This is a genomic window from Undibacterium sp. WLHG33 (assembly GCF_049544815.1).
Classification (GTDB): domain Bacteria; phylum Pseudomonadota; class Gammaproteobacteria; order Burkholderiales; family Burkholderiaceae_D; genus Undibacterium.
On sequence record NZ_CP186697.1, the window covers coordinates 1,207,528 to 1,265,198 of the forward strand.

Sequence of the window (57,671 nt, forward strand, 5' to 3'; positions counted from 1 at the left end):
CTGTAAATAAGCCTCGGCCATGAGCTTCCCGAGCAAGGCTGAATTGACGCTACCTTGCGATGCCCAGGCTCCGTCAGCATCATAATTTTTTCCCAGATGCTGATGTATCCAGTAATCCATCAGCACGTTGCCCGGACCGGTATCAAAACCGGTCGTACTGCCATCCGCAGCGAGAATACTGATATTGCTGATGCCACCGATATTAGCAACGACTCTGCATTCATTGTCGGCCGCAAATACGGCACGATGAAATGCCGGTACCAACGGCGCGCCTTGTCCGCCAGCAGCAATATCACGGCTGCGGAAATCGGCAATCACATCAATGCCGGTTAATTCCGCCAGCAACGAAGGATTATTCGTCTGACGGGTGTAGCCCAGTTCTGGCCGGTGCCGTATCGTTTGTCCGTGCACACCGATAGCCCGCACCTCCTTGAGTGTATGCTGACCGGACAAACTGTGAACACAATCCGCATAAGTCTGAGCCAGCGTATTCGCGAGCACGGCCTCATGATGTAGTTCGTCGTCACCGGAGCTCTGCAGCAGCATCGCCTGCCGTCTTACTTCTGGCGGGAACGGAAGGTAGGCACTGGCTAACAGTTCAACAGGTGTTTCCGGTGTTTCCGGCAAGCGCACGAGCACCCCATCCACACCATCAAGACTGGTACCAGACATCAGGCCGATATACAAAGAATTGTTACGCATAGTCACGCGACCAAAATGAAAAAGGCCGAACGCAGTGTTCGGCCTGAATTAAGCTGCTTGCTTTAACGGGATGCCAGTTTCATCGTTTCCGCTAAACGTTCAGGGCGCAGCAGATTAAAACGGTGATGCATTTCAGCCGCAATCGCCTTGAATCGCGGCATATCGTTTCCGGCCAATGGCGGCGCCTCAGGCAAACTGACTGTCATAGGATCACGAGCCTCATTATTCACACGGAATTCGTAATGCAAATGGGCTCCGGTGGACCAGCCTGTCGATCCGACATAGCCAATAACTTCACCCTGACTGACACGGCTGCCTTTATGCAGGCCAGCCGCAAACCGGCTCATGTGCGCATAGGCCGTGCTGTAATTCGAGTGATGTTTCACCACAACCAGATTGCCGTAGCCACCGCTCGGACCTACAGATTCAACCACACCATCTGCAGTCGCACGAATAGGTGTGCCTGTCACTGCCGCGAAATCCACGCCTTTATGCGCTTTCCACTGTCCTGAAATCGGATGCACGCGCATCGCGAAGCCGGAAGAAATACGGGTGAACTCCAGCGGCGACTTTAGGAAAGATTTTTTGAGAGACTTACCATCAAATGTGTAATAGCCGCCCTGACCGCCAGCTTCATCAAACCACACCGATTGGTAAGTTTTTCCGGCATTAGTGAATTCACCGGCGAGCACACGGCCGGTTTTCACGAGCTGACCGTTTTGCCAGAAACTTTCATAGACCACATTGAACTGATCGCCGCGTTGCAGCTTGCGAAAATCAATATTCGTTTCAAACATACTGACAATCTGGGACGCCACATTATCAGCAATATTCGCTTCATCTGTCGCGGCGAACAGCGAGGAAACGATATTGCCGGAAGTCATTTCAACGCGACGCTCCAGCACTGCAGGGGCGTCGGTAGCGACGAAGTGTCCGGAAGCATCACGCTTGATTTCGATGTTCCTGGCTGGCTTGTCGGTACCATCCACCACCGTAGTCTGCAACCACTCGAGCTGACCGTCTTCATTGGTTTTGACGCGGACGGATTTGTCGGTGCGCAACTGCAACAAGCTGCGCGCCACATTATCCGTTTTGATAAAAGTGTTCGCGTCAGCGTCATCCACGCCCAGGCGCAACAACAAGCCGCTGAGAGTATCACCACGACGGACGATTTCTTCGCGAACATATTGCTGATCAGCATTGGTCAGCGCAGCGACCTGTTCGTCCAGACTGGGTAAAGGCAATTCTTTGGTAATTTTTTTGACCGGTAAATCTGCGGCATCCGGTGCCAGCGGCGCAACGGCAGTCGCTCCCACAGCACAGACAGCGAAGAATAAAGCGGTAACGGAAACAATACGTGAAACGCGGGTGGAACCTAACAACAGTCTGGAGCTGCCGGTAGCCACACGAAGTAATTTATCTGATGGTCGCATGCAATAAGTTAAAATTGACTGTTTTTATCGAAAATTCGGGGGTCGTTGCGGCGATAACTTTCTGAGCGAAAAACGCTCGAAGAACGTGACCGGCGACAAACCAAGGCTGGATTATAAAGCAAGAAAACTTGATTCCAGCAAAATTAAACTAACGCCCAGAATCTGGCAAAACGCTGATTATTGATTCAGAATGAGAACCCTGACCAGCGATGTTACAAAAAATCTCGTTTAAATACCTATGACTTCTGCACACAATTCCAACTCCAGTTCCAGCCTGATTACGCCAGCCAAAGCCTTACCCTTGTCCGATGCAGTGCAACATGCCCTTGCAGTGACCAAACGCGGTGTTGACGAATTGCTTATCGAAAGCGAATTTGCACAAAAACTCGCCCGCAGTGAACAGACTGGCAAACCTCTGCGCATCAAACTGGGCCTGGACCCGACTGCACCAGATTTGCATCTTGGTCATACGGTTGTTCTGAATAAATTACGTCAGCTGCAAGATCTGGGCCATCAGGTCATCTTCCTGATCGGCGACTTCACATCGATGATCGGCGACCCTTCCGGACGCAATATCACCCGTCCGCCACTGACTCGCGAGCAGATCGAGGAAAACGCCAAGACCTACTTCCGGCAAGCGAGTCTCGTACTGGACGCGGCGAAAACTGAAATCCGCTACAACTCCGAATGGTGCGACCCGCTGGGTGCGCGTGGCATGATTCAGTTGTCATCGAAATATACGGTCGCCCGCATGATGGAGCGCGATGATTTCACAAAACGCTTCAAAGCCGGCACCCCGATTTCTATCCATGAGTTTCTGTACCCGCTGATGCAAGGCTATGACTCCGTCGCATTACATGCCGATCTGGAACTCGGTGGCACGGATCAGAAATTCAATTTACTGGTCGGACGCGAACTGCAAAAAGACTACGGTCAGGAGCCGCAATGCATACTGACCATGCCGCTGCTGGAAGGTCTGGACGGCGTTGAAAAGATGTCGAAATCGAAAAACAACTATATCGCCATCACTGAGCCGGCAAATAACATGTTCGCCAAGATTATGAGTATTTCCGACGAAATGATGTGGAAGTACTACGATCTGCTTTCATTCTGCTCTATTGAGCAAATTGCGGCCTACAAAAAAGCCGTCGCCGATGGTCAGAATCCGCGCGATATCAAGGTTGCGCTGGCACAGGAAATCGTCGCCCGCTTCCACAATAAACAAGCTGGTGAAGATGCGCTGACCGATTTCGTGAACCGTTCCAAAGGCGGTATACCGGACGACATACCGGAAGTCAGTCTGAGCGGTGCACCGGTCGGTATTGCACAGCTATTGAAACAGGCGAATCTGTGTACCTCGACTTCTGAAGCGATGCGCATGATAGAGCAAGGCGGTGTACGTATTGACGGAGCCGTTCTCAGTGACAAAGGTCTGAAAGTGGACGCAGGTACTTTCGTACTGCAAGTTGGCAAACGGAAATTTGCCCGCGTGACCTTATCAGCATGATCGCACTATTGCAACGCGTCAGCCATGCCAGTGTCGTCGTCGATGGTGAAACCACCGGCGCGATCAGCGCAGGCTTAATGGTATTGGTCTGTGCAGAACGTGGCGATACTGAAAGCGAGGCAGATGCCTTACTCAGTAAGCTGCTGAGCTATCGCGTGTTCAGTGATGACGCAGGAAAAATGAACCTCAGCATCACAGATACGCAAGGTGGCTTATTGCTTGTACCGCAATTCACGCTGGCGGCCAATACCAATTCCGGTACCCGCCCTTCGTTCACGCCAGCAGCGCCGCCGGAAATCGCGCGTCATTTATTCGACTATTTTGTGCTCCAGGCAAAACATAAACACAGTCGCGTCGAAACCGGTCGTTTTGGTGCCGATATGAAAGTCTCATTGACGAATGATGGCCCGGTGACATTCTGGCTGGAAACAAAAAAACAAGCTGATGACTGAAATCCTCCTTATCCGCCACGGTGAAACAGCCTGGAACGCCATTAAACGCTTACAGGGTCACCTTGATATTCCATTGAATGCTCAAGGAACGCAGCAGGCAAAAGCGCTGGCGTGGTCGCTGCAGAACGAAAAGCTTGATGCCATCATTGCCAGTGATTTGCAACGTGCGGTGCAGACTGCCGGTGAAATCGCACGTCTGCAAGGCATCAGCACCCGCATCGATGCCGGCTTACGCGAACGTTGTTATGGTGGCTTTGAAGGACTGCTCTACAGCGAGATTCCGCATGTTTTTCCGGAAGCCTATGCGGCCTGGAAGTCACATGATCCTGATGCGGAATTTCCACCGGGTGAAAATCAAGGTGAGACGACACGTCAATTTCACCAACGCATCATCGACCATATTGACTACTACGCCAAACAATTCGAAGGGAAAAAAATCGCCCTCGTCGCCCACGGTGGTGTACTCGAATGCGCGTATCGTGCCGCTAAAGGATTGTCGCTGAATGCGCCACGCGAAGTCACCATTTTCAATGCCAGCATCAACCGCTTTGAGTTCAGAGACAATACCTTGCACCTGATCCAATGGGGAGATGTTGCTCATCTCGATACCGATGCCATGGATGATATTAACCAAAGCGATAAAGCATCTTGAACTTATCGATACCACAGGTCGCATTGACGTAAGCACCGGATCAATGCGGCGCCAGGCACGCGGCATAGGGTGCGATTTTCAGCGCAACAAAATACGACTACGAGTCAGCATTAACTGACTTTCAAAATTTAGAAAAACAAGTCTAAAGCTATCAAGGTCACGGTCTGATTGAAATAAATATTCCTTCAGATTGCAGCGGTTTTGCTAATTATTTAGGCAGGTTTCAGGTAGAATAACGCTTCTTCAAATTCCCTCCCACCTCATCGTGCAAATTGGTTCCTACATCTTGCGTAACAATATTTTTGTGGCTCCCATGGCAGGGGTCACCGACAGACCTTTCCGTCAGTTATGCAAAGAACTTGGTGCAGGTTATGCCGTTTCGGAAATGGCGGCATCGAATCCGAAATTATGGGAAACCGAAAAATCGACCCGACGCACTAACCATGTCGGAGAGATGGAACCCAAGGCGGTACAGATAGCCGGTGCTGATCCGCAAATGCTTGCGGATTGCGCAAAATACAATGTGGATAAAGGCGCTCAGATTATCGACATCAATATGGGTTGTCCGGTCAAGAAAGTATGTAATGCCTGGTGTGGCTCAGCTCTGCTGCAACACGAAGCTCTTGTCGGCGAAATTCTCGATGCCGTGGTCGGGGCGGTTGATGTACCTGTCACACTGAAATTCCGCACGGGCTGGGACAGAGCAAATAAAAATGCGCTGACCATCGCCCGCATGGCGGAATCTGCTGGCATACAAATGCTGACCTTGCATGGTCGCACAAGGGCTGACGGCTACAAAGGGGATGCCGAATACGACACCATTGCTGCCGTTAAAGCGGCGGTGACTATTCCAGTGGTTGCCAATGGCGACATCACAACACCGGAGAAAGCTAAATACGTATTAGAGGTCACAGGTGCGGATGCGATCATGATAGGGCGTGCAGCACAAGGGCGGCCCTGGATCTTTCGTGAAATCGAACATTACCTTGCAACTGGCGAACACTTACCACCGCCGTTGATCAGCGAAGTACGGTACCTGATGGATAACCACCTGAAGGCACATTATGAGTTTTACGGTGAGTATCTTGGCGTCAGGACTGCGCGCAAGCACATAGGCTGGTATGTTCAGGACCTCGTCAACGGTGAAGAATTCCGGCAACAAATGAATTTACTCACTTCATGCGAAGAACAACTTGATGCAGTCAGTCAATTTTTTGATCGCATGGCGGGGGAACGGTTACAATACCGCCCCTTTGAAGAAAAACTAGCGGCGTAAAACAAACGATATTTGTAACGCGACCGCATAACATCAGCGCCTAGAGCATTTAAATATAAGCGCCGACCGGCATAACCGAACAGTGACAAAAACAGCATGAGCAAAGATAGCATTCAGGACGCCGTCCATAAAAATCTGGAAAAATATTTCCGCGATCTGGGCGAACAACCCGCCTCCAATATTTATGACATGGTTGTATTGGCAGTAGAAAAACCTATGCTGGAAATGGTGATGACACGCGCCTCCAGCAACCAGTCACAGGCAGCAGACATGCTCGGCATTAACCGCAATACCTTGCGCAAGAAATTGCAGCAGCACGGTTTGCTGTAATTATTTGCCGCCAGCGCCTGACACCGATTTCCTTACTCATTTATCATCATCATGATCAAACAAGCTCTTATCTCCGTCTCCGACAAGACTGGTGTGCTCGAATTTGCACGTGAATTGTCTGCACTCGGTGTCAAGTTGCTCTCCACTGGCGGTACCGCTAAATTATTGGCAGATAATGGCCTCGCTGTAACCGAAGTGGCGGACTATACAGGCTTTCCGGAAATGCTCGACGGACGTGTGAAAACACTGCACCCTAAGGTACACGGCGGCATTCTGGCACGCCGCGATTTTCCTGAACATGTAGCAGCGCTTGAGCAGCACGGCATTCCGACGATAGACATGGTCGTCGTGAATCTGTATCCGTTCCAGCAAACGGTTGTCAAAGCAGAATGTTCGCTCGAAGATGCGATTGAGAACATCGATATCGGCGGTCCGACCATGTTGCGCTCATCGGCAAAAAATCATAAAGACGTGACCGTGATTGTTGACCCCAGCGATTACGCCGTGGTTCTCGCTGAAATGAAGGCGAATAACAATGTCGTCAGCTATGACACCAAGTTCACGCTGGCAAAAAAAGTCTTTGCGCATACCGCACAATATGACGGTGCTATCACTAACTATCTGACCAGCCTCGGTGAAGATAAAGCACACACAACCCGCAGTGCATATCCGCAAACACTGAATCTGCATTTCGACAAAGTGCAGGAAATGCGTTACGGCGAAAACCCACATCAGTCCGCGGCTTTCTATCGTGATTTGAAAACAGTGGATGGCGCACTCGCCAACTACAAACAATTGCAAGGCAAAGAACTATCTTACAACAATATCGCTGACTCAGATGCTGCATGGGAATGCGTTAAGTCGTTCCAAGAATCCGCTTGCGTCATCGTTAAGCATGCGAATCCTTGCGGCGTAGCGGTAGCCCCGACACCATTTGAGGCATACAGCAAAGCATTGCAAACGGATCCGACATCCGCCTTCGGTGGCATCATTGCATTCAACCGTGAACTCGATGGCAAAGCAGCAGAAATCGTCGCTAAACAATTCGTTGAAGTGTTGATCGCACCATCTTTCACCGCAGAAGCTAAAGCCATTTTTGCAGCAAAACAAAACGTACGTTTGTTGGAAATTTCCTTGGGCAACGAAGTCAATCAATACGACGTCAAGCGTGTCGGTGGTGGCTTGCTGGTACAAGCGCCTGATGCGAAAAACGTTTTGCAGGAAGAATTACGCGTTGTTTCAAAACTGCAGCCAACGCCACAGCAAATGGCCGACATGATGTTTGCGTGGCGTGTCGCGAAATACGTGAAATCGAATGCGATCGTCTTCTGTGGCAACGGCATGACACTGGGTGTCGGTGCAGGTCAGATGAGCCGTATTGATTCTGCGCGTATCGCCTCGATCAAAGCACAAAACGCAGGGCTGTCTCTGGCTGGTTCCGCGGTTGCATCCGACGCATTTTTCCCGTTCCGTGACGGTCTGGATGTAGTGGTTGATGCCGGAGCGACTTGCGTGATTCATCCAGGTGGCTCCATGCGCGATCAGGAAGTTATTGATGCGGCAGATGAACGCGGGGTGGTGATGGTCTATACTGGCACACGTCACTTCCGTCATTAATCATTCGCCTTGCTCTTTTGCGGGGCAAGGCATACATGAAGATTTTAGGTATCGACCCCGGATTACGGACTACTGGATTCGGGGTTATTCATAAGCAGGGACAGAAGCTCACTTACGTGGCGTCTGGCACCATCAAAACGGTCGAAGGCTCATTACCTGAGCGGCTGAAAACCATCCTTTCCGGCGTTTCTGAAATTGTCCGCACTTATCAACCGGATTGTGCGGCGATAGAGAAAGTCTTCGTCAACGTCAATCCCCAATCCACCTTATTGCTAGGACAGGCACGTGGTGCCGCCATCTGCGCTTTGGTCGCCGCCGATCTGACGGTCGCTGAATACACCGCGCTGCAAGTCAAGCAAGGCATTGTCGGCCAGGGACGCGCCAGTAAAGAGCAAGTGCAGGATATGGTGCAACGTTTGTTAATGTTATCCGGCACACCCAGCCCGGATGCAGCGGATGCGCTAGGCGTAGCGATTTGCCATGCCCACAGCGGTGAAGCACTGGCAACACTAAGTGCAATCGCTCCAGAACTGGCAAAAAAAGGTTTGCGCGTGAAAGCGGGCAGGTTGATAGGCTGAACAGGTATCAGAAATACACCGCCGAACACGACTTAACATTGATGCGCCTTTGCAAAGCCTCTCCCCCCGAAACCCATATAAAATCTGCGGCATCTGTTTCTGTGCCTGTTGCGCCTTCATGCAGACAAACAGGAAAGCAACAGCAATCCTGAGCAGCAGAATTTCGCTGACATCCTCTCGTCAAGCCGGAGAGAATCGTTTACTATCACTGCTTATTCATACAGTATGAAAGCAGTCTCATGATAGGTCGCATCGCAGGCACTCTGCTAGAGAAAAATCCCCCACAGTTACTGATCGATTGTCAGGGTGTCGGCTACGAAGTCGATGTTCCTATGAGCACGTTTTATAACCTGCCTCCTTTAGGTGAAAAAGTGGTTTTGCTGACCCATCTGGCTATACGCGAAGATGCGCATGTACTGTTTGGTTTTGGCTCGGCAGAAGAACGTGCAACCTTTCGCCAACTGGTAAAAATCAGCGGCGTCGGCGCACGTACAGCACTGTCTATCCTCTCAGGTATGTCTGTGGCAGATCTGTCGCAAGCGATTACGATGCAGGAAGTCGGCCGCTTGACCCGCATTCCGGGCATAGGCAAAAAAACGGCAGAAAGACTACTGCTGGAACTCAAAGGAAAACTCGGCGCCGATTTATTTACGTCCAGTACGGCGGCTGCGGCAGGTGATCATAGTGCCGACATTCTGAATGCCTTGTTAGCGCTGGGTTATTCCGATAAAGAAGCCATGCTGGCGATGAAATCCGTGCCAAAAGAGTCAGGTGTATCGGAGGGTATCAAGCTGGCCCTGAAATCCCTGTCTAAAGGCTGAAAAATTACATCATGAGCATACAGACAGATAATCTCTCTATCAATTTCAGTGAGCAACGCATCATTGCTGCGACGCCGGTGTCCGCCAGTGAAGAGGCGATTGAACGCGCATTAAGGCCGAAACAACTCGATGAATATGTAGGCCAGGAAAAAATCCGCGACCAGCTGGAAATTTTTATTACTGCTGCGCGCCAGCGCGGTGAAGCACTGGATCACACCCTGCTGTTCGGGCCTCCCGGCTTGGGTAAAACTACACTGGCACACATTATCGCCAGAGAGATGGGAGTGAATCTGCGTCAGACTTCGGGGCCGGTTCTGGAGCGTGCAGGCGATCTGGCAGCGCTACTGACGAACCTGGAGGCAAACGATGTGCTGTTTATCGATGAAATTCACCGTTTATCTCCCGTCGTTGAAGAGATTTTATATCCTGCACTGGAAGACTATCAGATCGACATCATGATAGGCGAAGGCCCGGCTGCCCGCTCAGTGAAACTCGATCTACAACCATTCACGCTGGTCGGAGCAACCACAAGGGCTGGCATGCTGACCAATCCTTTGCGTGATCGCTTCGGTATTGTCGCCCGCCTCGAATTTTATACCCCAGAACAACTGGCGCGCATCGTCACGCGTTCGGCATCCCTTCTGAATGCACCGATACACGAAGCTGGAGCGAGAGAAATCGCTAATCGTGCACGTGGCACGCCACGTATTGCAAATCGATTACTGCGGCGAGTGCGCGACTATGCCGAGGTAAAAGGCAATGGCGAGATCACCAAAGATATTGCCGATGCCGCACTGAAAATGCTGGATGTGGATACGGTAGGTTTCGATCTGATGGACAGAAAACTCCTGGAAGCCATCCTGTTTAAATTCGGCGGTGGCCCGGTCGGGCTCGACAATGTAGCAGCAGCCATCGGTGAAGAGCGCGACACCATTGAAGATGTACTGGAACCCTATCTGATACAGCAAGGTTATCTGCAACGCACTCCGCGCGGAAGAATCGCTACCTCACTGGCTTATGAACATTTTAATCTGATGCCTCCAGATGGAGAATAAGACGCAGGCTATACCTGATCAGCCTGCTCCCGTTAAGTAAAACCATTTGTAAGAAGCCCCGCGCTAGAAATAACGCACGTCGTCGAATGAAACAATGCCTGACTCAGGCAGGTATTCGGTCGCTGCGGATAAACCACGCCTCCATTATCCGGCGTCACGCGCTTGCATGATTCAGTGCGTTTGATACAGAAAATAAAAAAGCACCCGAAGGTGCTTTTTTATTTTCCACAACAGCAAGTTCACACTTGCCGAAGATTAGAATGCGTGACGGATACCCAGGTTAACCATACGCTCTGTACGACCCAAACCATCTGCCAGACCGCCAGCATTTACTTTTGCATCATTAGCAACGCGAGAGAATGATGTGTAAATATTAGTACGCTTAGACAAAGAGTGTGTATAACCCAGAGCCAGTTGTGTACTGTTGCGATCTGAGCTGACAACATCGCTGGTAACACGTGTAACGCCAGCAATAACAGAACCAGCTGCACTTACTGGAATTGTTGCACCCAGGTTCCACAGTTTGTAGGCAACAGAATCATCATCCGATTTTACTTTACCGTAAGCAAGTGCTGCTTTAACAACAGAGAAATCATAAGTCGCACCAGCAAAAATGTGTTTTACAGCGTTCGTTGGTTTAGTAGATGCTGCCACATCTTCAGTGTGGTAAGCAACTGTTGCCAGCAACGGGCCTGCTGCATAAGAACCGGAAACACCGATACCACGGCCCTTACCGATGTCACCAGCTTGTTCGCCGAATGTGTATGCCAGAGAACCAGTGAAACCACTCAGATTATTCGTGGTGTAGTTCGCTGTGTTGTTAGAACGTGGATTTGTTGCGAAGAACAGATTACCCAGACCAGTTGCACTTGTGCTGTCTGTTGCGCTGCCACCGATGATACCTGTACCGAATGGATCGATAGAATCTACCGCATCAAACATTGGTTTGTTTTGACGACCCAGCTGGATCGCACCGAAATCACCAGACAAGCCAACCCATGCTGCACGGCCGAATGCCAGACCACCTTGAGCAGATGCGCCTGTATCAGCTTGAATACCCATTTCCAGTTTGAAGTTTGCTTTCAAACCGTTGCCCAGATCTTCACTACCTTTGAAGCCCAGACGGGAACCGGATTGAACACCGCTGTCCAAGGATGTAATGGAACCTTTGCCTTTAGAAAAAGCACCATTGCTTTCATTTTGAAGAGCCATATCCAGTACACCGTAGACGGTAACGGAAGATTGTGCCTGAGCAGAACCTGCAACTGCAGCCAGTACTGCCAATGCGATAAGTGATTTTTTCATTTTTATTTCTCCAAAGGATTTAAAACAATTACGTTGAGTTTCGATCATTCATTTCAACTTGCGAACAAGTGACACTAAAAATGAAACGTCAAAATTATGTGAACTGCTAATATCAACAGTCGTATTTGACCAAATATGAAGGAGAACAGCCAAGTTAAATCGACGTTCGATGGTAAATAAGCGAAATTGATGTCTCAATTCCACAACAGACCATGACAGACCAGCAACGCCGTTCCGGATAAAAAAATCAGCGCAGTCCGATTAAACGGAAACAGGCAACGGCATGAATACAGTTTCAGGAGTGATTTTGTTTGTGTCATAAAAAAAGCCAGCTGTTCGCTGGCTTTTTAATCGTACTAGCTGAGTTACAGCAAATCAGAATGCGTGCATGACACCAAATGCTGCACGAGTTGCGCTGCTTTGAACGCCGTCAGTACCGATAATGCCCAGAGCCAGCGTTGTATCTTTCAAAGCTGAAGAACCAGCTTTAGCATAAGTCAGCGATGCGTAAGCAGTAGTGCGTTTGCTGAATGCATACTTAGCCATACCGATGTACTGATCAGCCTTACCATCGAAATCACCCGAACGTTTAGTATTGTAGTAAGCGCCAGTCAGGGTCAACTGATCTGAAACAGCGTAGTCAGCACCCAAACCGATAACGGTGATTTTACGATTATTGTTTGGACTTAATACGCTTAACGGAGCACCCAGGTTACCTTCAATCGTATTGTGGCCATAAGTAAAGCGCAACATAGTCGATGGCACAACTTTGTATTTGATACCGCCAGCCCAACCATTCAGAGAAACATTTCCAGTAGGATCTTTCAGTTTTGCGAAAGACAATGCGGCACCATTCGTGCCATCTGTGAAGATACCTGCCAGACCAGCATAAGAACTGGAAGAAATTTCGCCTGCTTTTTCACCAAAGCCGTACATCGCTGCACCGGCAAAACCGGAAATGAAAGGAGAAACGTATTTCACAGAGTTATTCTGACGCAGACCAGGACCGCCCTGATTCGTACCGAAACCACCGAAGAATGCACCGGAGTACAGACCAACCAGCATAACGTTAGGGTTTGTACCTGCATGTGCGAGGCTCATAGGATCGGCCAGACCAACGGAATCCACACCCAGAATGTTGTTACGACCCAGAGTCACAGCACCGAAAGAGCCTGACAGACCAACCCAGGAAAGGCGGTCAAACAAGGAAGAGTTGTTACCGGCCTGGCTGAAATTCTGTGTCAGGTTGCTGCCGCCAAAACCGGCACCTGCTGCGCCTGTATCATTCGCCAGGGTGCCTTCCAGATTAAAGTTAGCTTTCAGACCGCCGCCCAGATCTTCGCTGCCTTTAATACCCCAGCGAGATATTGCCAGCTGACCAGCTTCCATCACGGCTTTATTCGTGCCACCCGCTTGATTGTTGGTGTACATCATAGCGGCGTCGATGATGCCGTAAACGGTCACGTTGGATTGTGCAGATGCCGCAGATGCGAACGCGCCCAGTACAGCAAAAGCGATGAGTGATTTTTTCATTGAAATTGTCTCCAGATTTAATGGTTAATTTGACGTGATGTCTGCAGCTCTTAATTAGGCTGCTTTTTTGGGTATTGCTGGTTCTTCCGAACTGATTGATAAACAATCTAGGTTCCATTGAACCAAACTAAGCGAATTTGGGCAAAGAGAATTTGCGAACGATCGTGTTTAAGCAAATTAAATGTGGCGCGGCGACAACAGTTGTAATTCTGATGAGAATTGTCAGGTTTTGATGCATACGCAATCTGCATTTGCCTTGCGCCAGCTTAAAACCAGTCCCCCGGTCTGATGTTTTACAATAGAGACCTACTTCTTAAAGCATCGTAACCATGTCTCTGCCAAATATAGATCGTATCGTCCTGAGCTTTGATCGCGCGCTGCGCACCGTTTCTGCCCAGGCAAGAAGCTCTCGTCCTTATCCCGCTGCTGCCATCACCAATGAAGACAAGTTGAGCGAGCAGGAAAGAAAGCACAGTGCCGGTCTGATGCGGGTCAATCACGTCGGCGAAATCTGTGCTCAGGCGCTGTATGACGCTCAAAGTGCGTTTTCACATAAAGAAGAAGTGACCCGTCAGCTTCAGCATTCCTGCATAGAAGAAGAAGATCATCTTGCCTGGACTGCCACTCGCTTGAAAGAACTGAACTCGCATACCAGTCTCATGAACCCGCTCTGGTATGCCGGTGCTTACACATGCGGAATCATCGCGGCAAAATGCGGCGATGCAGCAAGCCTTGGATTTGTCGTCGAAACCGAGCGGCAGGTTGAAGCCCATCTGGCGGGGCATCTGAATTCCTTGCCTGCACATGACGCAAGGTCACGTGCGATCGTCGAGCAAATGCGCGTTGACGAAGTCGCGCACGGTGCCGCTGCACAGGAACTGGGTGCCAGTGAAACACCACAGCCCGTCAGAATAGCGATGAAACTGATGGCCAAAGTCATGACATCAACGGCTTACTATCTCTGACCAAGCGCTACCAATCTGCGGCGCGACAGCCCCCCCCACGAAGGTAGCTTCGGGCGCTGTCAGAGCAAGGTATTTTTGCTACCCTGATGACAATACGACGGGCTTACAGAAAATGTAAAAACAGCGTGGCGATCACCGTCGGCAGCGCTGCGGCGGCGATCAGACCCAGCGGGCTGATCGCTTTTTCATTAAACGTATCTTTTAATATCGCAAACCCGGCAGGATTCGGCGCATTGGCAATCACCGTCAAACCACCACCCGTGACAGCACCGGACACCAGCGCATATTTCGCCGCATCAGGCAAACCAACGACCAGCGACCCCAGATAAGTCAGCGCGGCATTATCGGTCACCGCCGTTAATGCAACCGCACCGAAAAACAGGACGGCATTATCCATACCGGCCAGCAAAGGTTGCAGCCACCATTCCTGCTTACCGCCCAGAACCACCAGGCCCGCCAGAAAAAATGCGACCAGCAAGCCTTCTCTCAACATCAGCCTGTCCTGATACTGTTTGTACGCCTCAGTAAATCCAAGGAAAAATAAAAACAGCCCCAGAAATACGACAGGATAATGTGCAAACCAGACCGTGGCCGCGAGAAAAGTAAAATGAATTGCCACGACATAAAAAGGCACAGGCGCATCCGCTGTCGTCGGCTCCGGCGCTTTCAGTGACGTCAGTTCTTTACGGAAGAACAGGCTCAGCAACAAGGCATTTAATACGACGGCACCTGCGGCCTTCCAACCAAACATCTGCATCATGAACGCACTGTTCCAGCCCCATTTCTCCGCAACCATCAGCACCGGCGGTGCCGCAAACGAAGTGAGTACGCCGCCGATAGAAATGTTGACGAATAAAACGCCCAGCGTCATGTATTTCATGCGCTCGGGAATTGCCTGCGAATAAAAACGATCCCGCAACATCAGCGCTGCCAGTGTCATGGCCGCAGGCTCAGTGATAAATGAACCAAACAATGGCACCAATGACAGACACAGAAAATACGAAGCCAGCTGCGTATTGAACGGCAGCAGACGCGCAATGCGGGAGACGAAAGCCTGCACTGCCCACAATACCGGACGGGTGCCAGCCACCACAAGAATCACAAAGACAAATAAAGGCTCAGTAAAATTCTGCGCTTCAAGATAATGAATCGCCTCTTTCTGATTCATCAGTAAAGCCATCACGGCAACCAGCACAAAAGCCCAGAAGCCGAAGACGACCTCGACTTCCCCCAGCAAATGCCAGAGACCAGCATGATGCTGACTTTTGTGTGCCAGCGAAATAAAAAATTTGGTGGAAAAAGTATGCAGCACAGCGATGCCGAAGATCGCCGCCGCTACATACTGAATCAACATATCCGTTGTCATTCTGTGTCCTTTTCCCTTCAATAGATCAACTCACCAGCATCGCGGACATCGTGAATGCTGTTACCGGCGTATATCCAACAATACTGAAACAGCACTGAGCGGCATCGCCGGTACAGTGTGGCAGATCTGATTAAAAAATCAGATTTTTTCCAGTTTGGCGATACTCAGGTCCAGCAGCTTCATTCCGAACTTACCGAAATTGATATGCGCACGCGCATTCGTGCCGCTGCCTTCGATATTTACGATCACCCCTTCACCAAACTTAGGATGCGCGACGCCCTGACCGATGCGCCATGCGTTCGCATCCGCGACCTGATTGAAATTCTGTGCAATGCGATTCGCGCCTGCAGCAGGAGCATCATCCCATGCCGATTTTTTATTGCCAAACCATTGCGGCTGAATTTTTGGCGACAGCCATTTCAAGGATTCTTCCGGCAACTCTTCCAGAAAGCGCGAGCGCATGTTGTAGCGTGTCTGCCCATGCAGCATGCGGGTTTGCGAAAAACTCAGATACAAGCGTTGCCGCGCACGGGTAATCGCCACATACATCAGACGCCGTTCTTCTTCGACGCCGCTTTCTTCCTGCGCGCTGTTCTCGTGCGGGAACAAGCCTTCTTCCAGACCAGTGATAAATACCGCATCAAATTCCAGCCCTTTGGCGGAATGCACCGTCATCAGTTGCATCGCATCCTGCCCGGCTTGCGCCTGGTTGTCACCCGCTTCCAGCGAGGCATGTGACAGAAAAGCTGATAACGGCGACATGACAGTCGGCAAAGCCGCATCAGCATCGATGATGACATTGCCATCACCATTCTCCAGCAAAACGGTATTGGCAGATGCGGGGCCGGTCAGCGCCGGGGCATCTTTGCCAAAGCCTTCTTCCGAGACAAACAGACTCGCCGCATTCACCAGCTGATCCAAGTTTTCTATGCGGTCTGCGCCTTCTTTTTCTGTCTGATAATGCGTCTTCAAAGTACTGAGTTCGATAACGATCTGCACCATTTCAGGCAAAGGCAGATACTGCGTTTCAAAGCGCGCACCTTCGATCAGTTTGATGAACGCTGCCAGCGATGAGCCCGCTTTGCCGCCGACATACGGCACCGCCGCATAGAGCGAGCAACCGTGCTGTTTAGCGGCATCCTGCAGCTGTTCCAGAGAACGTGCACCGATGCCACGGGTAGGGAAATTCACCACCCGCAAAAAGGCGGAATCATTATGCAGATTATCCATCAACTGCAGATACGCAATCGCATGTTTGATTTCAGCGCGTTCAAAAAAACGCTGACCGCCATACACACGATACGGAATATTCGCGCTGAACAAGGCATGTTCGATCACGCGCGACTGCGCATTCGAGCGATACAGAATAGCGATTTCGCTGCGCGGCAAACCTTCGCGGATCAGATTTTTTGCTTCTTCTATGATCCAGTTTGCCTCCTGTATATCGCTGCTGGCTTCCATCACGCGTACAGGTTCGCCATGCCCGGCATCGGTGCGCAGATTTTTGCCGAGACGCTTGCTGTTATTCGCAATCAGAATATTGGCGCTGTCCAGAATATGGCCATGCGAGCGGTAATTCTGTTCCAGCTTGATCAGATTCTGCACTTCAAACTCGCGTTCAAATGCCGACATATTGCCAACATTCGCACCACGGAAAGCGTAAATACTCTGGTCATCATCGCCGACCGCAAAGACCGCAGCACCACGGCTGCTACCGGCACCCGCCATGAGTTTCAGCCATTTGTATTGCAGATCATTGGTATCCTGAAACTCATCGACCAGTATATGTTTGAAGCGAGCCTGATAATGTTCGCGCAAAGGCTGGTTGCGACTGAGTAATTCATACGTGCGCAACAACAGTTCTGCAAAATCGACCACACCTTCACGCTGGCACTGGGCGTCATACAAATCGTACAGCCCCACCAGTTTGCGATTGAAATCATCGTAAGCATCGACCTGCGCAGCGCGCAAACCCTGATCTTTGGCGCTGTTAATGAAATACATCAGCGTCTTCGGCGGGAATTTTTCGTCGTCGATATTATTGGCTTTCAACAAGCGCTTGATGAACGACAACTGATCGCCGGAATCAAGAATCTGAAATGTTTGCGGCAAACCGGCATCGCGGTGATGCGCTCGCAACAGGCGATTACACAGGCCGTGAAACGTGCCTATCCACATGCCACGGGTATTGATCGGTAACATCGCCGACAAGCGTGTCAGCAATTCTTTCGCCGCCTTGTTGGTAAAGGTCACCGCCAGCACACCCTGCGGGGACACCTGGCCGGTTTGGATCAGCCACGCAATACGGGTCGTCAGCACGCGGGTTTTGCCGGAACCGGCACCCGCTAAAATCAGCGCCGACTGCGCCGGCAACGTCACAGCGGCTAGCTGTTCAGGATTGAGATTGTGAAGTAAATTTTGCATACCCCGATTATACGGGACAGACCCTGCGCTGCCGCGCCGATCTGCAGAATATCCGGCAGACCGATCACCGTGATCTGATGCAGAAATGCCGCTGATCCGGTTGCCCGTGAAACCCGGGCCACAGTTCAGCATGCCGCCCAACTATATGCAGAAACATCAGAAATTCTGCATACTCCCCCTCAAAAATAAGAAAACCTGCTTTATCTCCTTATAAACAAAGGGCTTCAAAATATACTCCCGGGAGTATATTTGAGGCGAAAAATGCCGTCAAAACAGGAGACTGAAGTCGGCGGCCGCCTGTTGTGGATTTTCTGCCATATACACGCTGCTGATGGCAGCGACCATTTCCGCCCCGTTCGCCACCAGCGGCTGGCAGTTTTGTAGCGTCATGCCGCCAATCACGACCCGCGGCAGATCGAATTCTTTGCCCGCGTCGCTCACAATATCTGCGGGCGTAGTGACCGCATATTTTTTGATCCGTGACGGATAAAACCCACCGAATGCAATGTAGCTGGCATCACTCGCAACCGCGCTGCGGGCCAGCTGCATATCGCCATAGCACGAGGCACCAAGGATTTTACCGGCGCCGATCTGCGCCCGCGCCTCGGCCACAGAGATATCGGTGCCGCCGACATGCAAACCATCGGCATCAATTTCCATGCACAAATCCAGATGGTCGTTGATGATCAGTGGCTTGTGATAGCGTCGGCATAACGCCAGCAAAGCCGTCGCCTGTTGCCGCCGCAATGACATGTCTGCCGTTTTGTGGCGATACTGAACAAGCGCCGCGCCGCCCAGCAAAGCCTGTTCCGTAACAGCAAGTAAGCGTGCGGTATCGTCCCAGTCTGGCGTCACGATATATAAACCACGTAATGCATGTGTCTTAGTCATTTGAATGATCTGCCCGGAATAAATTGCCCGTCTGCGATCGCGTAAGCACGCTGCAGACTTTGTTGTGTGTAGATTTGCGCCTGATCTAAGGCATGTCGCATGGAATGCCCCAGCGCCAGCTGAGCCGCAATCGCAGACGCCAGCGTGCAACCGCTGCCGTGAAATTCACCGGATAAGCGCGGCCATTGCCAGCGCTGTTCGCCACCGGCATGTGAATACCAAAAATTATCCACCAGCGCCGCCGCTGCATGCCCGCCTTTCAGCAACACATCGGCTGGTGTCATCTGCATCAGCATTTCCACCTGCACCTGCTGTTCTGCGGCGTGCGGCACCAGTCTTTGCAACTCAGGCAGATTCGGCGTGAGCAGCGTCGCGACTTTCAGCAAAGGCTGTATCGCAACGACGGCGTCGTCCAACGATAAACGATCACCGTGACCGCTGCCCAGCACGGTATCCACGACTACAGGCAGACCCGGATTTTGTGTCCGCAACTGCTGTATCAGTGCAGCGATGGCGCGCGCATTTTCTGTATTGCCAGCGATACCGACTTTCATCGCAGCCACCGGTATTTTGTCCAGTAAGCACTGTGCCTGTTGAATTATCAGCGTGTGCGGCACCGCCTTCAGCGCATAGACATGATCATTGTCTTGCACAGTTAATGCCGTAATGACCGGCAAGGCATGCGCGCCCTGCGCGGCGATCGCTTCGATATCTGCCTGTATGCCCGCGCCGCCACTCGGGTCATGGCCGGCAAACACCAGCACGCTCGGGCGCTGCGGGATGGTCGTTACCATCAGACGATGCGCCCGGCCATTGGCGAAGATGGCGACGCGGCAAACTTGCGCGGCATACGTCCCGCTAAAAATGCTTCACGCCCCGCCTCGACTGCCAGCCCCATTGCCCGCGCCATCCGAACAGGATCTTTAGCACCGGCAATCGCGGTATTCATCAACACGCCATCGCAACCCAGCTCCATCGCAATCGCCGCATCCGACGCGGTACCAACACCGGCATCGACCAGCACCGGCACCCTGGTCTGTTCGATAATCAGCGATAGATTCCATGGATTCAGTATCCCCATGCCGGAACCGATGAGTGACGCCAGCGGCATCACTGCAACGCAGCCGATGTCTTCCAGCATACGCGCCTGTATCGGATCGTCGCTGCAATACACCATGACATCAAAGCCGTCCTGCACCAGTGTTTTCGCGGCTTTCAGGGTTTCCGGCATATTCGGGAACAAGGTCTTTTCATCGCCCAGCACTTCGAGTTTGCACAGTTTGTGACCGCCTAATAATTCACGCCCTAACTGCAAGGTGTAAACCGCATCTTCGGCGTTATAGCATCCGGCTGAATTCGGCAGTATCGTGTATTTGGATGGTGGCACCGCATCCAGCAAGCTAGGTGCACTCGGGTCCTGACCGATGTTCACGCGACGAATTGCAACCGTGATGATTTCCGCTCCTGCGGCTTCGGTTGCCAGACGTGTTTGCTCCAAATCTTTATATTTTCCACTGCCGACCAGCAAGCGTGAACGATAAGTTTTACCGGCGATTGTCAGGTCGCTGTCAGCGTCGATTTCCTTATTTATTTCTGTTTGCATATTCCAATCCTTTTCTGTATTTTCTGTAAGTGCAGTAAGCTTTGTCTGAGTTAATTTTCAGCGATCAGCCACCGCCGATAGCACGCACCACATCGACTTTGTCTCCAGCTTGCAATGCGTGATCTGCCCAGCATGAACGCGGAATAATCTGGCGGTTCACCGCCACCGCAATCGCTTTATCCATCAGACTCAGATCTGCAATTAAATCAGCCAGCAGTTGTGCAGGCCTGATCTGATGCGGCGCGCCATTTAACTGAATTTCCATCATCGTCACCGCTTACTGTTTTTTATAAATTTCAGCGCCGGATTGGATGAATTCCACCGCCTTGACTGCCATGCCTTTTTTCAGCGCATCGATTTCGCTGATACCCTGATTCGCGGCGTAATCACGGACTTCCTGCGTGATTTTCATCGAACAGAAATGCGGCCCGCACATCGAGCAGAAATGCGCGACTTTGGCAGAATCCTTAGGCAGGGTTTCATCGTGAAATTCGCGCGCTTTGTCAGGGTCAAGACCGATGTTGAACTGATCTTCCCAGCGGAATTCAAAACGTGCTTTCGACAAGGCGTTATCGCGGATTTGTGCACCAGGATGGCCTTTCGCCAGATCGGCTGCATGGGCAGCAATTTTGTAGGTGATGATGCCGTCTTTGACGTCGACTTTATTCGGCAAACCCAGATGTTCTTTCGGTGTGACGTAGCACAGCATCGCGGTGCCATACCAGCCGATTTGCGCCGCCCCTATGCCGGAAGTGATGTGGTCGTAACCGGGGGCGATATCGGTCGTCAATGGTCCCAGTGTGTAGAACGGCGCTTCGTAGCATTGCTCTAATTGCAGATCCATATTTTCTTTGATCAGATGCATAGGCACATGACCCGGCCCTTCTATCATGACCTGTACATCATGTTTCCAGGCGATTTGCGTCAGTTCACCCAGCGTTTTTAATTCACCGAGTTGCGCTTCATCATTTGCATCGTAAATCGACCCCGGACGCAAACCGTCACCTAAAGAGAAGGAAACGTCGTAGGCCTTCATGATCTCGCAGATGTCCTCAAAATGCTCGTACAGAAAGCTTTCTTTATGATGCGCCAGACACCATTTCGCCATGATAGAACCACCACGTGAAACGATGCCGGTCATGCGCTTCGCCGTCAGCGGCACATATTGCAAACGCACTCCTGCGTGGATCGTGAAGTAATCGACGCCCTGCTCGGCTTGCTCAATCAGCGTGTCACGGAAAATCTCCCAGGTCAGGTCTTCCGCTTTGCCATTCACTTTTTCCAACGCCTGATAAATAGGCACGGTACCGATAGGGACTGGCGAATTACGGATAATCCATTCGCGGGTTTCGTGTATGTGTTTGCCTGTTGACAGATCCATCACGTTGTCGCCGCCCCAGCGTATCGCCCAGGTCATTTTTTCGACTTCTTCACCTATCGATGAAGTCACTGCAGAGTTACCGATATTCGCGTTAATTTTCACCAGAAAATTACGACCGATGATCATCGGTTCAACTTCCGGATGATTGATATTCGCAGGAATAATCGCACGACCGCGTGCGACTTCTGAACGCACGAATTCCGGCGTGATCTCGTCCGGAATCGATGCGCCGAAAGACTGCCCCGGATGCTGGCGTCCCATCAACTCTGCGAGTTTATTTCCCATCGGGCCGGATACTTTTAATTGCTCGAGATATGCTTTGCGTTGCAGGTTTTCGCGAATCGCGATGTATTCCATTTCCGGCGTGATGATGCCTTGCCGTGCATAGTGCATCTGCGTCACGTTTTTACCTGCCAGCGCGCGACGTGGTTTGCGTTTCAGATTGAAACGCAGTTCCGCCAGTTTGGGATCATTCAGCCGCGCGATGCCATATTCAGACGTCGGGCCTGCCAGTTCTTCCGTATCGTTTCGCTCTGCAATCCAGCGACCGCGCACCGATGGCAGACCGGAACGGATATCGATGTTGACGTCAGGATCGGTGTACGGGCCCGATGTATCGTAGACATAAATCGGCGGATTTTTTTCAGAACCGAACATCGCTGGCGTATCAGACTGGCTGATTTCGCGCATGGGCACGCGGATATCCGGGCGGCTGCCCTGTACATAGATTTTGCAGGAATTCGGCAGCGGCTGTATCGCGGCCTCATCGACTGTCGCGGTGACGGACAGAAATTGTGGGTTGGCATTCATTTTGGCTCCTTTGCGTGTTGGCAGGAGCCAGCAAAGGAGTTTGTAAAGAGGTGGCAGTCGTCGCGAAACGACGTTGGCGTTCTTTAGCAGCTTCCCTTCGCTGGCATTATCCAGATCAGGTTCGAGGGTATTTCTCACCCGTCATCGCACAAGTGCGGACAGGACCCCTAGCATTTTTTCCGGGCAAAAACGGTGCTGCTGTTTTTTACGGAAGACCGCCATTATAGCGGCTTCATTAAGGTTGGTAACGGTTTAATAGTGGATAAATAGAGGCTGAGCAGCAGTGTTCTTTTTTGGGCTGACTCACGATGATCAGATACACCCGTATCACTGCATGCCTGTATGCGACTCTGCTGCTTTACTGACGGATAAATCGAGTTTGGGCGGACCAGAAACTTCGATCAGCTCCACCATACCGTTCGCAACTGCAGTCGAGAGATCGGTTTCCAGAACAGGCAACGCGCGATCAGACGGCACCAGCAAGTGCGAAATACCGTAAGCACGGTTACGGCCATTTGCCTTTCCAAGATACAGCGCCATATCGGCAATCTGCAGCACTTTTTCCCAGCCGAAAACCGACTCCGGTACATCAGAAAATGGCAGAGAAATAAAGCCCGCAGTCACCGTCACTTGTATTTCCTTGTCACCTGCCATGACGGGTTCTGTTCCCACGGCTTGCAGCAAGCGCTCGACCAGACCCGCACTCTGGAACGGCGACGATTTCGGCGAGAACACCAGAAATTCCTCTCCGCCCCAGCGCAGCACCATATCACTATCACGTACCGCTTTGCGCAGGCGATGTGCAACTTCCATCAGTACGGCATCACCGATGGCATGACCCAGTCCATCGTTAATCTGCTTGAAATGGTCGATATCCAGCAGGATCAGGCAATCAGGATTATTTTCCTGCGCGTCACGCCGCTCTGCTTCGGCCTGAGCAATCCTTGTCTTCATCATGTCGAGGAAAGAGCGCCGGTTGTACAGACCGGTGAGAGGATCACGCACCGCATGAAATTCCAGCTGCGAATTTGCTTCACGCAGTTGCAGATTAATCCGCTTGACGCGGCGATACAGCAGGAAAAGAAACGCCCCCACCAGCACCGTGAGAATCGCTGCCAGTATCGTAATGATCTGCTGCTGACGATGATTACGGATATCCGCGTCCTTCAGGTCATTTTCTTTTGCCAGCAATTCAATCTGTTTTTGTCTTTGTTGTGCGTGGAACTGTTCCTGCAAAGCGGCGACAGCCTTGGCTCTGTCTGAGCGGAATAATTCATTGCTGAGTTTTTGCTGATGGCGTACGGTCTGCAGGGCTTCTTTAAACATACCGGCACGCTCGTACATTGCTGCCTGCTCGCCAAGCACGGCTTCAGCATCCGGCTTCTGGTCAGCGTCAAGAAAGTACTGCACCACTTCATTAATCAGTTCAACACCCTGAGAAATCTTACCCTGCCCCGCCAGCGCAAACCCTATATTCACGCGGGCAACAGCAATCGATTGTTTATCCTTCAGCACTTCCGCCTGTTTCAATGCCTGCCTTGCGTAATTTTCCGCCTGCTTGTACTGATTCATGATCAGATAATGGTCACTGATGTTGATCAGGCTAGTCACCGCCATAGAGGCTAATCCGGCTTCGGTCGCAAGTTTCAGAGCGCGCTTATACGCCTCGCCGGCTTCCTCGTTTCTATGCAGCGCCGATAAGGCAATGCCCTGACTGATATTCAGCGATGCCGCTGTCTTCGGGGAATGCGACAAAGGCGACAAAGAAAAAGCTTCATCGATCGTTGCCAGCGCCTTTTCAGGATCTTTCATATTGGTGTACAGCTTGGCGATGGCGTCCAACTTGTACATGCGGTTTTCGACTTTGCGCGTTGTCAGCTCATCGGTCAGTCGCAGTGCTTCGAGATAATGCTGCAATGAAGCGGCAAAATTACCTGTGATGTAATACGCAGAACCAAATGCGCTCTGCAAACGCATGCGGACTTCCGCGCTGGCAGAAGTATGTAAACCAGCACTGATCTGCGACAAATTTTTCAGCGCGTCATCAGGTTTACCGTCATCAATCAGAGCATAGCTTTCCATGATGCGGGCAATCGCTGCACCGTCCTGATCGTGTTCAGATTCCGCCAGAGTTTTTAATTCAGCAATACTATTGAGCGCAGACTGTATGCGCCCTGCATCGTAATACAGGCTGACCATCACCTTGAGCGCCTCCAGACGCACCTTAGGCGTCGACTTGGAAAGCTGTTTCTGCTTCAGGTATTCCAGCTGCTTTAAAGCTTCTGTATTGTCGGTATCGGATAATTTCCGGATCCTGCTGATATGTTCAAGATCGGCTTTTTCGTCCGCTCTCGCAGGAGATCCCGATAGCGAAAGAGCTAACGCACCACAGACACACAGAGATATAAAAGTCCACGTTCTGAGGTTCGCCATCGGTATTTATAAGCAAGGAAAAGTAGAGACAAGAAGATCTATCCTAACACTATATATCGCCCGGAAATACCATTTTCGGTACAAATGTGGTGCGTCCGGAAAAACCGGTAGCAAAACTTCTACAACAATTGACAGGACTATACGGTAAAAAGCCGGACAGAATTAAGTATTAGCACGATGACAGGCACCACTGTCATTTATAATCAAAGGTTTAGCACACTCAACTTTCAGACAATCATGGAATTAGCGAAGTCTTTCGAACCGGCAGAAATCGAACAACAATGGCGCTCCGAGTGGGAGAAACGCGGTTATTTCGCGGCCAGCATGGACGATGGCAAACCCTCATTTTCTATCCAGCTGCCACCGCCGAACGTGACCGGCACGCTGCACATGGGCCACGCATTTAACCAGACCATCATGGATGGTCTGACGCGTTACTATCGTATGCGTGGTTACAATACGGCATGGATCCCCGGCACCGATCACGCCGGTATCGCGACACAAATCGTGGTGGAGCGTCAGCTCGACGCGCAAAAAATTTCACGCCATGATCTTGGCCGTGAAAAATTCCTCGAAAAAGTCTGGGAATGGAAAGAAAAATCCGGCTCCACGATCACTGGCCAGATGCGTCGCATGGGCGCGTCCGCTGATTGGGATCGTGAATATTTCACGATGGATGCCGAGCGCTCGAAATCCGTCACTGAAGTCTTTGTGCGCCTGGTCGAGCAAGGTCTGATCTATCGCGGCAAACGCCTGGTCAACTGGGACCCGGTGCTGGGCACAGCGGTCTCTGATCTGGAAGTGGTATCGGAAGAGGAAGACGGCTCGATGTGGCATATCCGTTATCCGTTTGCGGATGGCTCCGGTCATCTGACAGTGGCGACGACACGTCCGGAAACCTTGTTAGGTGACGTAGCCGTGGCCGTGGATCCAACTGACGAACGTTATATCCATCTGGTCGGCAAGATGTTGAAACTGCCGCTGACCGACCGTGAAATTCCGGTGATTGCCGACAGCTATGTTGATAAAGAATTCGGTACCGGGTGTGTGAAGATCACGCCTGCGCACGACTTCAACGATTACGCCGTTGGTCTGCGCCACAATCTCGACAAAATCAGCATCCTGACACTGGATGCAAAGATCAATGAAAACGCACCGGCGGCTTATCAGGGCATGGATCGCTTCGTCGCTCGTAAGCAAATCGTCGCCGACCTCGATGCACAAGGCTTACTCGAATCCGTTAAACCGCACAAACTGATGGTGCCACGCGGTGACCGTACGAATGTGGTGATTGAACCTATGCTGACCGATCAGTGGTTCATGGCGATGAGCAAACCTGCACCGGAAGGCACGCACTTCCCGGGCAAATCGATCGCTGAAGTCGCGCTTGAAAAAGTCGCTTCCGGCGAAATCAAATTCGTGCCGGAAAACTGGACCAATACCTACAACCAATGGCTGAATAACATTCAGGACTGGTGTATTTCACGCCAGTTGTGGTGGGGTCATCAGATTCCGGCATGGTATGGCGACAACGGCGAAATTTTCGTGGCACGTAATGAGACCGATGCTAAAGCCAAAGCTGCTGCTGCAGGTTACAGCGGTACACTGAAACGCGATGATGACGTGCTCGATACCTGGTTCTCTTCTGCACTGGTCCCGTTCTCAACCATGGGCTGGCCGGAAGAAACACCGGATATCAAACACTTCCTGCCGTCATCCGTACTGGTCACCGGTTTCGACATCATTTTCTTCTGGGTGGCACGCATGGTCATGATGACCACGCATTTCACCGGCAAAGTACCGTTTAACACCGTGTATGTGCATGGTCTGGTGCGCGATTCCAGCGGTCAGAAAATGTCCAAATCAAAAGGCAACACCCTTGATCCGATTGATCTGATCGATGGCATCAAAGTCGATGATCTGGTCGCCAAACGCACGGCTGGCCTGATGAATCCGAAACAGGCAACGGCGATTGAAAAAGCGACCCGCAAAGAATTCGCCGATGGCATTCCGGCGTATGGGACAGATGCATTGCGCTTCACAATGGCGAGCTATGCTTCGCTCGGTCGCAATATCAACTTCGATCTGGGACGCTGCGAAGGTTACCGCAATTTCTGCAACAAGCTGTGGAATGCAACCCGCTTCGTGCTGATGAATACGGAAGGTAAAGATTGCGGTTTCGGCGCAGACGTGACCGATGCGGATCTCGATTATTCACAAGCTGATAAATGGATCATTTCGACGCTGCAACGCGCAGAAGCAGAAATCGAAAAAGGTTTTGCCGACTACCGTTTCGATAATATCGCTTCCGCAATTTATAAATTCGTCTGGGATGAATACTGTGACTGGTATCTGGAAGTTTCCAAAGTCCAGGTGCAACAAGGTACAGAAGCACAACAGCGCGCCACCCGCCATACACTGCTGCGCGTACTCGAAGTCACGCTGCGTCTGGCGCACCCTGTTATTCCTTTCGTGACCGAAGCGCTGTGGCAAACCGTGGCACCGCTGGCTGGTAAGACTTTAAATCCAGCAGGCGACTCCATCATGGTGCAGCCATATCCGCTTGCCGTGGCAGCGAATATCGATGAGACAGCCGAAGCCTGGATGCATGCGCTGAAAGCCATGACCGACGCTTGCCGCAATCTGCGCGGTGAAATGCAATTATCACCAGCATTGCGTGTACCTCTGCTGTTACAAGCAGCCAATGCAGAAGACAAGGCGCGTCTGCAATCCTTTGCACCGTATCTGCAGGCATTAGCCAAACTGTCTGAAGTGCAGGTGCTGGATGCTTTGCCGGAATCACCGGCACCGGTTTCCATCGTTGGAGAATCAAAACTGATGCTGAAAGTGGAGATCGATGTTGCGGCTGAACGCGAACGTCTGAGCAAAGAAATCACGCGTCTGGAAACAGAAATCGGCAAGGCAGAAGCCAAGCTCGGCAATGAAAGTTTTGTCGCGCGTGCGCCGGCTGCTGTGGTCGCCCAGGAGAAAGAAAGAATGGCGAATTTTTCTGCCACACTGGCCAAACTGCGCGAGCAATTCGGGAAATTACCTGCAGCCTGAGACGACGTATTTTGCGACTGAGCTGGTCTGCTGAATTAAAGTAGTTGCTCTAAAAATATTGTACGTGGCACAAGTATCGCCACGTACAATCAACGCTTAGGAAAGCGATCGTTAAACGTATGACGGCGTATGACAGCTGATCACAGCGGATAACATTCGCAATAATAATAAATTTATTTGGTGAGACTATGAAAAAAACAGCACTCCTGGCGACATTTCTTTCCCTCTTATTTTCCTCTTTTGCGCATGCAGAAGAAGCTGCTGTCGGCCTCTGGAAGAATATCGATGATAAAACCGGAAAACCGAAAGCACTGATCCGTATCACTGAAACCGGCGGCGAGTTACAAGGGAAAATCGAAAAATTATTTCTCGAAGCCGATGCAGATAAAAACCCTAAGTGTGACAAGTGCGAAGGCACCAATAAAGATCAGCCGATTATCGGTATGACGATTCTGTTTGGTCTGAAGAAAGACGGTAACGAATATAGCGGTGGCAAAATTCTTGATCCTGCCAACGGTAAGTTATACAGCAGCAAGCTGACTCTGGCGGATGATAAGAAAAAACTGAATGTCCGTGGTTATATCGGCACACCATTCCTTGGTCGCACACAGGTCTGGGTAAGGGAACAATAAGTCTCGCGCTGATCGCTATCGATTAAAAAAAGGAAGCCTTGTGCTTCCTTTTTTATTTTTCCCGAACAAGACCGCTGCGGTCAGGCAGATTTCAGCACAGCAGAAAACAGCCTGCTGGCTCAATCCTGCGGAGCACATCATAACTAATAAGCCGGACTGGTAAAAATAAGAACCTTCCTTGCGCAAAGAATCTCTGCCTTCAACAGCGGTATTTTTGAGAAAATAATTCCACAGGTAAATTTTTGCACTAAGATGAAACACCCTGCCCGGTACGGTCAGCAGCATCCGTAACGGATATTCTGGCAGATACTATTTATAGAAAAGAAACTGACCATGAACTACCTGACCGAACTCAAGATTCGTACCCGTCTGATGCTGGGCTTTGGCATTGTGTTGCTGTTTGCAACGGTCTTGCTGATACTCGGCTTATATAAAATGAGCCAGTTACAGGGTTCCACCGATTATATTTTCCAGACCAAAGTGGCGAGTCTGAATGCCGCTACCGAAATGCGCGAGCAAGGCCGTGCCTTAGCGCTGGTACTCAGAAAAATGAGTTCGCCGCGCGACCTGGCAGAGGCCGCGGCAGAATCGAAGCGGCTCGCCAACACACTTGAAATTTACGACAAATCTGAGACGCTGGCGAAAAAACTCATTGACGATGCGGCAGGTCAGAAAACACTGAAGCAAGCGCTGGATCAGAAAACAGCCATTCTGGCGATCTCAAAAAAAATCAATGATTTTGTCGTTGAGGGAAATTACTTCGATGCTTCTGCCCTGCTGCAAACGGATTTCGTTGTACCCCATGAAAAATGGATGAACGAATTATCTGAACTGGCCAAGCAGCAGCATGAAGCGATGCAGATGACTTACGATGCTTCCAGCAGCAATTACAAAAAATCGCTGACCAGTATGCTGATCATCGGTTTGCTGACGCTGGCACTGGGCGGCGTCGCGGCATGGCTGATAGCCCGCAGCATTATCGGCCCAATCCGGAATGCAGCAGCATTTGCCGACCGTATCGCCAACAGCGATCTTAGTTCCAGTATGAAAGCCGAAGGACAGGATGAACTCGGCGATCTGCTGCGCTCGCTGCTGCAGATGCAAAACAACCTGCTGACAACGGTGACCCAGATCAAACAGGGAACCGAAACCATTACTGTCGCCTCGCAGGAAATTGCCCGCGGTAATGCGGATCTGTCAGGCCGTACAGAATCACAGGCAGGCTCGCTGGAAGAAACCGCCAGTTCCATGGAAGAACTGACCAGCACCGTCAAGCAAAATGCAGATAATGCGCGCCAGGCGAATCAGCTGGTCGTATCTGCTACGCAGGTCGCTGTGCGGGGTGGCGATGTGGTGAAAGAAGTGGTGACGACGATGGGGTCAATCAAAGACAGCTCTAAAAAGATTGTTGATATCATCAGCGTCATTGATGGCATTGCTTTCCAGACCAATATTCTGGCACTGAATGCTGCTGTGGAAGCCGCGCGCGCCGGGGAACAAGGCCGCGGCTTTGCCGTGGTTGCATCTGAAGTACGCAATCTGGCGCAACGCAGCGCCACCGCCGCCAAAGAAATCAAACAACTGATTGATGATTCTGTCAGCAAGGTCGATCAGGGCGGCGTGCTGGTCGACAATGCCGGCAAAACCATGGATGAAATCGTCAAGAGTGTGCAGCACGTGGCAGATATTATGAGTGAAATCACAGCGGCCAGTTCGGAACAGAGTTCCGGTATCGAGCAGGTGAACCTGGCGATTACCCAGATGGATGAAATGACGCAGCAAAATGCGGCACTGGTGGAACAAGCTGCCGCCGCTGCGGAAAGCATGGAGGAACAGGCAATGGCGCTGACGCAGGCAGTCAGTATTTTCAAGCTGCCAGGCACACACCGAGCCGGAACAATGCTCGCTGCCGGCCAGCCTGCATTGCATCTGAACTGAGTAACGCCTGAGCGCATTTGCACGCCCCGCATACTGTGAGAGAATTGATCTATATCACGATGTAAAAAGAGGAACCTGATACCATAAAGCTTGTCTGGCATTTTATTATTTTAACTGGAGCACTTATGCAAGTAGAACATCATCCTTTAGCAATGGAATTTCCTGAATTTAAAGACAAAATTCACAGCTTGAAATTGCAGAACGCGCACTTTGCAAAATTATTCGGTGAATATGATGAAACAGACAAAGCGATCAATCGTGCCGAAAATGACGTTGATCACGTGACAGATGAAGCTCTGGAAAATCTGAAAAAAATCCGTATCAGCCTGAAAGATCAGTTATTCCATTTGCTGCAGACAGCGTCCTGATCAGGATGCCTGTGCCTCCGGATAGTTGCTACTAGCCGGAGCTGGCATTCAACAGTACGTGGGATAAGACTACTTATCTGTCATAAGCGGTCCTTACACACGTTACCTGTTGAATGCTGTTCATATCTGCGACGGCCGGATATGACAATTCACGTTACACAAGTACAAACAGTATTGTTTAACGTTACCCGTTGCCGTAGCTTTTTGCGGGATATTTTTTCTTCGCCCGGACAACGCTCTGATTTTTAATTCTCTCCATTTGTTTTCACAATGGCTGTATCTGCACGTCTATTACTATGAATCTCAATAACTTAAAAATCAGCACACGGCTTGGTCTTTGCTTTTTCATGATTCTGTTGCTCGCATTTATTGCGACCGGGTTTGCGCAATGGAGACTGGCACTGACCGCCTCAGAAACCAAGCTAATGATGGAACAGCCCCTGGCAAAAGAACGCATGATTTCAGACTGGTATCGCTATATTCAGGTTGGCGTCCGCCGTACTGCGGCGATCGCCAAAAGCAGTGACCCCTCGCTTGCCGGTTTCTTTTCTGAAGATGCGTCTGTCACAATGAAGGGCGCGACTGAAATGCGGGACAAGATCGAGCCACTTTTGGTCACAGATGAAGAGAAGCGTTTGTTCACCGGAATTACAGAACAAAGGAAAATTTATACCGCTGCACGGGAAGATATTTTGCGTGCAAAAAATAGCGGTCAGGCAGATGAGGCAAACCGGATTATCGAACAGGTGTTTATGCCAGCAGCCAAGAAATATCAGGAGCTGGTGCAGCAATTGCTGGAAGCACAACGCGGACATCTGAATCAACTTGCCAACGCGGTTCAGAATAATTATCAGAGCGCAAAAAATGCGATTCTGGCGCTGTCGCTGGCAGCATTGATCTGCGGTGTGATCTGCGCCTGGCTACTGTCCCGCAGTATCACGCGTGAGCTGGGCGGTGAGCCTTCTTATGCGGCAGATATTGCACGCCACATCGCCGCCGGTAATCTGGCCACCGATATCAAGATTGAATCCAGCGATCACAGCAGCTTGCTGTATGCGATGAAAAATATGCGCGACAGTCTGGCGGAGATTGTCAGTCAGGTCAGAGCCGGTACCGAAACCATCGCCTCGGCATCAAACCAGATCGCCGCCGGTAACATGGATTTATCTGCACGCACCGAAGCAGAAGCCAGCGCACTGGAAGAGACTGCCGCCTCTATGGAAGAATTAAACGCCACGGTACGTCAGAATGCAGACAATGCGCGGCAGGCAAATCAGTTCGCAGCTTCCGCATCAGAAGTCGCGGCAAAAGGTGGCGCTGTCGTCAGCGAAGTGGTCAGCACTATGCATGGCATTAACAGTTCAGCGTCAAAGATTACCGAAATTATCGGCGTGATTGATGGCATCGCATTTCAGACCAATATCCTTGCATTGAATGCGGCAGTCGAGGCCGCACGCGCCGGTGAACAGGGACGTGGCTTTGCCGTGGTGGCGACCGAAGTGCGCAATCTGGCGCAGCGCAGCGCGGCAGCCGCAAAGGAAATCAAAGTTCTGATCGGTGACTCGCTGGATCAGGTGCAGACGGGCAGTAAGCTGGTCGAACAGGCCGGTGCAACCATGCGCGATATTGTCGACAGCGTCGGGCAAGTTGCAGCGATTATGCAAGACATTACCAACGCCAGCCAGGAACAAAGCCTCGGTATCGCGCAGGTGAATCAGGCGATCACGCAAATGGACGATACGACGCAGCAGAATTCTGCACTGGTGGAGGAAGCCGCCACCGCCTCAGTATCGTTGCAGGATCAGGCACAGAATCTGGCGCAAATGGTCAGTGTGTTTAAGCTCGCTGATCAGAGAACTCAGACGCACGTACGGCCTGTGTCAGTGAGATCGCAGAAAATCGCAGTATCTGGCGAGATGAGCACAGTGCTGCAAAAACAGAAGCAACAGCGCATCAGTGCAGCCTACTGAAACGGTGATGTCATCTCCGGCCTTTAACGCTCTGTCGCGTTGAACGTGCCGGGCAAAACAATGCAGCTTATGTGCTTATGTAGCGGATACAGCGGACATAATTTATGCAGCCTGTTCCGCTTTGTTTTGCCGCGCCGGGCGAAATACCTGAGTGTCCTGATAAAACGCCAGATCCTGTGCATGCCACCATCCGGGAATCCCCAGCACCGGCAACGGTGTATAACCCGCTGTCGTTAGGGGCTGCGCTTGCAGTTGTGCCGTGACCAGTTGATCAATCAGTGCATAACGCTCTGGCGTACTCAGAGAAAAATAATCCGCATCCACGCGCACCAGCCAGCTGTGCGCCGTAATCGCCTTATACGGTTGCACCAGCTTTTCCATCAGGGCGTGACCAAAACTCAGCACTTCAGCTTGCACACCAAACTGTGCCCGGCAGTCGATAAATGCCGTGCTCCATTGATGCTGACGCAAGGCCGCCACCAGCGCATCGCCATCAGCGGAATTTTCCACCACCAGTAAGGCAGCATTCTCGTCAAAAATGGTTGCCGCATCACGCGCCGGGCCACGTGATTTTCCTATCCCTAGTTCAGCAATCTGTGCCGCCTGCAAGGCATTGAGCTGACGTTTAATCCGGGGAAACGTCAGCCAGACCAGCGCATTAAAAAAATCATGCAGGTTTTCGCGGGTCGGCACATTTCCTGTCGCGCTGATATGCGCTTCGTACGCCACGCCTTCCGGTAAATCTTCCTGCGGAATGAATTGCGTCGGCAGCGAACGGTGATTCTGCAGGTGCATTTTCTGCGCCATGCGGTTCAGTGCGGGACGCCACTCAGGCGCGGCAACTAACTGCATTGCCGCCGGACGTACCGTTGCAAACCAGGCTTGCGACCAGTCGATCTGATCAAAAAAACGCGGTGGCATGCGACTTAATCCGCCTGCATTTTCCAATGGATGGTTTCACCGCTGTTCAGGGGCACGATGGTGGTGCCGGCAAATGGTAATTCTGCGGGTAAAGTCCAGTCTTCGCGCTGGAGTGTGATCGTGCCGCTGTTACGTGGCAGACGATAAAAATCCGGACCATTGAAACTCGCAAAAGCTTCCAGCTTATCTAAAGCGCCAGCCTGATCAAACGCCTCAGTGTACAACTCCATCGCATGCAGCGCGGTGTAGCAACCGGCGCAGCCACACGCGTGTTCTTTCAGCCCTTTAGGATGCGGCGCCGAATCGGTACCGAGGAAGAAACGGGGACTGCCGGATGTCGCCGCTTTCAGCAGCGCCTGGCGGTGCGTTTCGCGTTTCAATACAGGCAGACAATAGTAATGCGGACGAATACCGCCTTTGAAAATCTCATTCCGGTTATACAGCAGATGATGCGCGGTAATCGTCGCGGCAACCGGGCCGGCAGCCTCGGCCACATACGCTGCGGCTTCGCTGGTGGTGATATGTTCAAACACTACGCGCAGTTCCGGCATGTCTTTGCGCAGCGGCTGCATGACGCGCTCGATAAAGACGGCTTCGCGGTCAAACAGATCAATCGCGGCATCCGTCACTTCACCATGCACCAGAAACGGCAGCCCGACTTCCTGCATGACTTCCAGCGTCTTGTAGCATTTTTTCAGGTCAGTTACGCCGGCATCGGAATTCGTGGTGGCACCGGCAGGATACAGTTTGACTGCATGTACAAAGCCGCTGTCTTTGGCACGGCGAATTTCGTCCGGCGGTGTATTGTCTGTCAGGTACAAGGTCATCAGCGGCTCAAACTGCATGCCGGCTGGTAAGGCGGTGAGGATGCGCTGACGATAAGCGGCCGCCTGCTCCGTTGTCGTGACCGGTGGTTTCAGATTCGGCATCACAATCGCGCGCGCGAATTGTGCTGCGGTATGCGGCAATACGCTGGCTAAGGCATCGCCATCGCGCAGATGCAAGTGCCAGTCATCGGGACGGGTAATCGTCAGTGTCTGAAGTGGGGAAGTCGTCATGGTGGCTTTCAGTAGCAAAATTCCAGATAGCCGCCATTCTACCTTTCCGGACCGTACGCAGAAAGCATAAAAATATACTCCCCCCAGTATTTATAAACACCCTTTGTTTTTGCTGACATCAGGGCGTTTTTTATAAAAACAGGGGGGAGTATATGAAAAACGCATTCCTTTGAGGGAATGCGTTTTTTGTTCAGACCGCGATCAATACACGACAGCGCAGCGCTGCGCCGACGATGTGATCAGTGCGTGATGATCTTCGCAAGGAAATCGCGGGCACGGTCAGAGCGCGCATTAGTGAAGAATTCGTCTTTCTTACAATCCTCCACAATCACACCTTTATCCATGAAGACGATACGATTCGCGACTTTTTTCGCAAAACCCATTTCATGCGTCACGACCATCATCGTCATGCCTTCTTGCGCCAGACCAACCATGACGTCGAGCACTTCGTTAATCATTTCAGGATCGAGCGCCGATGTCGGTTCATCGAATAACATCGCAATCGGGTCCATCGACAAAGCGCGTGCAATCGCTACGCGCTGCTGCTGACCACCGGACAACTGACCGGGGAATTTATCTTTCTGTGCCAGCAGGCCGACACGGTCGAGATATTTCAGGCCACGTTCAGTTGCTTCCTCTTCCGAGCGCCCCAGCACTTTCATCTGACCGAGTGTCAGATTCTGGCGTATCGACAAATGCGGAAACAACTCAAAGTTCTGAAATACCATACCGATACGGGCGCGCAATTTGGATAAATCTGTTTTCGGATCGCCGACAGAAATACCTTCCACCGTGATCTCACCTTTCTGGAATGGTTCGAGACCATTGACGGTTTTTATCAGTGTCGATTTGCCTGAGCCGGACGGGCCGCAAACCACCACCACTTCGCCTTTGGCAACCTCGGTTGTGCAATCGGTCAGGACCTGAAACTGTCCATACCACTTACTGACGTTATTTAATTTGATCATTTTTATCTCCAATATCTCAACAAGAGAAGTAACGGAAAATGTACTGGCGACAGAACCTGGCAGCGCGTTATTTTTCCGGCGTTTCTCAGGGAATAATCCTCAGCGAATAATCGCTACTTTCTGCTGCAGTTTTTTCACCAGGCTGGACAAGCCAAAGCACATAATGAAATACACGACAGCGACAAATGAATACATTTCCACCAGACGGCCATCGCGTTGTGCGACTTTGGATGCCGCACCGACAAAGTCAGTGATCGACAATACATACACCAGCGAAACGTCCTGGAACAGCACGATGGTTTGCGTCAGCAATACCGGGATCATGTTACGGAAAGCCTGTGGCAACACGATGTGTCCCATGGTCTGCCAGTAATTCATGCCCAGTGCATAACCGGCCCAGATCTGGCCGCGCGGAATCGACTGAATGCCGGAGCGCATGATTTCGCAATAATACGCGGCCTCAAACATCACAAACGTGATCAGACTCGACGAAAACGCCCCCACCTGTATCGGCTCGGTTGCACCGGTCAGCCAGGCACCGATGTACGGTACCAGAAAGTAAAACCAGAAAATCACCATCACCAGCGGAATCGACCGCATGATGTTGACATAGGTTGTCGCCACCAGTGAAATCAGTTTGTTGCTGGACAGGCGCATCATTGCCAGTATGGTACCGAGTACCGTACCGCCTATCATCGCCATGAAGGTCAGCTTGAGCGTGAATGTCATGCCGGTCGTGAAAAGATAAACCCACGAACGCTGGATGACATCAAAATCGAAATTAGAAAACATGATTAATGCCCTCCTGTCTTGGCAGAACCCGAAGTGATGAAGCCGGGCACTGCGAGCAGTTTTTCCAGCACGTTGGCCAGTACCAGCGCAATCACGGATACGATCAGATAAATCAGAGTAGCGGCAGTAAATGCCTCAAATACCTGGAATGAAAATTCCTGCATGGAGCGGGCACTGGCTGTCAGTTCCATCAGGCCAATCGTCAGCGCAACCGAGCTGTTTTTGATAATCGCCGCCAGTTCATTCGTCAGTGAAGGAATGATGATGCGGAACGCCATCGGCAACAGCACGTAACGGTAAGTTTGCGGCAAGGTCAGCCCTAAAGCCGTGCCCGCCATACGCTGACCGCGTGGTAACGCGTTAATACCGGCAGACACCTGTACCGCAACACGTGCCGAAGTAAAGAAACCTAAGCTCAGCACGGCAGTGATAAACGGCGCATTCGGCATGGATTTGAGCCAGTTGCCCATCTCTGTCGGCACCAGTTCCGGCATCACGAAATACCAGAGAAACATTTGCACCAGCAACGGTATGTTACGGAACAATTCTACGTAGCCATTCGCGAGCTTTGCTGCCCATTTATTCGGTGCGGTGCGTATCGTACCTATGATCGCCCCCAGAATCAGGGCGATAATCCACGCCAGTCCTGCTGTGGCTAAGGTCCACAACACGCCGGAAAGCAAAGAATCAAGATAGGTGCCGCTGCCGTCAGGCGCAGCCTCCCAAAAAATATTCCAGTTCCAGTTGTAATTCATCTTACTCCCCTAAAACAAACACCCATCATCTTATTGTCCGGACACAGTATTCCTCTGTCGTGACATCTTTTGTATCCAGGTGCAGAACACCGGATAGCTGCAACGCTGGAAATGCACGGCCAGCTCGCCGGCCATCCAAAAATAAAACGGGAGGCGAGTAACACCCCCCGTCAAGATGACTTCGATCTCAACTACTAAAAATTATTTTTTCTTCTTCAATACTGCTTTTTGTGCTTCCGGTACTGCAGCGTAAGCAGAAGGCTCACCGGAATCAGTTGGTTTTGCCATCACTGCTTTAAGTTGCTCAGAAACAGGCCAGTTCAGAGAAATACCTTTTGGCGGAATCGGTTGCATAAACCATTTGTGGTAGATGCGGTTGATATCACCCGAAGTCAGGACATTGCCGATCGCTGTATCAACCACTTTCTTGAAGGCAGGATCATCTTTACGCAACATGATGCCGTATGGTTCTACGGACAGCGCTTCTTTGCTGATCTCATATTCGCCAGGATTCTTGGAATTAGCCGCCAGCGATGCCATCAGAATATCGTCCATGACGAAAGCAACGGCACGTCCGGTTTCCACCATCAGGAACGCTTCAGCGTGATCTTTGGCCGGCAAAATATTCATGCCCAGATTCTGATCAGCATTGAGTGTGGTCAGCTGTTTCAGATTGGCTGTACCGGATGTCGATACCACTGCTTTACCTTTCAGGTCAGCCAGCGTTTTGATATTGGAGGATTTTTTTGCTAGGATACGGTTTGCTGTAACGAATGTCGTCGGTGCAAATGCCACCTGTTTTTGACGTTCCACGTTATTCGTTGTCGAGCCGCACTCAAGATCGATCGTGCCATTCGCCATCAGCGGAATACGGGTTGCGGATGTGACAGGATTGAGTTTGACATTGAGACTGCTCAAACCGAGTTGCTTTTGCACTGCGCTGACGATCTTCATGCACAAATCAATCGAATAACCCTGATATGATTGCTTATCGTCCAGATACGAAAACGGGATAGAAGAATCACGCACACCCAAAGTGATGGTGCCGGTATCTTTAATTTTTTTCAGTGTACCGGTTTCCTGTGCTTGTGCTGCACCAGCAATCGCACCTGCGCTGAGCATCAGCGCCAGAATTTTAATCAATTTCATACTATCTCCCAAAGTTAAACCAAAAGATCATCCAGCTAACGCAAAGTTTATCAAAACCACTTCACCGCAGATTCTTATTTTCGGCGATTTTAATAAGTAAAAACACGTATCTCATCGAAAAAAGTGACTAATCCTGTCACAAAAGGACGAAGTTCTGTCCTTTTTGATAATTAATAATCACCCACTTTATCGTTAGGAAAACGGATTGTGTCCCGCAACAAAACACCCATAGGCATATTCAGGTTAGCACCTTTAGGCGGGATTGGCTTCTTAAACCATTTTTCATACAGCTTAGTCAACTCGCCATCGTTCATCATCCTTGCCATCTCACGGTCCAGCAATTCTTTGAACGCAGTATCGTCTTTACGCAACATGATCGCATAAGGCTCTGTCGATAAGGAGTCGCCGACGACAGCAAATTTTTCCGGATTCTTGCTGTTGGCGCGGAATCCATACAGCAATACGTCATCCATAGGAAACGCATCGGCCTGGAATGTTTCAACCATGCTGAACGACTCCGCGTGATCATTGCCTTCCAGTAAACGCAGATTCAGGCTACGCGCCTTATCCCTGTCATGTAACAATTTCACAGTGGTCGTGCCTTTGGTCGTGACGACTTTTTTATCTTTCAGATCTACCCAGTTTTTAATGCCGGCGTCAGCACGCACCAGCATACGGGTGGCGGCAAAAAAATGCGGAATCGTGAAGCTGACTTGCTTGCGACGCTCTGCATTGTTCGTTGTGGAGCCACATTCCATATCTGCTTTACCTTCAACAATGGCAGGAATACGGGTACTGGGAGTCACCAGCAAATAGTGCACCTTCAGATTCGGCGCTTTCAGTTCTTTCTTGATGGCCTCGACAAATTTGTGGCAGATGTCAACGGCATAGCCGGTCGGTACCTTGGCATCCGTCATGTAAGAGAACGGCAAAGATGCCTCGCGATGCGCAATTGTGACTGTCTGGGTTTCTTTGATATGGCTGAGCGTATCTGCCATCACTGAGGGGGAAAAGCTAAGAGCGAGAATACATAGTGACCAGAATTTCATCCGGCAGGTAACGGCTTTCATACAAACTCCTTTTAATCATGCTCAGGATAGTAATGAAAAATCTTTCCTTGTTTCAACCAAATATCTCTCTGTTTACAAAATTTAATTCGGTTCCGGCTGCTATTTTGCAGAAAATTTCAAAAATAATTACAAAAAAGCACAATACCCACGGTTTTGTATTCCGGCAGAGAATACAGAACCGTGGGTATTACGCTCTCAAAAAACACCGCCTGACGGCGATTGCAGACGATGCAGCGTCTGCCGCATCGTCTTATCAACGCAAAGATTACGGATACAGACCGCGTACTTCACGTGCCTGCAATACACGGGAACAACCAATAATGAAGGCTGCCGTACGCAAAGACACTTTTTTATCTTCGGTCACCTGCCATACTGAATTGAATGCATCACGCATGATGCGGGTCAGACGCTGATTAATTTCGTCTTCGGTCCAGAAATAGCTGGAGAAATCCTGTACCCATTCAAAGTACGACACAGTCACACCACCTGCATTGGCGATCACGTCAGGCACTACCAGCACGCCTTTGTCGCGCAAAATATCATCGGCTTCAGGTGTCGTCGGGCCGTTCGCGCCTTCCAGGATGATGGAAGCACGGATCTGGTTCGCATTTTTTGCTGTGATCTGCTGTTCCAGCGCGGCCGGAATCATGATGTCGCAATTGACTGCCCAGAATTCTTCATTCGGCAGCACTGCTTCAATTTCTTTGAAACCGGCGACACTGCCTTTTTCAGCAACGTGTGCCAGAAGTTTGTTCACGTCCAGACCGTTAGAATGGAAAATCGTGCCGCCATGATCCTGCACTGCGACGATTTTTGCACCGGCTTCCGCAAACAGACGTGCAGCAATACCGCCTACATTACCGAAACCCTGTACTGCAATTTTTGCGCCGACGACATTCAGGCCACGTTTCGCTGCGGCTTCACTACCGACCACAAACACGCCACGTCCGGTCGCCTCGCGGCGACCCAGACTGCCGCCGAGAGAAATCGGCTTACCTGTCACAACGCCAGTCGCAGTGCGGCCTTCGTTCATCGAATAGGTATCCATCATCCACGCCATCGTCTGTTCGTTGGTGTTGACGTCGGGCGCCGGAATATCTTTGTCCGGGCCAATGATGATACCGATTTCAGAGGTATAACGACGTGTCATCCGCATCAGTTCGCCGCGGGATAAAGTTTTAGGATCAACGCGGATACCGCCTTTTGCGCCACCGTAAGGCACGTTCACCGCGGAGTTTTTAATTGTCATCCAGGCCGACAAGGCCATCACTTCAGACAAGGTCACATCCTGGTGGAAACGCACGCCACCCTTTCCCGGGCCGCGCGAGGTGTTGTGCTGTACACGATAGCCTTCAAAATGAGAAATGCTGCCATCATCACGTTCAATAGGTACATCAACAATCAGGATACGTTTCGGACGTTTCAGCGTTTCCACCCAACGCGACAGATGGCCGAGGTAAGGGGTAACACGATCGATTTGCTCAAGGTAAACGGACCAAGGACCTGTCTCTGTCGGGGTAAGATAGGACGGGATCTGGTGTTGGCTGGACATGGTATGACCTCCTGATATGTTGAGATAGTTTTATCTGTCTTTTCCGGAATACTGTTTGCAGTTTCATCCGGAAGATGATGCATGGTAGTCTTCCCGCGTGAAATTCAGCCAATGCTTTGTTTGCATCAATCTATGCAAGAAACGCATAACTTTAATATAGGCGCTTTCAGCATCAATCCGGCGCGCTGCCAGCAACCGTAATCAGGAGGATTTCTTCTGTTTCGTAGCGGTTTTTTTCTGCAACTCTTCGAGATATTCCCATAAGCGCGACACGATCATTTTTCCCGGACGCTGCGCCGAAGGTCGTTCACGATACAAACGAATTTCCATGTTAACTTCCCACGCACCGCTGCCGCCATCTGCGCGTGCCAGCAACTTTTGCTTCACTTCACGCGTCACCGCAGACTCCGGCAAAAAGGCGATGCCGCGCCCTTCCAGCGCCATCATTTTCAAGCCCTCGGCCATATCTGTTTCATAGCGTTTCTCCAGATGCAAAGGCATACGGCCATCATTCAGAATCAGATCCACCATACGTCCCAGATAAGCATTGTTTGCATAAGCTAAAAATGGCAAAGGTGCTTTATCCGTACCGGGAAATTCAAACGCAGGCACGCCTTGCTTATTGCAGCGGGTGTAGGCACGCAAAGCCTCGGTGCCCATGCTGATCATGTCGTACTGGCTTGCGTCCAGCAGCAAAGGTTGACGCGGGTGGTGATAACACAGCAGCAGGTCACAACCGCCTTCGACTAGCGTCATGACGGCGTCATGCACATTCAGCGCCAGCAGACGGCTGTTGATTTCCCCAAATGCAGATTCAAGGCCGGTCAACCAGCGCGGCACGTAGGTCAGTGACAAGGTGTGTGGTACTGCAAAATCGACGGTGGTTTGTGTACTCGGGCGTTTTCCGCGCAACAAAGCACGGGCGTTATTGATCTGCCCCAGCATCGCCAGCGCCTGCTCATAAAACACTTCACCGGCGTGTGTTAAGCGTGTCGGATAAGAAGTGCGGTCGATCAGATCGCTGCCCAGCCATGCTTCCAGCGATTGTATGCGCCGCGAAAAAGCCGGTTGCGTGACATGTCTTAATTCTGCCGAACGGCTGAAACTATTGGTCTCTGCAAGCGAGACAAAATCTTCTAACCACTTGGTTTCCATTTACGCCCCCGCTGCCGACAAAGACTGCGCTGATAGTGTGCTGCCGTCTTCGTCACTGACCTCATTACCGCTGCTTTGCTGGCGCTCCCACATCTGTGCGTACGCTCCTTGCAGTGCCAGCAAATCCTGATGTGTACCGCGCTCGATAATCCGGCCTGTATCCATGACCAGAATCTGTCCGGCATCAACGATGGTCGATAAGCGGTGCGCGATCACAAGACTGGTGCGGCTGCGCGCGATTTCTTTCAATTGCGCCTGTATCATCTGCTCGGAACGGGAATCCAGCGCCGACGTGGCTTCATCGAAAATCAGTATCGACGGATTTTTTAATAAGGTGCGGGCGATCGCCACACGCTGTTTTTCACCACCGGATAATTTCAGCCCGCGCTCGCCCACCATGGTGTTGTAACCATCGGGTAATGTCTCGATAAATTCATGAATATAAGCAGCTCTGGCAACGGCAATGATTTCATCTTTTGTCGCACCCGGTTTGCCGTACGCGATGTTGTATTCAATCGTATCGTTAAACAGCACAGTATCTTGCGGCACGATGCCTATCGCGGCACGCACAGAAGCCTGAGTCAGATCGCGCAGATCCTGACCGGCAATGCTGATGCTGCCACTCTGAATATCGTAAAAACGAAACAGCAAACGTGACAAGGTTGATTTACCGGAACCGCTGTGACCAACCACCGCCGTGGTCGTTCCGGCGGGGATAGTGAAATCGACATCAAACAGAATCTGACGATTGCTTTCGTAGCTGAAATCAACATGTGCAAAGCGTATCTCTGCACCATTCTGCGCGGTGATCAGCAGCGGCTTTGCCTCAGCAGAATCAGCAATATCCTGGTTCTGATCGAGCAGTGAAAACAGTTTCTCAATATCGGCCAGGCTTTGCTTAATCTCACGGTAAAGCACACCCAGAAAATTCAGCGGCATATACAGCTGCAGCATGAAAGAATTGACCAGCACCAGATCGCCGAGACTCATCGTGCCATCGATCACACCCTGCGTCGCACGCCATAAAATCAGTGTGATGGCGCTTGCAATAATCAGTGATTGTCCGGTGTTCAACAGCGATAAACTGCTTTGCGATTTGACCGCGGCCGTCTCAAAATTTTTCAGTCCCTGATCGTAACGCTGCGCTTCGTATTCTTCATTGCCGAAGTACTTGACCGTTTCATAATTCAGTAAAGAATCAATCGCCTTGGTGTGTGCTTTCGAGTCCAGCTCATTCATCGTGCGGCGGAAATGGGTGCGCCATTCGGTCACGGTGATCGTGAAAATAATATACGTCACCAGTGCGCCGAAAGTAATCACGCTGAACCAGATGTCGTAATGCGTACTCAGATAAACCAATACCAGCGAAATTTCCAGCAAGGTTGGCACAATGCTGAATAGAGCATACGACACCAGCGATGAAACGGCACGGGTACCGCGTTCGATATCGCGGGTGACACCGCCGGTCTGGCGATTCAGATGAAAACGCAAAGACAAGGCGTGCAAATGCCGGAACACCCGCAACGCTATCGTGCGTACCGCTCTCTGCGTTACTTTGGCAAAAATGAATTCACGCAGTTCGGTGAACAAAGTCGTCGATAAGCGCAACGCGCCATAGCCGATCAGCAGACTCACCGGCAATACCATCAATGCCGCCGGATGGCTTGCCGTTACGGTCAGGCTATCGACCAGTTTTTTCAGTACCACAGGAACGCCGACATTCGCCAGCTTGGCGCCGACCAGAAATGTCAACGCCAGTAATACCCGCCATTTGTAAGCCCATAAGTAGGGCAACAAGGTTTTAATGGTCGAGAAATCGCCGCGTGGCTGGTCAGCCGGTGGTAGGTGGGAAGCACTGTTACCTGTATTTTCTCTGCGACGCATCGTAAGAGTCTTTTCCTGAAAAGGTTTATCATGTCGGTGATGCCTGCAAATTGCGCAAAGAATCCTGAGCAACACCATCCGGTCTGATCCCCTTCCCTTCTCAGAGTATGATTCCCGATGATTTTTTCTTTGCCAGCGCACAGGCACGCAAGGCCGTATCTCATTTTTATCATTTCGACGTCTTGGGCCTGAGCAAGATTAAAAAGAACAGCCAGCCGACATTGAATAAATACCTGAAATACGGATTTACTCCGATTGTAACGTTTTAAGGAAACTCCCGATGACTGATCATCACCAAACAACTCTTCCAGCCGGTATGCCGACCCTGCGCGTCATGCCTATGCCATCCGATGCGAATGTCCATGGCGACGTTTTCGGCGGCTGGATTATGTCGCAGGTCGATATTGCCGGTGCTATTCCGGCTGCCCGCCGCGCCAACGGCCGCGTGGCAACAATCGCTGTGAATTCTTTTCTGTTTAAACAACCGGTATTCGTCGGTGATTTATTGTCGTTTTATGCGCAGATCGTCAAGGTCGGGAATACCTCGATCACGATAGAAGTCGAAGTGTATGCAGAACGGAATCGCCTGCAAGCCAGCACCGTCAAAGTGACCGAGGCAACATTAACGTATGTTGCCACTGGTGAAGACAGAAAGCCACGCCAGATTCCGCCACTGGAATCCGTTTCATCCGGCGTCTGAGGATAAATCAAGTGCCGTCACGTCGCCTGTTTTTACAGCGCAGCCTGCAACTGGCTGCGCTTGCTGCCTTGTCGCGGGCCTACCCTGGTTATGCAGCGGAACGCAGTAAAGTTTATCCGTTCACGCTCGGCGTTGCATCGGGATCGCCGCGCCACGACAGCGTTGTCATCTGGACGCGCTTACTGCCGGATCCATTGAATGCACAGGCGCTAGCGCCTGCGGTGTACAAAGTCCTGTGGGAAGTCGCTGAAGATGAGGGATTTAAGCGTATCGTCAGCAAAGGTGAAGTGTTCGCGCTGCCGGATCTGGCTCATAGTGTCCATGTCGATGTGACGGGTTTGTCACCCGGGCGCTGGTATTGGTATCGCTTTATTCATGGCGAAGCGATCAGCCCGGTCGCCCGCACACGAACCGCACCAGCGATGGACGCTCCGCTCAGTACCTTGAAATTAGCCGTGGCATCCTGCCAGCATTGGGAATTCGGTGAATATGCGGCACATCGCCACATCGCGCAGGCCAATCCCGATCTGGTCGCCTTCCTCGGCGATTACATTTACGAATGGGGCCCATACGACCTCAAGCATCCAGCCAAACCGCGCCGGCGCGATATTGAAAGCAGCAACCTGGATCAGTACCGCGCCCGTTATGCGCAATACAAATCTGATCCGCAACTGCAGGCAGCGCACCATGCGGCTCCCTGGCTGGTGACCTGGGACGACCACGAAGTCTGCAATGATTACGGCAATGAGCGCGACGAACGTCTGGATACCAATTTCATTCTGCGCCGCGCTGCGGCCTATCAGGCGTTTTACGAACACATGCCGGTGCGCCTGCACAAAGTAACCGTGCTGCCATCACAGTTTGCCCACATGCGTATTTACGATCGATTTGACTGGGGCAGACTGGCACGTTTTCATGTGCTGGATGACCGCCAGTATCGTTCGCCGCAAGTTTGTGCAAAACCGGGGCGCGGCGGTTCGAATGTCGTTACTCAGGCCGAATGTGCCAATCGCAACGACAGCGCATTAACCCTGCTCGGTGCGGAACAGGAAAAATGGCTGGCACAAGGTCTGGCAAGTTCGCAGGCGAAGTGGAATATTCTGACGCAGCAAACCTTCATGGCACAGACCAATCTGAGTAATGTGAATGTCGATGGCGAAGGAAAATTCTGGACCGATGGCTGGGACGGTTATCCGGCCGCGCGCCAGCGTCTGTTTGACGATATAGAAAAACACCGGCCTGCGAATCCGGTTGTTATTTCCGGCGACGTTCACACGTTTTACGCCGCCAACCTGAAACGCGATTTCTGGAAAAAATCTTCGCCGGACAACCCGGTACTGGCGACAGAATTTTGCGGTACCTCGATCACCTCCAATTCGCGCCCGCAAGAACGTACCGATCAGATCGTTGCACAGAATCCGCACATCAAATATGGCCGCAGCGATAAACGCGGATTCATGTTGCTCGACATTTCCGCCAGCAACATGCTGACGCAGTTCGTGGCACTGGATGATGTCAGCAAAGCAGATTCGGGCATCAGTACGCTCAAAAGTTTTATGGTCGAAGACGGTAAAGCCGGGCTCGTCAGTCTCTGAAACTGCATATCTGAACCTGATGCGGCAATAAAAAAAAGGAAGGCGATGCCTTCCTTTTTGCGTTGTAAAGCTGCTTTTATGCCGCCGGCATACTCCCACCAGTATCTAAAACACCCCCTTATTTTATGCTGACGATCAGCGGTTTTTATATAAAAAGAGGGGGAGTATCCTCAAAAGTGGCAATGAGATGCGTTTAAAACTATGGTCAGACGAACTCAGCACCGCCTGACGCAAGTCTGAACGACTGTTGTGCTATCAGGCCGGTTTCTTTTCGTCACGTAATTCGCGACGCAGGATTTTACCGACATTCGTCTTCGGCAATTCCAAGCGGAATTCTATGTACTTCGGCTTTTTGTAACCAGTGAATTGCTCTTTGCAGTAATCCATTAACTGATCAACCGTCAATGAAGGATCTTTGCGCACCACAAACAATTTCACGGCTTCACCGGAATTCGCATCAGGCACACCGACGCAGGCACATTCCAGCACGCCCGGGTGTAATGCGACCACGCCTTCGATTTCATTCGGATAGACATTGAAGCCGGATACCAGGATCATGTCTTTTTTACGATCGACAATCGTGGTGTAACCGCGGAAATCCATGATGCCGACGTCACCGCTTTTAAAGAAGCCGTCAGGCGTCATTACTTTTGCCGTTTCTTCCGGCATATTCCAGTAACCTGCCATCACTTGCGGGCCACGGATCGCGATTTCACCGGCGTGTCCCAGTGGCAGACGATTACCATCGTCATCCAGAATCACGATTTCTGTGGATGGAATCGGCAGACCGATCGTGCCGGAAAATTCTTTGGTATCCGGTAAGTTAGCGGTCGCGACTGGTGATGTTTCGGACAAACCGTAACCTTCTGCAATCGCACAGCCGGTAATTTTCAACCATTTATCAGCCACGGCTTTCTGCACCGCCATACCGCCACCACTGCAGATTTCGTAACCGGAAAAATCGAGTTTGGCGAATTCAGGATTATTCAGCAAACCGTTATACAAGGTATTCACGGCTGGGAAAATATTGACCTTGTAGTTTTTGAGTTCTTTGATGAAACCCGGGATATCACGTGGATTCGGAATCAGCAGATTCATCGCACCGATACGGGTTCCCAGCAGACTGCAGACTGTCAGCGCGAAGATATGGTATAGAGGCAGAGCGCAAACGATGATACGCGCGTCTTCTTTATGCCCGGACATACTCGGAGTCAGCCATGCATCGTTCTGCAAGACATTCGCCACCACATTTCTGTGCAGCAGCGTCGCGCCTTTGGACACACCCGTGGTTCCACCGGTGTATTGCAGGAAGGCGACGTCGTCACGCTGAATATCGACCGATTTCAGACTCAGTGAATCGGCCTCGGACAAGACTTGATTAAATCGTTTTGCGTTAGGCAAAGAAAAAGCCGGCACCATTTTCTTGACGTTGCGGACAACAAAATTCACCAGCACGCCTTTCAGCCCGAGCATGTCGCCCATGCTGGCGACGACAACGTGCTTCACCTGCGTTTTCTGGATTACATGTTCCAGTGTGGTCGCAAAGTTTTCGAGAATAAAGATGGCTTCTGCACCCGAGTCTTTTAACTGATGCTCAAGTTCACGCGGGGTGTACAGTGGATTAACATTGACGACAACATAACCGGCACGCAGGATCGCCGCCATGACGACCGGATACTGCAAGACATTCGGCATCATGATCGCGACACGGGCGCCTTTTTTCAGACCGCGCTGCTGCAACCATGCACCAATTTTTTGCGACATCAGATCCAGCTTGCCATAAGTCAGATATTTACCCATGCAGGCGTAGGCATTACGATCAGAAAATTTCTTGAATGCCTCTTCTAATAACTGCACCAGTGACTGATATTGCGTCACATCTATTTCTGCGGGCATACCTTCCGGATAGGATTTGAGCCAGAATTTTTCCGTCGTTTGCATCTGTATTTCCTTGTCTCTGATTGTTGTTCTGTTAATCATCTGTCACTACACAGAATATTAAAGCATGGTCGTTCTTTTTAATAGTCACAATACTCCGAGAGCCGATGCTATCGGCTAAGTGAAAGTAAGGCAAGCATTTTGCGTTAATCTGAAACCATCCTCTAGTAACTTGCTGCAACGCACAATAACTTACACTCAAATCCGGTAATTTTACTGATCAAGAACAAAGCGGCGCAGGCAAAACCCGGCTGCTTGCCTATATTCAGGCTTTCTCTACCTGCACCAGAACATCGTAAAAAGTCGGGCCGCCGCCCATATCGGTCAGTTGCTGACTGGTGACTTCATTCGCATTTTTATGATCGCTGGCGAGTTTCTTCCACCAGATAGACAAACCCACAACCAGCCCCCGTCGCGCTTTGTCCGTGACACGCGCTGTCGCCACAAAACTGCCGCGGTCATTAAAAATTCTGACCTGATCTCCGTCATGAATCTGGCGGAAAGCAGCATCGTCAGGATGCATATCCAGATGAGGCACGCCTTCTGTATCGCGCAGGCTTTGTACATTCACAAACGTCGAATTCAGGAAATTCCGCGCTGGCGGTGAAATCATGGCCAGCGGAAAACGTGCGCCCAATCGCGGATTCGCCGCGACGGATTCGTAAGGCGGAATATAAGTCGGCAAAGGATCCAATCCGTCTATACGCATGCTTTCGCTGTAAAACTCACACTTGCCGGATGGTGTGGCAAAGCCGCCTTCGGCAAAGGGCGCTGGCTTGACATTGACTTTCTGCCAACCGGCTTTCTTCAGCGATGCCCAGTCAAAATGGATCGCGCGCTCATCATTTTTATCAAATGCATGACTCGCCATCTCATCGTCAGACTCGTCAAAACACGCATCATCGAAGCCCATTTTCTTCGCCAGCAATCTGAAAATTTCGCTGTTTGGTTTTGCTTCGCCCAAAGGAGCGATTGCGGGATTATTTGCCATCATGTAGAGATGACCGTAAGTCGTGTGGATATCGGTGTGTTCCAGCTGCGTCGTTGCAGGCAACAAGATATCGGCGTAATCCGCGGTATCCGTTTGGAAATGCTCGATCACAACAGTAAACAAATCTTCGCGGGCGAATCCCTGTGCCACTTTTGAAGACTGCGGTGCGACCGCGACCGGGTTCGAGTTATAAACAATGACCGCATCAATTTTCGCGCCGAACTCTACGCTGCTCTGCTTTAACAAATCATCACCGATGGTACTCATATTGATGGTACGTCGTGGCTGTCCTCGCGGAAACAGATCCGGCCGCTGCAAATAAGATACGTTTTTGGGAAATGCATCGGATAAAGATAATTGAACGCCACCAGCCGCATGTCGCCACGCACCAACTAAGGCGGGTAAGCTGGCAATATTCCGCACAGCCATACCGCCACCGTGTACGCGCTGCACGCCGTAATTCATACGTATCAGGCTCGCCTCACCGCGTTGCGCACAATGTCCGTAATCGCGTGCAAGCTGAATTACTTCCTCTGCTGTAATACCACAAGTGGCGGCGACACGCTGCGGGGTCCATTCGGCGACACGCTGCCGGAGCTGCTCGAAACCCAGAGTGTGTTGCGCGATGTAGTCGTGGTCAAGCAGATCTTCTGCAATCAGAACATGCATTAAACCCAGAGCCAGTGCGGCATCAGTTCCAGGCAGTAGAGCGATATGCTGATGGCATTTTTCTGCTGTCAGCGAACGATAGGGATCAATCGCAATTAATTTGGCGCCATTGCGTTTGGCTTCCTGAACCCGCATCCAGAAATGCAGATTCGATGCAATCGGATTACCACCCCAGATCAGTATCAGCCTGGCATTTTGCGTCTGCTCCGTGTCGGTACCAATACGGGAACCCAATGTGTATTTATAGCCGACACCTCCCGCAGTGGCGCAAATGGTGCGGTCCAGAAATGATGCACCGATTTTATGAAAGAAACGCTGCGCCATGCCATCGCCCTGCAGCAAACCCATGGTTCCGGCGTAGCTGTAAGGCAAAATCGCGAGGGGATCCTTGCTTGCGACCGCTTGTAGTTTCTCACTGATTGTAGTCAGCGCCTCCTCCCAACTGATACGTTCAAACTTGCCCTCCCCTTTTTGTCCTACCCTCTTTTGTGGATATAACAGACGGTCTGCATGATAGGTACGCTCTGTATAACGGGAAACCTTGGTGCACAGCACACCTGCAGTCGTCGGATGATCGGCATCTCCTTTGACCGCGACAGCTTTACCATCCTCCACATGTACCAGTAATGCACAGGTATCCGGGCAATCATGCGGACAAACCGCACGTACGATTTTGTTACTCATTCTGACTCCTGAAAAGATAACTCACGAACAATTCACTCTTGTGAGTATCTGCACATTTCCCACGCTTCCCGCACCCAAGTTTCGCGTTGTTCGCAACAGACCTTGCGATAAACAACTTAAGGTAACTGATCCGGTGCAACGCCAAGGCGAATTCCACCATTAACTCTTTCCAATTCCAGCAGCGCTGCCGAATGATCCGCCGTCGGATAACGGGTGGAAAGGTGGCGATAAATATCAGTAACAAGGTTAGTCAATGGCAAACTCAGACCTGCATCCGATGCCGCACTCTGGATGTTTTCCATATCCTTGGTCTGTGTTTTTACCTGTCCTCCCGGTATAAAACTGCGGTCTAGCATACGCTGCCCGTGCACTTCGAGAATCCGGCTTTCAGCAAAGCCGCCACGTAAAGCCTGACGTACCGCAACAGGATCCGCGCCACCCGCCTGAGCCAGCAACAGCGCCTCGGCAACAATATTGATCGTACCGCCGACAATCAGCTGATTACACAATTTCGCCAGTTGCCCGCAGCCCGCGGCGCCAACGTGTGTGGGGCGGCCAAACACTTGCAGAATTTGCTCGATCTGAGCGTACGTGTCAGGTCTCGCGCCAACCATGATGGCCAGAGTTCCGGCTTGCGCACCTATCACACCGCCGGAAACCGGAGCATCAGCAAAAGCGACACCCTTGTGCAACAAGGCCTCATCCAGTGCTTTCGCTTCTGATTGACGGGTTGAACTCATGTCGATCACAACGCTGCCAGCTCTCAGGTAAGGAGTGACTTGTTTCATCACCTCTGCAACCACAGGACCTGAGTCCAGCATGGTAATGAGGACGTCGGCAAACCAATCACCGGCGTTCACTGCATCCTCAGGTCTGTCGGCAATACGGGCTCCATATTGTCGCAAGGTCTCGGCTTTTGATATTGTGCGGTTCCAGACTGTAAGCTCATAGCCCGCCTCAAGCAAACGAATTGCCATCGGGCGTCCCATCAAACCAATCCCTAAAAATCCTATTCGTATTTTCTTTGTCATTATATTTTCCGATAGCTGAACGGATTAAATATTATCGCCTTTTCGCGTCCGGTGAAGCTGAATGAAAATTCCAGCCATGTTATTCTTCAACTTTTACTCCACCTTCTTAAGCAGCGTATGACAACCTTTAATAAAAAAATCCTCTTGGCCGGAGTTGGACTTCTGCTAGCCCATGCCAGTTCATTTGCCGTAGATTCAGTTTCCGCAGAATTTGCCAGTGGCAATAAGTCACAGTTTGTGCGTGGCGGAGCTCAATGGGACTGGGACAATGCCTGGTTCAAATCGAATGGTACACAAGTAGGTGGGTACTGGGATGCTACACTGACTCAATGGCGTAATAATGCCTATCAAGGAGTATCGGGAGCGACTCAAAATATTACTGATGTCGGCATCACCCCAGTCTTTCGCTTTCAGAATGAAAATAAAAAAGGGCTTTATGCCGAAGCAGGGATAGGTCTGCATTTATTCTCCCACGTCTATAACAATAACGGCCGCGCCTTTTCGACAGCATTCCAGTTCGGAGACCATATCGGAGTCGGCTACGTATTCAACAACGGCTGGGAAGCCGGTCTCAAGATTCAGCATTTCTCCAATGGCGCTATTAAAAAGCCGAACCCTGGAGTGAATGTGGCGACGCTCAAAGTGGGCTATCACTTCTGAGCAGAAGCAAAGAGTGAAGTTGAGAAGAAGAATAAAAAAGGGGCGAAAGCCCCGTTTTTATTGTTACGTTCAGGAATCAGTGTCCGGCATCAGACAAACCGGCTGAGAGTGAGCCTGTACGAACCGATCAACGGCCATCACAGCACCGCCAATGCGTAAGGACATCGGCGATCAGATGAACGCATTCAAAGCAAAGCCTAAAAGCAAAACCCCCCGTTACGCTGGGTAACGGGGGGTTCGCAGAATACAAGCCTGACGATAACCTACTTTCACACTGGTTGCAGCACTATCATTGGCGCAGAGTCGTTCAGGGTTCGGCTTTTTAATAGCGCCATTGGAGAAATGCTGAATCTTGAGACCGGCTTCCCAGCCGTTGTTGAATACGTAGCCGACTCCGATATGGTCTCCGAACTGGAATGTGGTGGAGGCTATTAGTATTTATTTTTTAGCTACTCATCACCAGCAACTTTTGCCAACACTTCGGAGAGGATAGTACGATTGATTGGCTTGGTCAGATAACCATCGAGGCCGGATTTTAAGGCTTCTTCTTTTTCATCCGACATCGCTGATGCCGTTAGTGCGTATATCGGTATTTTGCGTTTAGTCTTTTTTTCTTCTTCTATTCTACGTATTTCCTTTGTTGCTTCCATGCCACCCATGACCGGCATCTGCATATCCATCAGAATCAGATCAAATTTATCTTCTTTCCACTGACTGATCGCCTCCGCTCCGTTATTGACCAGTGTAGTGTGGTGTCCTTGTCGTCCTACTAAATTTGTAATCAGTGTCTGATTCACTGGATTATCTTCGGCAATTAATATTTTCAACTGACGCTGAAGGGTAGTTTGGTGTTCCGCTTCTTTCTGGTCGTTTACCAGCTTATGCTTCCCTGAAATATTTAATGGCAAACTGCAAGTGAATCGACTGCCTTTTCCAACTTCGCTTTGGATGGAAATACTACCACCCATAAGTTGTGCCAGTTTATTACTGATGCTGAGGCCCAGTCCTGTACCACCAAAGCGACGGGTTGTGGAGACGTCCTGCTGAGAAAAAGCATCAAATATATAACTCTGCTCTGATTTCGGGATGCCGATACCTGAATCTGTCACAGAAATGAGTAACTGAGGTGTGTTTTTTTTATCATCCGTGACTGCAACATCAAAGCGAATTCCGCCCTGATCCGTGAATTTGACTGCATTAGCGAGCAGATTATGAACGATCTGACGTATGCGAACCGGATCACCGATGATGACATCAGGTAAATTGCTGGCGAAATGACACTGCATGCTCAGGTTTTTCTTATGCGCACTTATTTCGTGTAACTTAACTATTTCATCTAATAGTTCCCGCAACGGTATATCAATGGATTCCAGTTCAACTTTATCTGCCTCTATTTTGCTGAAATCAAGAATGTCGTTGATGATCACCAGTAAATTTTTAGCCGAACTGTGCGCCATATGCAGGAATTCTTTTTGTTCCGCAGTAAGCGCCGTATCCATAGTTAGTTCCAGCATGCCAATCACACCATTCATCGGTGTCCGTATCTCATGACTCATATTCGCAAGGAAAGCGCTCTTTGCTTTGTTCGCACCTTCAGCGGCTTCTTTCGCAGAGATCAGATCTAGTCGTATGTGTTCTGCTTCAGCCACTAACTTTTCTATACTGGCTAGTATAGCTGCGATGTTTTTGCCTTCGACGGGCTTGTCTTTGATGTCAGGTAACAGGTTAATCAGAATGTGTTTGAGAGAATTTAAGGTATTTTCACGCTCATCAAGTTCAGTTCGCAACTGACTGGCGGTATTTTGTAAGGTGATCAGCGTTTCCCTTATCTCCAGTGGTGCATTCTTGATCAGACTGGCATATTCGCTGTCGTGACCGCTCATCGTTCCCAGTTGCAAAACTTTGGATTTCTGCAGGCTCCCCAGCCAGCGTTTGAGAGGGAACCAGATCAGGATCAGACCAAACAGGAAGCTTGCCAGGGTCAACGCTGATGCGGCCTGCATCATTTGCCACATGCGATAGGCAATTTGTGCATCATCGAAAACCAGTCGCAATACACCGTAGTCTTGTCCGCCTACCTTGATAATACGATTATCATCATACAGACGATGTTGTACCCGATGAATGACCCACGAAGGAATATCATCTTTATTGATATTGCTTCTCTGTGTACTTTCAATCAGTCCTTGTTGTAACGGAATAAATTTTGCAGCTGCAAAATTAGGGCTGAGCACCATGCTGTCGAGCGTACGCTTGATACTGTCGTAATCGCCGATAACGGCGCTGTCAGTGATGGTTCTTGCGGCGACTTCCAGCATAGAACCTGCAGATTCCTGCACATCTTCAATTTCCTGTGTAAAGCGGGTTTCGTAGTACAAACCAATGCCGGCGCACATCAGTAACAGCCAGGTGGCGGAATACAGCATGTATACCCGGAGTACCAGAGATTCAGGCAGGAAAAATCTTAAAAATCGCACGTGATAATCTTTTTGAAAACGAATCAACGCAAGTTCACGGGAGCGGATTGATAGAACTTCCGGTAGCTTGCATATTCACTGCCATCTGACGGGATGAAATAAATGTCTCCCGTAAGACCTATTTTTGCGGATGCCTGTTGCAGTACCACTTTGCCTTGCGGGTCATTTTTCATATTGAAAAACGCGGTCGATACCGCTTTCAAGTCCGCGAGCCGGACCTTGTCTGAGGCCATTAATGCCAGGTCATAATATGGCTCAGACGTCCACAGAATACGGAATTTTTTCTTTTCACGTGCAGAATAGGCTGAAATCAGCTGGGAATTACCGCCCGTCGCCTGCACCTTGCCCGCCAGCATCTGCGCGATTGCACCATTCTGATTGCCGCCGAAAATAACATTGACTTCGATGCCTTTGTTGATCAGGTGTGCCATCGGTACTTTGTAAGCCACCAGCGCTTCCGGACCGGGAAAGGCGATGTCTTTACCTTTAAGTTGCGCAATATCGGTGATGGTCGATTCTTCCGGAACGATGATTTGTCCGCTGACAGGAGGAACATTTCTGCGGCCAAACACCTTCCATCCTAACTTTTCCCTGTCTGGCGAGAATAGATGATTAGTGAAAGCAAAATCGACTTCTTTGGCCAGTACGAAACTGGTTGTATCAGCAGATGTTCTGCTCATTTTCAAGCTCAGCTTGACGCCGCTTTTTTCCGACACATAATTAATGATCGGGTTCCAGTAAGCAGCCGTCAGATTGATGTCGTATTGATTCACTGGTGAGAATTGGTACGCTGCGTTTTCAGCGCGCAAGCTGATTGGTAAGCAGGCGCTGGTCAGCAACAAGACAATAGCGAGAAATGGTCGCCAGTAATGGCGCAAGACAGTCGGATTCAACATGAATAGTCTGAGCAGAGAGGGATGTCAGCGACAGATTATAGTGATATTCGATAATAACAATGTAAATTCTCTATTCATCACCGGATTGTATTTCAGTCCGGCGGACGCAAGAAAAACGGCTGTCTTGCTTCAGTATCAAATCAGTGTCATATTCGTGTCAACACACAGCGTCGCCTTCGCGTTATTTGCAGATGCGATCTTTTTGGGAGTCAGACATGCGAACTCAATTACTGTTAACGGCGTTAGTGATCACGGCGCTTTCCGGCTGTGCAAATCAGCGCTATACAGAAAATTATCCTCAGCAATATCCGAATCAATATCCGCATCAGCATTCCCGGCAATATCCGGATCGTCAGCCGAGTACCTATCCTCAGTATCAGAATCAATACCAGAATCAGCAGAATTATGGTGAACTGGCAACGATCGTAGGTATGCGCAATGTTACTGTTGACGGCAATGTATCGGGTGCGGGAACGGTCGTCGGCGCGCTGGTTGGTGGTGTGCTTGGCCATCAGGTCGGCAAAGGCACTGGCAATGACCTGGCGACGATAGGCGGCGCCATTGCTGGCGGTATCGTCGGCAATCAGATGGAGCGTGGTTCGGCGGGGCAGAAAATGCGTACCGAATTGACGGTACAGTTTCCTAACGGCGAGACCCGGACGATGCTGATCGATAACCACGCCGGTTATCGCGTCGGCGACCGGATACGCGTCATCATGCAAAACGGTCAGCTCGTTCCTATGCAGTAATGCCGGGAAGTCGTATCCCCCGAAGGTAGCAGTGTGTCATTGCTGCCTTCGGGATACAATGCAGGAATACGTACTTCATCATTCCTGAGCATGTGATATGACCGAAAAAAAATCTATGTTGAGCGTCGATCAGGCGCTCAATTTTTTATTGTCAGCGGTACGTCCGCTGACTGACACCAATCTCATTCCGACGATCGATGCACATGGCCGCGTGCTGGCACAGGCACAGTCCTCACTGCTGCACGTACCACCGATGGACAACACGCAAATGGACGGCTACGCGGTGCGGGCAGCTGATTGCGTCAGCGGCGAAGCGCGCCTGCGGGTCGCTCAGCGGATTCCGGCGGGGCATATAGGCGCACCTTTAGAAGCCGGAACGGCCGCCCGTATTTTTACCGGAGCGATGATCCCAGCCGGAGCCGATGCCGTCGTCATGCAAGAGCAATGCGTGGTTGACGGGGACTATGTCGTCATCCGTCATCAACCGCAAACAGGCGAATGGATACGCCGTCAGGGTGAAGATATCGCCGCTGGTGCGACCATCTTGCTGCCCGGAACCCGCTTGCGGGCGCAGGAACTTGGGCTGGCAGCCTCGGTTGGTCTGGCGCAATTACCCGTCATCCGCAAACCACGTGTTGCCGTCTTTTTTACCGGTGATGAACTGGCGATGCCGGGTGAAGCGTTGAAACCGGGTGCAATCTATAACTCCAATCGCTTTACGCTGACTGGCCTGCTGCAGGATATGGGCTGCGACATTACCGACTACGGCATTGTGCCGGATACACTGGCGGCGACGCGCGACACCTTGCGTAAAGCGGCGCAGGAACACGATTTAATTATTACCTCCGGTGGTGTTTCCGTCGGTGAAGAGG

The 57,671-nt window shown here is 50.8% G+C and carries 48 protein-coding genes, 1 pseudogene and 1 riboswitch (2 of these 50 only partly in view); of the genes and pseudogenes, 20 read left to right on the top strand and 29 right to left on the bottom strand.

What is annotated here, in order from left to right; all coding sequences use genetic code 11:
* Both ACOTSW_RS05490 and ACOTSW_RS05495 read right to left on the bottom strand, forming a co-directional pair.
* Nucleotides 1–702, bottom strand: the 5' portion of a protein-coding gene (locus ACOTSW_RS05490; protein WP_423681483.1) for an anhydro-N-acetylmuramic acid kinase. The gene continues 420 nt to the left of window position 1, outside the view; 702 of the gene's 1,122 nt are visible here — the first part of the coding sequence; the start codon lies at nucleotides 700–702; its stop codon lies beyond the left edge, outside the window.
* Nucleotides 703–764: 62 nt separating this feature from the next.
* Complete coding sequence (locus ACOTSW_RS05495; RefSeq protein ID WP_423681484.1) at nucleotides 765–2,135, bottom strand: peptidoglycan DD-metalloendopeptidase family protein; 1,371 nt, start codon at nucleotides 2,133–2,135, stop codon at nucleotides 765–767.
* Nucleotides 2,136–2,373: 238 nt separating this feature from the next.
* Here ACOTSW_RS05495 and tyrS point away from each other — a divergent pair, with 238 nt between their 5' ends.
* From tyrS to ruvB, 9 genes are all read left to right on the top strand, one after another.
* Entirely contained in the window at nucleotides 2,374–3,642 is a 1,269-nt protein-coding gene (gene tyrS / locus ACOTSW_RS05500) for a tyrosine--tRNA ligase (protein WP_423681485.1), read from the top strand.
* Nucleotides 3,639–4,094, top strand: coding sequence for a D-aminoacyl-tRNA deacylase (gene dtd, locus ACOTSW_RS05505; RefSeq protein ID WP_423681487.1), 456 nt, complete (start codon nucleotides 3,639–3,641; stop codon nucleotides 4,092–4,094). Before tyrS ends, dtd begins: the two co-directional genes overlap by 4 nt.
* Nucleotides 4,087–4,746: a histidine phosphatase family protein gene (locus ACOTSW_RS05510; protein ID WP_423681488.1), complete on the top strand. Its 660-nt coding sequence runs from the start codon at nucleotides 4,087–4,089 to the stop codon at nucleotides 4,744–4,746. Before dtd ends, ACOTSW_RS05510 begins: the two co-directional genes overlap by 8 nt.
* A gap of 265 nt (nucleotides 4,747–5,011) precedes the next feature.
* Nucleotides 5,012–6,022, top strand: a complete 1,011-nt coding sequence (gene dusB / locus ACOTSW_RS05515; protein ID WP_423681489.1) for a tRNA dihydrouridine synthase DusB — start codon at nucleotides 5,012–5,014, stop codon at nucleotides 6,020–6,022.
* A 96-nt stretch (nucleotides 6,023–6,118) separates the two neighbouring features.
* A complete protein-coding gene (locus ACOTSW_RS05520) occupies nucleotides 6,119–6,352 on the top strand; it encodes a helix-turn-helix domain-containing protein (RefSeq protein ID WP_110258221.1) in 234 nt (77 codons plus the stop codon).
* A gap of 51 nt (nucleotides 6,353–6,403) precedes the next feature.
* On the top strand, nucleotides 6,404–7,969 hold the full coding sequence (purH, locus tag ACOTSW_RS05525) for a bifunctional phosphoribosylaminoimidazolecarboxamide formyltransferase/IMP cyclohydrolase (protein ID WP_423681490.1): 1,566 nt from the start codon (nucleotides 6,404–6,406) through the stop codon (nucleotides 7,967–7,969).
* 35 nt (nucleotides 7,970–8,004) lie between these two features.
* The gene (gene ruvC / locus ACOTSW_RS05530) at nucleotides 8,005–8,547 is read left to right on the top strand and encodes a crossover junction endodeoxyribonuclease RuvC (protein ID WP_423681491.1); all 543 of its coding nucleotides are present in this window, start codon (nucleotides 8,005–8,007) and stop codon (nucleotides 8,545–8,547) included.
* Between the two features lie 239 nt (nucleotides 8,548–8,786).
* Entirely contained in the window at nucleotides 8,787–9,368 is a 582-nt protein-coding gene (gene ruvA / locus ACOTSW_RS05535; RefSeq protein WP_423681493.1) for a Holliday junction branch migration protein RuvA, read from the top strand.
* An 11-nt stretch (nucleotides 9,369–9,379) separates the two neighbouring features.
* Nucleotides 9,380–10,423: a Holliday junction branch migration DNA helicase RuvB gene (gene ruvB, locus ACOTSW_RS05540; RefSeq protein ID WP_423681494.1), complete on the top strand. Its 1,044-nt coding sequence runs from the start codon at nucleotides 9,380–9,382 to the stop codon at nucleotides 10,421–10,423.
* 255 nt (nucleotides 10,424–10,678) lie between these two features.
* On the opposite strand, the gene ACOTSW_RS05545 is transcribed toward ruvB, so the two are convergent.
* Together ACOTSW_RS05545 and ACOTSW_RS05550 are read right to left on the bottom strand one after the other, a co-directional pair.
* A complete protein-coding gene (locus ACOTSW_RS05545; RefSeq protein ID WP_423681496.1) occupies nucleotides 10,679–11,728 on the bottom strand; it encodes a porin in 1,050 nt (349 codons plus the stop codon).
* Nucleotides 11,729–12,103: 375 nt separating this feature from the next.
* Complete coding sequence (locus ACOTSW_RS05550; RefSeq protein WP_423681498.1) at nucleotides 12,104–13,261, bottom strand: porin; 1,158 nt, start codon at nucleotides 13,259–13,261, stop codon at nucleotides 12,104–12,106.
* A 329-nt stretch (nucleotides 13,262–13,590) separates the two neighbouring features.
* On the opposite strand from ACOTSW_RS05550, the gene coq7 reads away from it, so the two are divergent.
* Nucleotides 13,591–14,226: a 2-polyprenyl-3-methyl-6-methoxy-1,4-benzoquinone monooxygenase gene (coq7, locus tag ACOTSW_RS05555; RefSeq protein ID WP_423681500.1), complete on the top strand. Its 636-nt coding sequence runs from the start codon at nucleotides 13,591–13,593 to the stop codon at nucleotides 14,224–14,226.
* Nucleotides 14,227–14,329: 103 nt separating this feature from the next.
* Here the strand turns inward: coq7 and ACOTSW_RS05560 are convergent, their stop codons facing one another.
* The 8 genes from ACOTSW_RS05560 to ACOTSW_RS05595 all read right to left on the bottom strand — a co-directional run bounded on the left by ACOTSW_RS05560 (nucleotide 14,330) and on the right by ACOTSW_RS05595 (nucleotide 25,134).
* Nucleotides 14,330–15,592 (bottom strand): putative Na+/H+ antiporter, encoded by a 1,263-nt coding sequence (locus ACOTSW_RS05560; protein ID WP_423681502.1) that lies wholly within the window; start codon nucleotides 15,590–15,592, stop codon nucleotides 14,330–14,332.
* Between the two features lie 138 nt (nucleotides 15,593–15,730).
* Entirely contained in the window at nucleotides 15,731–18,016 is a 2,286-nt protein-coding gene (locus tag ACOTSW_RS05565) for a UvrD-helicase domain-containing protein (RefSeq protein WP_423681504.1), read from the bottom strand.
* A gap of 267 nt (nucleotides 18,017–18,283) precedes the next feature.
* On the bottom strand, nucleotides 18,284–18,907 hold the full coding sequence (gene thiE, locus ACOTSW_RS05570; protein ID WP_423681505.1) for a thiamine phosphate synthase: 624 nt from the start codon (nucleotides 18,905–18,907) through the stop codon (nucleotides 18,284–18,286).
* Nucleotides 18,904–19,701: a bifunctional hydroxymethylpyrimidine kinase/phosphomethylpyrimidine kinase gene (thiD, locus tag ACOTSW_RS05575; protein ID WP_423681507.1), complete on the bottom strand. Its 798-nt coding sequence runs from the start codon at nucleotides 19,699–19,701 to the stop codon at nucleotides 18,904–18,906. The genes thiE and thiD overlap by 4 nt, the downstream gene beginning before the upstream one ends.
* On the bottom strand, nucleotides 19,701–20,510 hold the full coding sequence (locus ACOTSW_RS05580) for a thiazole synthase (protein ID WP_423681508.1): 810 nt from the start codon (nucleotides 20,508–20,510) through the stop codon (nucleotides 19,701–19,703). The genes thiD and ACOTSW_RS05580 overlap by 1 nt, the downstream gene beginning before the upstream one ends.
* A 64-nt stretch (nucleotides 20,511–20,574) precedes the next feature.
* Nucleotides 20,575–20,775 carry a sulfur carrier protein ThiS gene (gene thiS, locus ACOTSW_RS05585; RefSeq protein ID WP_423681510.1) on the bottom strand — a complete coding sequence of 67 codons (201 nt, stop codon included), beginning with the start codon at nucleotides 20,773–20,775 and terminating at the stop codon, nucleotides 20,575–20,577.
* Nucleotides 20,776–20,787: 12 nt separating this feature from the next.
* A complete protein-coding gene (thiC, locus tag ACOTSW_RS05590; protein ID WP_423681512.1) occupies nucleotides 20,788–22,701 on the bottom strand; it encodes a phosphomethylpyrimidine synthase ThiC in 1,914 nt (637 codons plus the stop codon).
* 75 nt (nucleotides 22,702–22,776) lie between these two features.
* A riboswitch (TPP riboswitch) is annotated at nucleotides 22,777–22,880 on the bottom strand.
* Nucleotides 22,881–23,028: 148 nt separating this feature from the next.
* A complete protein-coding gene (locus tag ACOTSW_RS05595) occupies nucleotides 23,029–25,134 on the bottom strand; it encodes a tetratricopeptide repeat-containing diguanylate cyclase (RefSeq protein WP_423681513.1) in 2,106 nt (701 codons plus the stop codon).
* 237 nt (nucleotides 25,135–25,371) lie between these two features.
* On the opposite strand from ACOTSW_RS05595, the gene ACOTSW_RS05600 reads away from it, so the two are divergent.
* Both ACOTSW_RS05600 and ACOTSW_RS05605 read left to right on the top strand, forming a co-directional pair.
* On the top strand, nucleotides 25,372–28,197 hold the full coding sequence (locus ACOTSW_RS05600) for a valine--tRNA ligase (RefSeq protein WP_423681514.1): 2,826 nt from the start codon (nucleotides 25,372–25,374) through the stop codon (nucleotides 28,195–28,197).
* Nucleotides 28,198–28,385: 188 nt separating this feature from the next.
* Nucleotides 28,386–28,829: a DUF2147 domain-containing protein gene (locus tag ACOTSW_RS05605; protein ID WP_423681515.1), complete on the top strand. Its 444-nt coding sequence runs from the start codon at nucleotides 28,386–28,388 to the stop codon at nucleotides 28,827–28,829.
* A gap of 15 nt (nucleotides 28,830–28,844) precedes the next feature.
* Here ACOTSW_RS05605 and ACOTSW_RS05610 read toward each other — a convergent pair whose 3' ends face one another.
* On the bottom strand, nucleotides 28,845–29,114 hold the full coding sequence (locus tag ACOTSW_RS05610) for a hypothetical protein (RefSeq protein WP_423681517.1): 270 nt from the start codon (nucleotides 29,112–29,114) through the stop codon (nucleotides 28,845–28,847).
* A 48-nt stretch (nucleotides 29,115–29,162) separates the two neighbouring features.
* Between ACOTSW_RS05610 and ACOTSW_RS05615 the strand changes: the two genes are divergently transcribed.
* The 3 genes from ACOTSW_RS05615 to ACOTSW_RS05625 all read left to right on the top strand — a co-directional run bounded on the left by ACOTSW_RS05615 (nucleotide 29,163) and on the right by ACOTSW_RS05625 (nucleotide 33,105).
* The gene (locus ACOTSW_RS05615) at nucleotides 29,163–30,767 is read left to right on the top strand and encodes a methyl-accepting chemotaxis protein (protein WP_423681519.1); all 1,605 of its coding nucleotides are present in this window, start codon (nucleotides 29,163–29,165) and stop codon (nucleotides 30,765–30,767) included.
* A 125-nt stretch (nucleotides 30,768–30,892) separates the two neighbouring features.
* Nucleotides 30,893–31,135, top strand: coding sequence for a YdcH family protein (locus ACOTSW_RS05620; RefSeq protein ID WP_186897111.1), 243 nt, complete (start codon nucleotides 30,893–30,895; stop codon nucleotides 31,133–31,135).
* A 296-nt stretch (nucleotides 31,136–31,431) separates the two neighbouring features.
* The gene (locus ACOTSW_RS05625) at nucleotides 31,432–33,105 is read left to right on the top strand and encodes a methyl-accepting chemotaxis protein (RefSeq protein ID WP_423681520.1); all 1,674 of its coding nucleotides are present in this window, start codon (nucleotides 31,432–31,434) and stop codon (nucleotides 33,103–33,105) included.
* Nucleotides 33,106–33,207: 102 nt separating this feature from the next.
* On the opposite strand, the gene ACOTSW_RS05630 is transcribed toward ACOTSW_RS05625, so the two are convergent.
* The 10 genes from ACOTSW_RS05630 to ACOTSW_RS05675 form a co-directional block, all read right to left on the bottom strand.
* Nucleotides 33,208–34,026, bottom strand: a complete 819-nt coding sequence (locus tag ACOTSW_RS05630) for a DUF3025 domain-containing protein (protein ID WP_423681521.1) — start codon at nucleotides 34,024–34,026, stop codon at nucleotides 33,208–33,210.
* A gap of 5 nt (nucleotides 34,027–34,031) precedes the next feature.
* The gene (gene pyrC / locus ACOTSW_RS05635; protein ID WP_423681523.1) at nucleotides 34,032–35,084 is read right to left on the bottom strand and encodes a dihydroorotase; all 1,053 of its coding nucleotides are present in this window, start codon (nucleotides 35,082–35,084) and stop codon (nucleotides 34,032–34,034) included.
* Between the two features lie 239 nt (nucleotides 35,085–35,323).
* Nucleotides 35,324–36,052, bottom strand: a complete 729-nt coding sequence (locus ACOTSW_RS05640) for an amino acid ABC transporter ATP-binding protein (protein ID WP_423681524.1) — start codon at nucleotides 36,050–36,052, stop codon at nucleotides 35,324–35,326.
* Between the two features lie 99 nt (nucleotides 36,053–36,151).
* The gene (locus tag ACOTSW_RS05645) at nucleotides 36,152–36,844 is read right to left on the bottom strand and encodes an amino acid ABC transporter permease (protein WP_423681526.1); all 693 of its coding nucleotides are present in this window, start codon (nucleotides 36,842–36,844) and stop codon (nucleotides 36,152–36,154) included.
* A gap of 2 nt (nucleotides 36,845–36,846) precedes the next feature.
* Entirely contained in the window at nucleotides 36,847–37,599 is a 753-nt protein-coding gene (locus tag ACOTSW_RS05650) for an amino acid ABC transporter permease (protein ID WP_423681527.1), read from the bottom strand.
* Between the two features lie 201 nt (nucleotides 37,600–37,800).
* Entirely contained in the window at nucleotides 37,801–38,748 is a 948-nt protein-coding gene (locus ACOTSW_RS05655) for an amino acid ABC transporter substrate-binding protein (RefSeq protein WP_423681528.1), read from the bottom strand.
* Nucleotides 38,749–38,918: 170 nt separating this feature from the next.
* A complete protein-coding gene (locus ACOTSW_RS05660; RefSeq protein WP_423681529.1) occupies nucleotides 38,919–39,818 on the bottom strand; it encodes an amino acid ABC transporter substrate-binding protein in 900 nt (299 codons plus the stop codon).
* A 265-nt stretch (nucleotides 39,819–40,083) separates the two neighbouring features.
* Nucleotides 40,084–41,370 (bottom strand): Glu/Leu/Phe/Val family dehydrogenase, encoded by a 1,287-nt coding sequence (locus ACOTSW_RS05665; protein WP_423681530.1) that lies wholly within the window; start codon nucleotides 41,368–41,370, stop codon nucleotides 40,084–40,086.
* 201 nt (nucleotides 41,371–41,571) lie between these two features.
* The gene (locus tag ACOTSW_RS05670; protein WP_423681531.1) at nucleotides 41,572–42,525 is read right to left on the bottom strand and encodes a LysR family transcriptional regulator; all 954 of its coding nucleotides are present in this window, start codon (nucleotides 42,523–42,525) and stop codon (nucleotides 41,572–41,574) included.
* Nucleotides 42,526–44,409 carry an ABCB family ABC transporter ATP-binding protein/permease gene (locus ACOTSW_RS05675; protein WP_423681532.1) on the bottom strand — a complete coding sequence of 628 codons (1,884 nt, stop codon included), beginning with the start codon at nucleotides 44,407–44,409 and terminating at the stop codon, nucleotides 42,526–42,528.
* Nucleotides 44,410–44,689: 280 nt separating this feature from the next.
* On the opposite strand from ACOTSW_RS05675, the gene ACOTSW_RS05680 reads away from it, so the two are divergent.
* Nucleotides 44,690–45,109 (top strand): acyl-CoA thioesterase, encoded by a 420-nt coding sequence (locus tag ACOTSW_RS05680; protein ID WP_186882749.1) that lies wholly within the window; start codon nucleotides 44,690–44,692, stop codon nucleotides 45,107–45,109.
* Nucleotides 45,110–45,120: 11 nt separating this feature from the next.
* The gene (locus ACOTSW_RS05685; RefSeq protein WP_423681533.1) at nucleotides 45,121–46,704 is read left to right on the top strand and encodes an alkaline phosphatase D family protein; all 1,584 of its coding nucleotides are present in this window, start codon (nucleotides 45,121–45,123) and stop codon (nucleotides 46,702–46,704) included.
* Nucleotides 46,705–46,959: 255 nt separating this feature from the next.
* Here the strand turns inward: ACOTSW_RS05685 and ACOTSW_RS05690 are convergent, their stop codons facing one another.
* The 3 genes from ACOTSW_RS05690 to ACOTSW_RS05700 form a co-directional block, all read right to left on the bottom strand.
* Nucleotides 46,960–48,645 carry a long-chain fatty acid--CoA ligase gene (locus ACOTSW_RS05690; protein ID WP_423681534.1) on the bottom strand — a complete coding sequence of 562 codons (1,686 nt, stop codon included), beginning with the start codon at nucleotides 48,643–48,645 and terminating at the stop codon, nucleotides 46,960–46,962.
* A 262-nt stretch (nucleotides 48,646–48,907) separates the two neighbouring features.
* On the bottom strand, nucleotides 48,908–50,986 hold the full coding sequence (locus ACOTSW_RS05695; protein WP_423681535.1) for a molybdopterin-containing oxidoreductase family protein: 2,079 nt from the start codon (nucleotides 50,984–50,986) through the stop codon (nucleotides 48,908–48,910).
* Nucleotides 50,987–51,102: 116 nt separating this feature from the next.
* Nucleotides 51,103–52,017 carry an NAD(P)-dependent oxidoreductase gene (locus ACOTSW_RS05700; protein WP_423681536.1) on the bottom strand — a complete coding sequence of 305 codons (915 nt, stop codon included), beginning with the start codon at nucleotides 52,015–52,017 and terminating at the stop codon, nucleotides 51,103–51,105.
* Nucleotides 52,018–52,134: 117 nt separating this feature from the next.
* Here ACOTSW_RS05700 and ACOTSW_RS05705 point away from each other — a divergent pair, with 117 nt between their 5' ends.
* Nucleotides 52,135–52,677 (top strand): acyloxyacyl hydrolase, encoded by a 543-nt coding sequence (locus tag ACOTSW_RS05705; RefSeq protein WP_423681537.1) that lies wholly within the window; start codon nucleotides 52,135–52,137, stop codon nucleotides 52,675–52,677.
* A gap of 216 nt (nucleotides 52,678–52,893) precedes the next feature.
* On the opposite strand, the pseudogene ACOTSW_RS05710 reads toward ACOTSW_RS05705, so the two are convergent.
* From ACOTSW_RS05710 to ACOTSW_RS05720, 3 genes and pseudogenes are all read right to left on the bottom strand, one after another.
* Nucleotides 52,894–53,103: pseudogene (locus ACOTSW_RS05710) on the bottom strand (acyloxyacyl hydrolase); the annotation flags it as partial.
* A gap of 23 nt (nucleotides 53,104–53,126) precedes the next feature.
* Nucleotides 53,127–55,154 carry an ATP-binding protein gene (locus ACOTSW_RS05715; RefSeq protein ID WP_423681538.1) on the bottom strand — a complete coding sequence of 676 codons (2,028 nt, stop codon included), beginning with the start codon at nucleotides 55,152–55,154 and terminating at the stop codon, nucleotides 53,127–53,129.
* Nucleotides 55,155–55,177: 23 nt separating this feature from the next.
* Nucleotides 55,178–56,050: a phosphate/phosphite/phosphonate ABC transporter substrate-binding protein gene (locus tag ACOTSW_RS05720; protein WP_423681539.1), complete on the bottom strand. Its 873-nt coding sequence runs from the start codon at nucleotides 56,048–56,050 to the stop codon at nucleotides 55,178–55,180.
* 215 nt (nucleotides 56,051–56,265) lie between these two features.
* Here ACOTSW_RS05720 and ACOTSW_RS05725 point away from each other — a divergent pair, with 215 nt between their 5' ends.
* Complete coding sequence (locus ACOTSW_RS05725; RefSeq protein WP_423681540.1) at nucleotides 56,266–56,799, top strand: glycine zipper 2TM domain-containing protein; 534 nt, start codon at nucleotides 56,266–56,268, stop codon at nucleotides 56,797–56,799.
* Between the two features lie 97 nt (nucleotides 56,800–56,896).
* Nucleotides 56,897–57,671: the 5' portion of a gephyrin-like molybdotransferase Glp gene (glp, locus tag ACOTSW_RS05730; RefSeq protein WP_423681541.1), read on the top strand. 431 nt of this gene lie beyond the right edge of the window; the window shows 775 of its 1,206 coding nt (coding positions 1–775); its start codon is at nucleotides 56,897–56,899; its stop codon lies beyond the right edge, outside the window.

Coding starts and splice junctions, on each gene's coding strand:
- ACOTSW_RS05695 (WP_423681535.1), bottom strand. CDS start 50,986: ATGAGTAACAAAATCGTACGTGCGGTTTGTCCGCATGATTGCCCGGAT.
- ACOTSW_RS05610 (WP_423681517.1), bottom strand. CDS start 29,114: ATGCTGCTGACCGTACCGGGCAGGGTGTTTCATCTTAGTGCAAAAATT.
- ACOTSW_RS05645 (WP_423681526.1), bottom strand. CDS start 36,844: ATGTTTTCTAATTTCGATTTTGATGTCATCCAGCGTTCGTGGGTTTAT.
- ACOTSW_RS05545 (WP_423681496.1), bottom strand. CDS start 11,728: ATGAAAAAATCACTTATCGCATTGGCAGTACTGGCTGCAGTTGCAGGT.
- ACOTSW_RS05665 (WP_423681530.1), bottom strand. CDS start 41,370: ATGTCCAGCCAACACCAGATCCCGTCCTATCTTACCCCGACAGAGACA.
- ACOTSW_RS05615 (WP_423681519.1), top strand. CDS start 29,163: ATGAACTACCTGACCGAACTCAAGATTCGTACCCGTCTGATGCTGGGC.
- ACOTSW_RS05605 (WP_423681515.1), top strand. CDS start 28,386: ATGAAAAAAACAGCACTCCTGGCGACATTTCTTTCCCTCTTATTTTCC.
- ACOTSW_RS05595 (WP_423681513.1), bottom strand. CDS start 25,134: ATGGCGAACCTCAGAACGTGGACTTTTATATCTCTGTGTGTCTGTGGT.
- ACOTSW_RS05725 (WP_423681540.1), top strand. CDS start 56,266: ATGCGAACTCAATTACTGTTAACGGCGTTAGTGATCACGGCGCTTTCC.
- ACOTSW_RS05620 (WP_186897111.1), top strand. CDS start 30,893: ATGCAAGTAGAACATCATCCTTTAGCAATGGAATTTCCTGAATTTAAA.
- pyrC (WP_423681523.1), bottom strand. CDS start 35,084: ATGACGACTTCCCCACTTCAGACACTGACGATTACCCGTCCCGATGAC.
- ACOTSW_RS05650 (WP_423681527.1), bottom strand. CDS start 37,599: ATGAATTACAACTGGAACTGGAATATTTTTTGGGAGGCTGCGCCTGAC.
- ACOTSW_RS05510 (WP_423681488.1), top strand. CDS start 4,087: ATGACTGAAATCCTCCTTATCCGCCACGGTGAAACAGCCTGGAACGCC.
- tyrS (WP_423681485.1), top strand. CDS start 2,374: ATGACTTCTGCACACAATTCCAACTCCAGTTCCAGCCTGATTACGCCA.
- ACOTSW_RS05560 (WP_423681502.1), bottom strand. CDS start 15,592: ATGACAACGGATATGTTGATTCAGTATGTAGCGGCGGCGATCTTCGGC.
- ACOTSW_RS05690 (WP_423681534.1), bottom strand. CDS start 48,645: ATGCAAACGACGGAAAAATTCTGGCTCAAATCCTATCCGGAAGGTATG.
- ACOTSW_RS05520 (WP_110258221.1), top strand. CDS start 6,119: ATGAGCAAAGATAGCATTCAGGACGCCGTCCATAAAAATCTGGAAAAA.
- ACOTSW_RS05625 (WP_423681520.1), top strand. CDS start 31,432: ATGAATCTCAATAACTTAAAAATCAGCACACGGCTTGGTCTTTGCTTT.
- ACOTSW_RS05630 (WP_423681521.1), bottom strand. CDS start 34,026: ATGCCACCGCGTTTTTTTGATCAGATCGACTGGTCGCAAGCCTGGTTT.
- thiD (WP_423681507.1), bottom strand. CDS start 19,701: ATGGTAACGACCATCCCGCAGCGCCCGAGCGTGCTGGTGTTTGCCGGC.
- ACOTSW_RS05600 (WP_423681514.1), top strand. CDS start 25,372: ATGGAATTAGCGAAGTCTTTCGAACCGGCAGAAATCGAACAACAATGG.
- ACOTSW_RS05700 (WP_423681536.1), bottom strand. CDS start 52,017: ATGACAAAGAAAATACGAATAGGATTTTTAGGGATTGGTTTGATGGGA.
- purH (WP_423681490.1), top strand. CDS start 6,404: ATGATCAAACAAGCTCTTATCTCCGTCTCCGACAAGACTGGTGTGCTC.
- ACOTSW_RS05660 (WP_423681529.1), bottom strand. CDS start 39,818: ATGAAAGCCGTTACCTGCCGGATGAAATTCTGGTCACTATGTATTCTC.
- thiS (WP_423681510.1), bottom strand. CDS start 20,775: ATGGAAATTCAGTTAAATGGCGCGCCGCATCAGATCAGGCCTGCACAA.
- ACOTSW_RS05675 (WP_423681532.1), bottom strand. CDS start 44,409: ATGCGTCGCAGAGAAAATACAGGTAACAGTGCTTCCCACCTACCACCG.
- dtd (WP_423681487.1), top strand. CDS start 3,639: ATGATCGCACTATTGCAACGCGTCAGCCATGCCAGTGTCGTCGTCGAT.
- ruvA (WP_423681493.1), top strand. CDS start 8,787: ATGATAGGTCGCATCGCAGGCACTCTGCTAGAGAAAAATCCCCCACAG.
- ACOTSW_RS05670 (WP_423681531.1), bottom strand. CDS start 42,525: ATGGAAACCAAGTGGTTAGAAGATTTTGTCTCGCTTGCAGAGACCAAT.
- thiE (WP_423681505.1), bottom strand. CDS start 18,907: ATGACTAAGACACATGCATTACGTGGTTTATATATCGTGACGCCAGAC.
- ACOTSW_RS05495 (WP_423681484.1), bottom strand. CDS start 2,135: ATGCGACCATCAGATAAATTACTTCGTGTGGCTACCGGCAGCTCCAGA.
- ACOTSW_RS05550 (WP_423681498.1), bottom strand. CDS start 13,261: ATGAAAAAATCACTCATCGCTTTTGCTGTACTGGGCGCGTTCGCATCT.
- ACOTSW_RS05655 (WP_423681528.1), bottom strand. CDS start 38,748: ATGAAATTGATTAAAATTCTGGCGCTGATGCTCAGCGCAGGTGCGATT.
- ACOTSW_RS05640 (WP_423681524.1), bottom strand. CDS start 36,052: ATGATCAAATTAAATAACGTCAGTAAGTGGTATGGACAGTTTCAGGTC.
- ruvB (WP_423681494.1), top strand. CDS start 9,380: ATGAGCATACAGACAGATAATCTCTCTATCAATTTCAGTGAGCAACGC.
- ACOTSW_RS05720 (WP_423681539.1), bottom strand. CDS start 56,050: ATGTTGAATCCGACTGTCTTGCGCCATTACTGGCGACCATTTCTCGCT.
- ACOTSW_RS05705 (WP_423681537.1), top strand. CDS start 52,135: ATGACAACCTTTAATAAAAAAATCCTCTTGGCCGGAGTTGGACTTCTG.
- coq7 (WP_423681500.1), top strand. CDS start 13,591: ATGTCTCTGCCAAATATAGATCGTATCGTCCTGAGCTTTGATCGCGCG.
- ACOTSW_RS05565 (WP_423681504.1), bottom strand. CDS start 18,016: ATGCAAAATTTACTTCACAATCTCAATCCTGAACAGCTAGCCGCTGTG.
- ruvC (WP_423681491.1), top strand. CDS start 8,005: ATGAAGATTTTAGGTATCGACCCCGGATTACGGACTACTGGATTCGGG.
- ACOTSW_RS05680 (WP_186882749.1), top strand. CDS start 44,690: ATGACTGATCATCACCAAACAACTCTTCCAGCCGGTATGCCGACCCTG.
- ACOTSW_RS05580 (WP_423681508.1), bottom strand. CDS start 20,510: ATGCAAACAGAAATAAATAAGGAAATCGACGCTGACAGCGACCTGACA.
- thiC (WP_423681512.1), bottom strand. CDS start 22,701: ATGAATGCCAACCCACAATTTCTGTCCGTCACCGCGACAGTCGATGAG.